46 protein-coding genes (1 of these 46 only partly in view) are annotated in these 57671 nt (G+C 50.0%); 22 read left to right on the forward strand and 24 right to left on the reverse strand.

Annotation, left to right across the window (positions count from 1 at the left end; all coding sequences use genetic code 11):
- The first annotated feature begins 65 nt into the window (after positions 1-65).
- Both HMPREF2554_RS06845 and HMPREF2554_RS06850 read left to right on the forward strand, forming a co-directional pair.
- The gene (locus tag HMPREF2554_RS06845) at positions 66-1034 is read left to right on the forward strand and encodes an SURF1 family cytochrome oxidase biogenesis protein (protein WP_013399045.1); all 969 of its coding nucleotides are present in this window, start codon (positions 66-68) and stop codon (positions 1032-1034) included.
- Between the two features lie 131 nt (positions 1035-1165).
- On the forward strand, positions 1166-1882 hold the full coding sequence (locus HMPREF2554_RS06850; RefSeq protein ID WP_041321782.1) for a metal-dependent hydrolase: 717 nt from the start codon (positions 1166-1168) through the stop codon (positions 1880-1882).
- 592 nt (positions 1883-2474) lie between these two features.
- Here HMPREF2554_RS06850 and abc-f read toward each other — a convergent pair.
- A complete protein-coding gene (abc-f, locus tag HMPREF2554_RS06855; protein WP_041321781.1) occupies positions 2475-4073 on the reverse strand; it encodes a ribosomal protection-like ABC-F family protein in 1599 nt (532 codons plus the stop codon).
- 267 nt (positions 4074-4340) lie between these two features.
- Here abc-f and HMPREF2554_RS06860 point away from each other — a divergent pair, with 267 nt between their 5' ends.
- From HMPREF2554_RS06860 to HMPREF2554_RS11995, 3 genes are read left to right on the forward strand one after another with little or no spacing between them, the layout of a single operon-like run.
- Entirely contained in the window at positions 4341-4934 is a 594-nt protein-coding gene (locus HMPREF2554_RS06860; RefSeq protein ID WP_004004635.1) for a biotin transporter BioY, read from the forward strand.
- Positions 4935-4940: 6 nt separating this feature from the next.
- Positions 4941-5732, forward strand: coding sequence for an energy-coupling factor ABC transporter ATP-binding protein (locus HMPREF2554_RS06865; protein ID WP_013399042.1), 792 nt, complete (start codon positions 4941-4943; stop codon positions 5730-5732).
- A 36-nt stretch (positions 5733-5768) separates the two neighbouring features.
- Positions 5769-6416 (forward strand): CbiQ family ECF transporter T component, encoded by a 648-nt coding sequence (locus tag HMPREF2554_RS11995; RefSeq protein ID WP_013399041.1) that lies wholly within the window; start codon positions 5769-5771, stop codon positions 6414-6416.
- Between the two features lie 50 nt (positions 6417-6466).
- On the opposite strand, the gene HMPREF2554_RS06875 is transcribed toward HMPREF2554_RS11995, so the two are convergent.
- Positions 6467-7279, reverse strand: a complete 813-nt coding sequence (locus HMPREF2554_RS06875; RefSeq protein ID WP_013399040.1) for a DUF4253 domain-containing protein — start codon at positions 7277-7279, stop codon at positions 6467-6469.
- Between the two features lie 334 nt (positions 7280-7613).
- On the opposite strand from HMPREF2554_RS06875, the gene HMPREF2554_RS06880 reads away from it, so the two are divergent.
- Both HMPREF2554_RS06880 and HMPREF2554_RS06885 read left to right on the forward strand, forming a co-directional pair.
- Positions 7614-8588 carry a GNAT family N-acetyltransferase gene (locus HMPREF2554_RS06880; RefSeq protein ID WP_244864717.1) on the forward strand — a complete coding sequence of 325 codons (975 nt, stop codon included), beginning with the start codon at positions 7614-7616 and terminating at the stop codon, positions 8586-8588.
- A 114-nt stretch (positions 8589-8702) separates the two neighbouring features.
- Entirely contained in the window at positions 8703-9170 is a 468-nt protein-coding gene (locus HMPREF2554_RS06885) for an HD domain-containing protein (RefSeq protein ID WP_246826025.1), read from the forward strand.
- A 103-nt stretch (positions 9171-9273) separates the two neighbouring features.
- Here HMPREF2554_RS06885 and HMPREF2554_RS06890 read toward each other — a convergent pair whose 3' ends face one another.
- From HMPREF2554_RS06890 to HMPREF2554_RS06910, 5 genes are all read right to left on the reverse strand, one after another.
- On the reverse strand, positions 9274-9603 hold the full coding sequence (locus HMPREF2554_RS06890) for a metal-sulfur cluster assembly factor (RefSeq protein WP_004004628.1): 330 nt from the start codon (positions 9601-9603) through the stop codon (positions 9274-9276).
- Positions 9604-9639: 36 nt separating this feature from the next.
- The gene (sufC, locus tag HMPREF2554_RS06895; protein ID WP_004004627.1) at positions 9640-10398 is read right to left on the reverse strand and encodes a Fe-S cluster assembly ATPase SufC; all 759 of its coding nucleotides are present in this window, start codon (positions 10396-10398) and stop codon (positions 9640-9642) included.
- A gap of 18 nt (positions 10399-10416) precedes the next feature.
- Positions 10417-11691, reverse strand: coding sequence for a Fe-S cluster assembly protein SufD (gene sufD / locus HMPREF2554_RS06900; RefSeq protein WP_013399037.1), 1275 nt, complete (start codon positions 11689-11691; stop codon positions 10417-10419).
- A complete protein-coding gene (gene sufB, locus HMPREF2554_RS06905; protein ID WP_004004625.1) occupies positions 11691-13148 on the reverse strand; it encodes a Fe-S cluster assembly protein SufB in 1458 nt (485 codons plus the stop codon). Before sufB ends, sufD begins: the two co-directional genes overlap by 1 nt.
- A 93-nt stretch (positions 13149-13241) precedes the next feature.
- Positions 13242-14066, reverse strand: coding sequence for a helix-turn-helix transcriptional regulator (locus tag HMPREF2554_RS06910; RefSeq protein WP_070554446.1), 825 nt, complete (start codon positions 14064-14066; stop codon positions 13242-13244).
- Between the two features lie 326 nt (positions 14067-14392).
- On the opposite strand from HMPREF2554_RS06910, the gene HMPREF2554_RS06915 reads away from it, so the two are divergent.
- The 9 genes from HMPREF2554_RS06915 (at position 14393) to HMPREF2554_RS06955 (ending at position 25981) form a co-directional block, all read left to right on the forward strand.
- Positions 14393-15409 (forward strand): ABC transporter ATP-binding protein, encoded by a 1017-nt coding sequence (locus HMPREF2554_RS06915; protein WP_370447724.1) that lies wholly within the window; start codon positions 14393-14395, stop codon positions 15407-15409.
- On the forward strand, positions 15406-16236 hold the full coding sequence (locus HMPREF2554_RS06920; RefSeq protein WP_013399034.1) for an ABC transporter permease: 831 nt from the start codon (positions 15406-15408) through the stop codon (positions 16234-16236). Before HMPREF2554_RS06915 ends, HMPREF2554_RS06920 begins: the two co-directional genes overlap by 4 nt.
- 95 nt (positions 16237-16331) lie before the next feature.
- Positions 16332-17378 (forward strand): COX15/CtaA family protein, encoded by a 1047-nt coding sequence (locus tag HMPREF2554_RS06925; protein ID WP_013399033.1) that lies wholly within the window; start codon positions 16332-16334, stop codon positions 17376-17378.
- 214 nt (positions 17379-17592) lie between these two features.
- Complete coding sequence (locus HMPREF2554_RS06930; protein ID WP_115333648.1) at positions 17593-18591, forward strand: heme o synthase; 999 nt, start codon at positions 17593-17595, stop codon at positions 18589-18591.
- A gap of 324 nt (positions 18592-18915) precedes the next feature.
- The gene (gene tkt / locus HMPREF2554_RS06935) at positions 18916-21057 is read left to right on the forward strand and encodes a transketolase (RefSeq protein WP_013399031.1); all 2142 of its coding nucleotides are present in this window, start codon (positions 18916-18918) and stop codon (positions 21055-21057) included.
- Positions 21058-21168: 111 nt separating this feature from the next.
- On the forward strand, positions 21169-22275 hold the full coding sequence (gene tal, locus HMPREF2554_RS06940; RefSeq protein ID WP_013399030.1) for a transaldolase: 1107 nt from the start codon (positions 21169-21171) through the stop codon (positions 22273-22275).
- Between the two features lie 211 nt (positions 22276-22486).
- Positions 22487-24040, forward strand: coding sequence for a glucose-6-phosphate dehydrogenase (gene zwf, locus HMPREF2554_RS06945; protein WP_013399029.1), 1554 nt, complete (start codon positions 22487-22489; stop codon positions 24038-24040).
- On the forward strand, positions 24037-25023 hold the full coding sequence (locus HMPREF2554_RS06950; RefSeq protein WP_013399028.1) for a glucose-6-phosphate dehydrogenase assembly protein OpcA: 987 nt from the start codon (positions 24037-24039) through the stop codon (positions 25021-25023). Before zwf ends, HMPREF2554_RS06950 begins: the two co-directional genes overlap by 4 nt.
- Positions 25016-25981: a 6-phosphogluconolactonase gene (locus HMPREF2554_RS06955; protein WP_013399027.1), complete on the forward strand. Its 966-nt coding sequence runs from the start codon at positions 25016-25018 to the stop codon at positions 25979-25981. Before HMPREF2554_RS06950 ends, HMPREF2554_RS06955 begins: the two co-directional genes overlap by 8 nt.
- A 54-nt stretch (positions 25982-26035) precedes the next feature.
- Here the strand turns inward: HMPREF2554_RS06955 and HMPREF2554_RS06960 are convergent, their stop codons facing one another.
- The 17 genes from HMPREF2554_RS06960 to HMPREF2554_RS07040 all read right to left on the reverse strand — a co-directional run bounded on the left by HMPREF2554_RS06960 (position 26036) and on the right by HMPREF2554_RS07040 (position 50443).
- On the reverse strand, positions 26036-28711 hold the full coding sequence (locus HMPREF2554_RS06960; protein ID WP_013399026.1) for a DUF6493 family protein: 2676 nt from the start codon (positions 28709-28711) through the stop codon (positions 26036-26038).
- The gene (locus HMPREF2554_RS06965) at positions 28701-31367 is read right to left on the reverse strand and encodes a DUF6493 family protein (RefSeq protein ID WP_013399025.1); all 2667 of its coding nucleotides are present in this window, start codon (positions 31365-31367) and stop codon (positions 28701-28703) included. The genes HMPREF2554_RS06960 and HMPREF2554_RS06965 overlap by 11 nt, the downstream gene beginning before the upstream one ends.
- A 22-nt stretch (positions 31368-31389) precedes the next feature.
- On the reverse strand, positions 31390-34041 hold the full coding sequence (locus tag HMPREF2554_RS06970) for a DUF6493 family protein (RefSeq protein ID WP_246826026.1): 2652 nt from the start codon (positions 34039-34041) through the stop codon (positions 31390-31392).
- Between the two features lie 69 nt (positions 34042-34110).
- Positions 34111-35490 (reverse strand): SWIM zinc finger family protein, encoded by a 1380-nt coding sequence (locus tag HMPREF2554_RS06975; RefSeq protein WP_013399023.1) that lies wholly within the window; start codon positions 35488-35490, stop codon positions 34111-34113.
- A 247-nt stretch (positions 35491-35737) separates the two neighbouring features.
- A complete protein-coding gene (gene secG, locus HMPREF2554_RS06980) occupies positions 35738-35995 on the reverse strand; it encodes a preprotein translocase subunit SecG (RefSeq protein WP_172461380.1) in 258 nt (85 codons plus the stop codon).
- 122 nt (positions 35996-36117) lie between these two features.
- Positions 36118-36528, reverse strand: a complete 411-nt coding sequence (locus HMPREF2554_RS06985) for a hypothetical protein (RefSeq protein WP_013399022.1) — start codon at positions 36526-36528, stop codon at positions 36118-36120.
- Between the two features lie 144 nt (positions 36529-36672).
- Positions 36673-38295 (reverse strand): BCCT family transporter, encoded by a 1623-nt coding sequence (locus HMPREF2554_RS06990; protein WP_004004609.1) that lies wholly within the window; start codon positions 38293-38295, stop codon positions 36673-36675.
- Between the two features lie 290 nt (positions 38296-38585).
- Positions 38586-38975: a DUF6176 family protein gene (locus HMPREF2554_RS06995; protein ID WP_013399021.1), complete on the reverse strand. Its 390-nt coding sequence runs from the start codon at positions 38973-38975 to the stop codon at positions 38586-38588.
- Between the two features lie 84 nt (positions 38976-39059).
- Positions 39060-39836 (reverse strand): triose-phosphate isomerase, encoded by a 777-nt coding sequence (tpiA, locus tag HMPREF2554_RS07000; protein ID WP_013399020.1) that lies wholly within the window; start codon positions 39834-39836, stop codon positions 39060-39062.
- Between the two features lie 142 nt (positions 39837-39978).
- Positions 39979-41436 carry a hypothetical protein gene (locus HMPREF2554_RS07005; RefSeq protein ID WP_013399019.1) on the reverse strand — a complete coding sequence of 486 codons (1458 nt, stop codon included), beginning with the start codon at positions 41434-41436 and terminating at the stop codon, positions 39979-39981.
- Between the two features lie 118 nt (positions 41437-41554).
- Positions 41555-42778, reverse strand: coding sequence for a phosphoglycerate kinase (gene pgk, locus HMPREF2554_RS07010; RefSeq protein WP_013399018.1), 1224 nt, complete (start codon positions 42776-42778; stop codon positions 41555-41557).
- 272 nt (positions 42779-43050) lie between these two features.
- Complete coding sequence (gap, locus tag HMPREF2554_RS07015; protein ID WP_013399017.1) at positions 43051-44055, reverse strand: type I glyceraldehyde-3-phosphate dehydrogenase; 1005 nt, start codon at positions 44053-44055, stop codon at positions 43051-43053.
- A gap of 476 nt (positions 44056-44531) precedes the next feature.
- A complete protein-coding gene (gene whiA / locus HMPREF2554_RS07020) occupies positions 44532-45497 on the reverse strand; it encodes a DNA-binding protein WhiA (RefSeq protein ID WP_004004600.1) in 966 nt (321 codons plus the stop codon).
- Between the two features lie 136 nt (positions 45498-45633).
- On the reverse strand, positions 45634-46704 hold the full coding sequence (gene yvcK, locus HMPREF2554_RS07025) for a gluconeogenesis factor YvcK family protein (protein WP_004004599.1): 1071 nt from the start codon (positions 46702-46704) through the stop codon (positions 45634-45636).
- A complete protein-coding gene (gene rapZ / locus HMPREF2554_RS07030) occupies positions 46704-47594 on the reverse strand; it encodes an RNase adapter RapZ (RefSeq protein ID WP_013399016.1) in 891 nt (296 codons plus the stop codon). Before rapZ ends, yvcK begins: the two co-directional genes overlap by 1 nt.
- Before the next feature lie 103 nt (positions 47595-47697).
- Positions 47698-49671: an excinuclease ABC subunit UvrC gene (gene uvrC, locus HMPREF2554_RS07035; protein WP_013399015.1), complete on the reverse strand. Its 1974-nt coding sequence runs from the start codon at positions 49669-49671 to the stop codon at positions 47698-47700.
- Between the two features lie 91 nt (positions 49672-49762).
- Positions 49763-50443 carry a lysophospholipid acyltransferase family protein gene (locus HMPREF2554_RS07040; protein WP_070554448.1) on the reverse strand — a complete coding sequence of 227 codons (681 nt, stop codon included), beginning with the start codon at positions 50441-50443 and terminating at the stop codon, positions 49763-49765.
- A gap of 461 nt (positions 50444-50904) precedes the next feature.
- Here HMPREF2554_RS07040 and HMPREF2554_RS07045 point away from each other — a divergent pair, with 461 nt between their 5' ends.
- From HMPREF2554_RS07045 to HMPREF2554_RS07070, 6 genes are all read left to right on the forward strand, one after another.
- Positions 50905-53316 carry a nitric-oxide reductase large subunit gene (locus tag HMPREF2554_RS07045; RefSeq protein ID WP_013399013.1) on the forward strand — a complete coding sequence of 804 codons (2412 nt, stop codon included), beginning with the start codon at positions 50905-50907 and terminating at the stop codon, positions 53314-53316.
- Positions 53317-53321: 5 nt separating this feature from the next.
- Positions 53322-54131 (forward strand): transposase, encoded by an 810-nt coding sequence (locus HMPREF2554_RS07050; protein ID WP_013399012.1) that lies wholly within the window; start codon positions 53322-53324, stop codon positions 54129-54131.
- Positions 54132-54289: 158 nt separating this feature from the next.
- Positions 54290-55072, forward strand: a complete 783-nt coding sequence (locus HMPREF2554_RS07055) for a slipin family protein (RefSeq protein ID WP_041321775.1) — start codon at positions 54290-54292, stop codon at positions 55070-55072.
- 209 nt (positions 55073-55281) lie between these two features.
- Entirely contained in the window at positions 55282-55830 is a 549-nt protein-coding gene (locus HMPREF2554_RS07060) for an NAD(P)H-dependent oxidoreductase (protein ID WP_013399010.1), read from the forward strand.
- A gap of 247 nt (positions 55831-56077) precedes the next feature.
- The gene (locus HMPREF2554_RS07065) at positions 56078-56632 is read left to right on the forward strand and encodes an NAD(P)H-dependent oxidoreductase (RefSeq protein ID WP_013399009.1); all 555 of its coding nucleotides are present in this window, start codon (positions 56078-56080) and stop codon (positions 56630-56632) included.
- 186 nt (positions 56633-56818) lie between these two features.
- Positions 56819-57671, forward strand: the 5' portion of a protein-coding gene (locus tag HMPREF2554_RS07070) for a type I restriction-modification system subunit M (protein ID WP_013399008.1). The gene runs 656 nt beyond the window's last position; the window shows 853 of its 1509 coding nt (coding positions 1-853); the start codon lies at positions 56819-56821; the stop codon falls past the right edge of the window.

Genomic DNA, 57671 nt, shown 5'->3' on the forward strand with positions numbered 1-57671 from the left:
CGTCTCTATATATACATCTATTTTTATAGGCTCATATCAGCTTCGAAAGGCATGAGGAATTCGCTATGGGTGCATACCGTTTTCTCTTCACGGGTAAGTGGATAGGCTCTTTCGTGCTGTGCATTATTTTCTCGATAATCTGTGTTTATCTAGCTGGTTGGCAGATGAGCCGAAAAGAGGCTTTAGATTGGCGCAACTCACTAATCGTGCAGAATTATCACGCAACTCCCTATAGCTTCCAAGACCATCCTACAATTTTTCAAGACTTTGATTCGGGGGCGCAGTGGCACCCTGTATCCCTTCGTGGTCGGTATATCACCGATCAACAGCTACTGGTACGCAACCGTCCTTATCAGGGACAAAATGGGTTCGAAGTATTGGTCCCTTTTCGTGCAGATACTGGTGAAATAGTCATTATCAATAGGGGTTGGATGTCGGCGAGTTCTTCAGATGCTTCACGCCCCAGCACCGAAGTCCCTGCGCCACCAGCAAATGATGTTATTGTTGTGGCGCGAGTCCACCAAGGAGAGAGCGCTACAGGTAAGGATGCTCCCGAAGGCCAAGTCGCGTCTATCAACCTTCAGGAAATCGGCGAACGTACGCATTTACCTGTCGCCGCTGGGGCTTACGGTCTGCTGGACTCTGAAGAACCTACGCCTGTGCAACGGCCTGTACAGAAATCCGAACCTGAACTCGATAATGGACCTAATCTGTCCTATTCTATGCAATGGTATGCTTTTGCAGTTCTTATTTATGCTGTTTATGCCTGGAGTGCACGGCAAAAAGTTCGTAATGATGAATTAGATGCTCAGGTAGCCCAGGAGCTAGAACGCTATTATAGGCAGTTCTATGCCGAGGATGGCAGTTATATTGGGCATGAGGATGAAACCGTTGTGCTTCGCAAGATGGATATGATCGACGATATGCCTTCTCATATGAAATCTATTGTACGCCCCCGCCCTGCCAAGAAACACTCGCGTCTGACCGATGAAGAGGAAGAAGACGCTTTCCTGGACAGGTTAGAACGGCCGTAACCGCCAGGCTTTCCTGCAGGAATATGGAAGTAACCCACCACAAAAATCGAAACCTTTTTCGAATTTTCCCTGTATACTGGATCTAAGATCTCATATATAGTTTCGAAATAATACGAGGGGTTTCGTCACACATGATGGGTTATTCTCATACCGTCAGCGCTGCCGCTGGCTGGTTGGTTCTCTCAGAACTTGGTGTAATCCAAATCCCTAATACTCCTACCCTCATTGTTACAACCCTTGCCTGTGCTGGCGCAGGAGTATTACCAGATATTGATCACCATAATGGTTCTATCGCTCGTTCTATACCTCCTGTATCAGGTTGGATCGCCCGGATTGTAGGCCTTATCAGTGGAGGGCACCGAAAGGGAACGCACTCAATTTTAGGGATCATCGCGTTCTGGGCTATCGCATACTTTGGCAGTACACTCACTTACCAAAGTATTCCGTGGTTGTCCCTTGCTCTCGCCGCATTCTCAGGAGGTCTGGCTTTGCGGATTTTAGGAGCTCCAGGAGGTTGGATTGGGGCTTGCGCCCTAGGCTATGCTGCGTATACCACTCATTCTTTAGAGCTTCTTCCCTGGGCCATTTCAGTGGGCGCAACCTTACATGTTATAGGTGACGCACTGACCACCCGAGGTATTCTCCCGCTATACCCCATTACGGTTAAACCACTTGTTGCCTCTTCCCTCTGGAAGAAAAGCGGCTACATGGCACTCCCACTTTTAGGTGATGCAGGAAGCATCCGGGAAAAGGTCCTTATTCTCTGCCTAACCTGTTATATCGTTTGGTACACGGCAGCTCTTTTAGGTTTCTGCCCTTACCCACTCCATAACTTTATTATTTCTTGAGCATCAAACAAAGAATCTCCCGCTCCTAACCATATGGTTAGGAGCGGGAGATAAAACCTTTTTACCTCAGTCTTGCCAAGACTTAAGCGTCCTGGATGGGCCAGAAGACGTCAACCTCGACGTTCTCTTCACCGGAGGTGGGGTACTTTTCGTACTCAGTGTTATGCATAAGGCTGTTCTCCTTTTACGATCAGATAGAATCTCTCTACCTGCGCTAATCCGGCTCGTCAGAGTCGAAAATCTGTGCTTTTGCATCCTCGCATTTGCGGGAACAACTCAAGTCTAACCCGCTCATGTATTGGTTTTCCAGCCAAAAACCCACAATGTAGGCAGATACACACTATATTTTTATAAAACCCACACAATATATCATTAAATCAAGTAAAGAGGGTGTCTTCTAGCCAGAAAATCCCACATAGCCAACATAATATGCGAAAGCTCTAAGGATATATTCAAAGTTTCATAGCACTTTCACTTATGCGCCAGTTTACATACACACCTATACCCACAAAGGTTAGGAGCATTCCCACGCGTTACATCACATACAGATGCTAGGTAAACACCTTTTCCTTGTCCTAAGAGCAGATTGCGTCTAGGCAAGTGAGATAAGATCCTGATACTCCTTCGACCAGAGGTCTTCAACTGCGTCCGGAAGCAAAAGAACACGTTCGGGGTTTAGAGCCTCCACAGCTCCTTCGTCGTGGGATACCATAACGATAGCGCCTTTATAGGCTTTGAGCGCGTTCAGAATCTCTTTACGAGATGCAGGATCAAGGTTGTTAGTCGGTTCATCCAAGAGAAGTATATTGGCGCTCGAAGCGACCAAAGTTGCTAATGAAAGACGAGTTTTCTCTCCTCCGGAAAGTACACCTGCTGGTTTCTCCACATCGTCACCAGAAAAAAGGAATGAACCGAGGATAGTGCGTACCCGCGTATCGTCAAGATCCGGCGCGGCGGATTTCATATTTTCTAAAACAGTTCGCTCACCATCGAGAATCTCATGTTCCTGCGCGAAATACCCGATCTTAGCTCCATGCCCATAGACAACTTCGCCGGTGTCGGGAGCAGTGTTGCCAGCTAAAATACGTAGCAAAGTAGTTTTACCAGCACCATTCAGCCCCAATACGACAACACGAGAACCACGGTCAATAGCCAGATCAACATCGGTAAAAATTTCAAGTGAGCCGTAGGATTTTGAAAGACTCTGTGCAGACAGCGGGGTCTTACCGCACGGGGCAGGTTCAGGAAAGCGGATAGCAGCAACTTTATCTGTTTGGCGTTCGTCTTCCAGCCCCCGCATCATACGTTCAGCACGCTTTATCATCTGTTGAGCCGCCACGGCTTTAGTTGCCTTTGCCCGCATTTTATTAGCCTGTTCCATGAGTGCTTGAGCTTTCTTCTGAGCATTAGCACGCTCACGCTTACGACGATGTTCATCTTGCTCACGCTGGCTCAGATAGTTCTTCCACCTCATGTTGTACTGGTCAATCACGCAACGATTTGCATCAAGATAAAACACACGGTTAACTACCAACTCCATAAGCTCAACATCGTGGCTAATAACCAGCAAACCACCCGAAAAATTTTTCAGGAACTCACGCAACCATAAAATGGAGTCCGCATCCAAATGGTTTGTTGGTTCATCAAGTAGCATCGTATCGGCAGCTGAAAACAAGATACGTGCTAACTCCACACGACGACGCTGCCCACCAGATAGAGTCTCAAGAGGTTGCGCGAGTACTCGTTCAGGCAGATCCAAGTTGGAGGTTATAACTGCGGCTTCAGATTCTGCGGCATAGCCGCCGCCAGCAATAAACTCAGCCTCAAGACGATCATAGCGCCGCATACCCTTTGTACGTATGCTATCATCTTCACTCGCCATATCTTCTTGAGCTTGGCGCATTTTCTTGGCTACTCCGTCAAGTCCGCGGGCTGAAAGAATACGGTCACGCGCCAGTTGAGTCATATCATCGACTTTGGGGTCTTGAGGGAGGTATCCGATAGAGCCGGACCGGGTGACTGTACCTTCTGCTGGTAGAGCTAATCCCGCCAAGACTTTTGTCATAGTGGTTTTCCCGGCCCCATTACGCCCCACTAAACCGATCTTGTCGCCATTATCTACCCGAAAGGTTACATCTTCCATTAACAGACGGGCACCCGCGCGGAGCTCTAAATTCTGTACTGAAATCACAACATGTCCCTTCCGAGAATCAACAAAACAGTTAGTGAATGAGGAGTTTAACAACCCATCTATTCTACGTGAGTTACGCTAGAAGACGCTGACACCCGATAGTCTCCGTAAAACGTCACATATATTACATAATGCGTTTTCTATGGTAGGAAGGTATATAAGAATATATAAGACCCCAGCGGCGTCGAGGGCGGCACTACCCTCGATTTTGACACCGAACGTCATAATCAGCCACACACGACTTCATATTTTTAAGGATCAACTCTCGTGCCTAACTCTTATGCCCCAGATCAATCACCAGGGCGCAATATAGCTCTTATAGCAGTCTTCGCAGCATTTATCGCGGTTCTTAGTCCTCTGGCGCTACCAATCCCAGGTGTCCCGATTCCTTTAGCTCTTGGCCCTTTCGCTATCTACACCACCGCTCTAGTACTCGGTGGTTTTCGAGCTTTTATAGCAACTCTCCTCTACGTACTGTTAGGGTGCCTAGGGCTACCAATCTTTGCTAAAGGTGCTTCAGGGTTTGGTACGCTTGCGACGCCAACCGGTGGCTATCTTCTAGCCTATCCTCTGGGCGCGTTATTGGCTGGGACGCTAGCTTATACAGTAATCCGTAGAAAGCTCAATCCCTGGCTTACCGCTATCCTGTGCATCTTCTGCGCTATGGTAGGCTTCGTGGTAATTTCTGCAGGAGGTATCTTAGGGCTTATGACCAACGGACATATGGAATTTACCCATGCGTTTGTCATCGCGGCTTCATTTGCTCTTCCAGACCTTCTTAAATCTATCGTTGCGTCTATCGTGGCGTCTGCTGTGCATCGGGCATTTCCTGGGTTAGTGCGCTCAAAAGCTCGCAGGTAATTGAGGATGTTTTTTTCCAAGAAAAGTAGCGCCAAAATTGAGCGCGAAGCACCAACGATGCCGTCCGCTCCCCCGTCCCTTGAACTTGATGCAGTTACCGTGTCAGCTGAAGACGCTCACGGACAAACTCGAAATATTATCGACCATGTATCAGTCTCTTTAACCGCATCTAAAACTGCGATTATTGGGCTTAACGGCATGGGAAAGTCAACCTTTTTAGGGCTTTTTAACGGTATTACTCGGCCCTCCCAGGGAATCATAAAGGTATGTGGAGTAGATATCTCCGAACATCCCCAGATAACTCGTCAGTCTATAGGCATGCTCTTCGCTAATCCAGATGCGCAGCTTATCATGCCTACAGTCCTCGAAGATCTAGAGCTTAGCCTCCGTCGGCATAGCTCTCTCACCCGAGCTCAACGCCTAGAGCAAGCACATAAGCTCCTTGCTCAACAATGTCTCGACGACAAGGCTGATCAGAACATTTTTTCTCTCTCCAGCGGAGAGAAACAACTTGTAGCCCTCACTGGGATTTTAGCGGTAGAACCACGAATCCTCTTACTTGATGAGCCTACGACTCTTCTTGATCTACGTAATCGAACACGGCTGATAAACCTTCTGAATAGTCTCGATCAGATGCTTATTATCAGTACCCACGACCTCGACTTGGCGGAGACATGCGATGAAGCAGTCATTATCCATAATGGAGAGCTTATATACCATGGCAAAGCGCACGAAGCGGTTCAACAATACCGTTTATATTGTGAACAAGGCTTTCCCAACGAAAACCCCTCTGTATGATATACGAACCAGGCAATCCCGGAAGGATTTAACCACGTGATTCGGACCGCGCAGAGGTCGCACCATGCGACTTTCCTCGGTAACTTACTTATTGGAAGCTACGCTCCGGGGAATTCGCTGTTGCATCGCACACCGCTTTGGGGCAAAAGCCTCCTCTGCGCTTGTTTACTGCTCGCGCTCGCGGTAACCGGTTGGGAAGTAGCACTATACGTTCTGTTCTTTTGTTTTATCTTGTCCTGGTCAGCTGGGATGCGCATCCGCACGCTCTTAGAAATTGTCTATACGCTGCGATGGCTCATAATTCTTTTAGGACTTTATTATCTCTTTTGGGGCACGTGGCAAAATGCGGTAGACGTCATGTGCACCATGCTAAGCGCCGTCCTAATCTCACGGATTCTTCTCACGACTACTCCGCTACCTCTTTTACTTGATGGAATCATCTGGTTACTCACACCGCTTAAACTTCTAGGCTTATCTCCCAAACGTATAGGACTGATGCTCGCTCTGGTTATAAGATCTATTCCCGCCATTATGGATAACTGGGGAGCTTTACAACAAGCTGCTCACGCACGCGGTTTGCCCAAACGTTCCACTTGGCGACTGCTTGTACCTCTTGTGGTACAAGCAGTAGGATACGCTCAAATAACCGGGGACGTTTTAACTGCACGAGGCGTAGAACTCTAAAAGGAATTTTCTTTTACGGCACCAGAAACATCATTCCCGGCTAAGCAAAACTATTCCCACCATACGAACCACGAAGGCTTGTTATAAAGCCCCTTCACGACACATGAGAGATCCTCATAACTTGTGGGCTTTAGCGCTCGACTTATTATCCCCTGTTCTAAAGCAAGCACCTCTGCGTCGCGCAATGTTGTGATTGGCTCTGCAGTGTAAAACTCAAGGTAGGTCGCTGCAATAACAGCCGGAATAGCACTATCCCGCTCATACCAATACTGCGCAAGTGCTAGCATGTCTTCCGCACTTGGGACGTCTTCCCATCCGCCAAACGGCAGATACGCAAAGATGTCTGATGGGTACGCTGTAGGGATTTCAAGCAAGATAATTTCAGCTGAATTATCCAGAGTCTCATCTTCGTTCATCAGGCTTGATACGAATGTCAGATGGGCAGGCGCACGTAGAGCAGGTGCAATGCCGCGAGGAACCGTTACCTGCGACGTTAAAAATCCTTCATAATAGTTCTCGAATAAAGTCGAGTCAGCCCGAGCTAATATTTTACGCACAAGAATTTCTAATGAACCCTTATCAAGGCGTTTTTGGTGTTCTGTCAATATATCTTGGGCATAGGATTTAACGTACTCAGCGTTAATATCCGCTGGCGGGTTTTTCGTGCGTGCCGATATATTGTTCTGAATAGTAGACAGAAGAAGATCGTCAAGTACGACCAGAACCGGGGTGAACCCGTAGGTTCGCCCATCCGCCAAACGGTTAAGATACAAATGGTGAATGTAACTGCTGGGAGCGCCAGGGGCTATCCGCAGGTGCGGATAAGGATATAAAGAGGTGAACTTCTTGTAGAGTTCCGCCATGGTGTCTCCGATGCTTTGATTCCCATCAGTTTACCTGAGTTTTCGGTTAGTTTCTGCCTCGTACAACAGATTTCTACGCTAGATTTGGGGCGAGTCCAAAGCATCTTAAGCAATTCACATGATATACCCTCAAAGTATTTCAAAACTACCTGTTATTTGACATTCATATACTGTGATTTTTATCTCTTTTAAAACAGAATAAGTTTCATAAATTGAATATAAGCATGCTTCACATCACATATGTTAGGGTATCTCTATGTTTATACTAGGAAATCTTCCCGCAGAACAAGCCCACGACTTTCTCCCTCGTTCTTGGGTCCCTCAGAATTTCCATATGTACTACTCGGCTGAGGAACTTTCACAGCAGTGCGCAGAATACTTCGCAGCAGATTTTACGGAACGTACCTCCCTAGAGTTTGGTGCGTGGTATCGAGATCATATAAGTCCTCTTCTACAGAACCAGTTCAACTACATGCCTACGCAAGACACACAAGACTGGGCCAATAGATTCTTTTCGATAACAGATTCACATGCCACATACCAAACGCTTACAGGAATTCGATACCGTGGGCAAGATCTGAATCGACCTTTTATAGATGTAATAGCTACGAATATTCCTTGTACTACAGTCTATATCGCAGCTCTAAGCCAATCTTTGCTTCGCCACTATGAAAGCTTCCGTCCTATATGCACACGTTTCTTTGTGCCAGGTAAGGTAGATCAGCTTGTACGTGGCCTTGGTTCACTCCCTGGTGCTCGTGCAACAACTATTGACATGCACATTGTCGCCGGGACTCTAGGTGAGTTAGACAAACGCCCGTGGCCGAAGAATTATGATCGAGTAGATCTCATCCCGCTTTCTCCTGCTGATGCTTCTGCTGCCAGTTACGAAACGCAGCGCATATATGAATCTATTGCAGTTAAGAACCCTAATTTTTTTGAGTGGGCCACTCCTCAGGGAGAAGAATCATTTGAAGATGCTATACGTCAAGGAACAGGCTGGCATATTACAGTGGATAACACCTTAGCAGGGTTTTTGACTCTAGATCGCAGAGGCGAACAGGGACTTAGAGGGTTTAGCGTCGAAGAGTTATGTCTAGATGCGCCTTTTCGCAGACAAGGGCTAGGGAATGCAGTTCTACGTCACGGTATTAAAAATCTCCTCAAATTATCTCAGGTAAATCCTCAAGATATGCTATGGGGAACAATCCATGTCGACAATGTTCCGTCCCTGCGCAATGCTCAAGGGGTAGGGCGCACAGTAGTAGGAAGTTATATATGGGTTGGAGACCGGTCTTTTAACATGTGAAGATCTCACATGCATCCAGCTAGAAGCAAAGAAGCTCGATGTATGACAAGCAGTAACGCAGCACAATGACGTACAGAGTACATTAGAAGTATCACGTTGATGAAGGAGACAACGATGAATTCATATTTCAAAGAAATGATTCGTCTCGCAGATAGTATCGCTGACAACGCCCACCTTGGGCAGGTCGATAAAAACGGTTGGCCTTATATATCTCATCCACGACGGGTTGCTTTTAAAGTGCGCGAAATTGCCCCTGAAGAGCTTCGCACAGAAGCACAGATCGTGGCGTTATTGCACGATACCGTAGAGGATACAGAAGTCACTCTCCCTTACCTTGCTCGGTACTTTTCAGCCCGCATTATTGATGCCGTTGATGCGCTCACCAAACGTCCGCATGAACCTCTGGAGTCATCTATGGCGAGAGTTCGCGCTAATGAAATTGCACTGTGGGTCAAACGTGCTGACATTGCCGATAACACTGACCCGGAACGTGTTTCCCACCTTGACGAAGATACTCGCAAACGTCTGGCGAAGAAATACAGTAAATCACTCAGATTCTTAGGTGTAACCGAAAACATATGAACGAGTAGTATTACAAATATCAGGTGGAATTATAAATCAAGGGGTGGGTACCTAGAATGTTCCAGGTACCCACCCCTTACAGCAAAACAAACGTATGGCAACGCTAAATGTTGAAGCCGAGAGCACGCATCATATCGCGACCATCCTCAGTAATGCGTTCGGGCCCCCACGGAGGCATCCATACCCAGTTCACGCGCCATTCAGCAACGACACTATCGAGATTTGCTTCCACCTGTTCCTCAATAACGTCCTGTAGCGGACATGCAGCTGTAGTAAGCGTTAGATCTAGGATCAGGACTCCATTATCATCCCAGCGCATGCCATAAAGCAGACCCAAATCAACGATATTTACCCCAAGTTCAGGGTCAATGACTTCCTTGAGGACTTCCTCAATTTCCTCTTGCGAGGGACGAGCTTGCACTGTCTCAGTCATGATGCACCTCTTACAAGTAGTTCGTACTGAGTAAGATTATTTCTTCCCAGTGTATGCTACATAGCCTTCTTCTTCTAGACGATCTGCAAGTTCAGGACCGCCCTGATCGACCATTTTGCCGTCTACAAAAACATGCACAAACTCGGGCTTAATATAACGCAGGATGCGGGTATAGTGCGTAATCAGCATAACACCCATATTATTTTCCTCGTGAGCACGGTTCACGCCGGAAGACACGACTTTAAGAGCATCAACGTCAAGGCCGGAGTCAGTTTCATCAAGAATACCGAACTTGGGCTTCAAAAGCTCCAGCTGCAGAATCTCATGACGTTTCTTCTCACCGCCGGAGAAACCTTCATTGACGTTACGAGCAACGAACGCAGGATCAATGTCCAGATGGTTCATAGCTTCTTTAACGTCTTTGGTCCAGGTTCGTAAGTTAGGTGCCTTACCGTCCACAGCAGTTTTAGCAGCACGCAGGAAGTTAGACATCGTGACACCGGGTATCTCGACTGGGTACTGCATGGCGAGGAACAGCCCAGCACGAGCACGCTCATCCACACTCATCTCGGTAATATCGTCACCATCAAGCAGTATCTGCCCGGAATCAATCTGGTATTTGGGGTGACCGGCAATAGTTGAGGCAAGAGTAGATTTACCGGAACCATTTGGACCCATAATAGCGTGGATTTCACCCGAGTTAATGGTTAAGTTCACGCCTTTGAGAATAGGCTTAGTTTTTTCATCATCAAGAATGACCGAGACGTGCAAATCCTTGATTTCAAGGGTAGACATTGTTTCTCCTAATAAGGCTTAGTTGTTGCTGAGAGCAAGCTCTGCTTCAAGGGCATCAGTAAGTTCTGTTTCAAGCTCTGGTACGCGAATCTGCTGGATAATCTCGTTTAAGAATCCGCGGACCACTAGACGACGTGCCTCAGCTTCCGGAATACCACGAGCCCGTAGGTACCATAGATGCTCATCATCTAGCTGACCGGTTGTTGATGCGTGACCGGCACCTTCAATACGTCCAGTCTCGATCTCCAAGTTCGGTACGGAATCAGCGCGCGGACCAATCTCCAAGAGGAGGTTACGGTTCAGCTCATAGGTGTCCGTACCTTCCGCATCTTTACCAATGAGGACGTCACCAACCCATACGGAGTGCGCTGCTTTGCCCTGCAATGCGCCTTTATAAGTCACTCGCGACTTGCAGTTGGGCACAGAATGATCCACAAACAAACGTGACTCGATGTGCTGGCCAGCATCCACAAAATAAAGACCGTACATCTCTGTCTCAGCGCCCGGTTCCGTGAATTTCGTTGAAGGGGTAACACGCACCATATCACCGCCCAATGAAACGCACACATGTTTGAAACGAGCATCGCGCCCTAGCTTGGCATACTGCGCTGAGGCATGAATCGCATCATCATTCCATTGTTGAAGAGTAATAACGCTCAACTGTGCAGAATCTTGTATCAGGAATTCTATGTTCTGCGCCAGAACAGCCGATCCGGTATGCCGAATTACAACAACCGCTTTCGAGAATGGTTTAGCCTCGACCAGTATATGTTGAGCAGCAGCATCACGATGCTGTCCGTCAATATCTATTTCGATATGCTCAGTAAGCTCGGTTTCGGCGGGAATAGTCACCACAGTAGCTGTCTTAAAATGAGTCCATGCATTTGCAGCTACACGGTCTTCAGGAACACCTGCTGTACCAATGCGCTCATCTTCACGGGATACTTCTTCAAGGATAACTTCAGAAGGTGCTTGGATCTTCGGAGCTGGGGCTTGTGCCTGCAGAGTGTCAAGGTGAAGACCGCCCAAACGTTTCAGCGGGGTAAAACGCCAATCTTCCTCGCGTCCAGTAAGTGGCTCAAAGTCTTCAACGTTATATGAGGTTTTCCGTTCTGCGCGGGAAGCGTCAAGAACCTTCTGCACGTTATTAGGGTTTGAGCCTTGATGGTGTTCCTCGGTAGCACGCAGAATAGTATCATCATGGACATGCTCAGAGGCGAGCTTCTCGCCTTCCTGATCCATACCGGGAATAATTGGGCTGTGATATCCCAGGGTCTCTTCGTTAGTCGACATTAGCCCACAGATCCTTCCATCTGAAGTTCGATGAGGCGGTTAAGTTCAAGTGCGTATTCCATGGGCAGCTCACGAGCAATCGGTTCAACGAAGCCTCGCACAATCATAGCCATTGCTTCATCCTCGGCCAGCCCACGCTGCATGAGGTAAAAGAGCTGTTCTTCAGAAACGCGTGAAACCGTAGCTTCATGCCCCATCGTAACGTCATCTTCACGAACGTCGACATAGGGGTAGGTATCTGAACGCGACACAGTATCAACCAAGAGAGCATCACACACCACGGATGATTTCGAGTGCTTCGCACCTTCACGTACCTGCACTAGACCGCGGTATGCGCTACGTCCGCCGTTACGAGCCACGGACTTCGAAACAATCGTTGAAGAAGTATTCGGGGCAATATGCACCATCTTGGAACCAGTATCCTGATGCTGCCCTTCACCAGCAAACGCGATTGACAGAGTCTCGCCCTTGGCGTGTTCACCGACCATATATACTGCAGGATACTTCTGAGTAACCTTAGAGCCGATGTTACCATCAACCCATTCCATGGTGGCACCCTCATGCGCGACTGCTCGTTTAGTCACCAGGTTGTACACGTTGTTCGACCAGTTCTGAATGGTAGTGTAACGAACACGGGCGTTCTTCTTAACAACGATCTCGACAACTGCTGAGTGCAGCGAGTCAGAGCGGTATACAGGCGCGGTGCAGCCCTCAATATAGTGAACATATGAACCTTCATCTGCAATGATCAAGGTACGCTCAAACTGGCCCATATTCTCAGTGTTGATGCGGAAATACGCCTGCAGAGGGATCTCAACATGCACCCCCGGCGGAACGTACACAAATGATCCGCCAGACCACACCGCAGTATTAAGAGCGGAGAACTTGTTATCGCCGATAGGGATAATAGAGGCGAAGTATTCCTTAAATATTTCAGGATAATCGCGCAAACCGGTATCGGTATCAACAAAGATAACGCCTTGAGACTCCAAGTCTTCACGGATCTGGTGGTACACGACCTCAGACTCATACTGAGCAGCAACACCGGCGACCAATGAGTTACGTTCTGCTTCCGGAATACCCAAACGTTCATATGTCACGCGGATATCTTCAGGAAGCTCTTCCCAAGACTCAGCCTGACCTTCGGTAGAACGCACGAAGTATTTGATGTTATCGAAATCGATGTCAGAAAGATCTGCCCCCCAGGTTGGCATCGGCTTACGCTCGAAAAACTTCAATGCCTTCAGACGCATATCCAGCATCCACTGGGGTTCATTCTTCTTCGCAGAGATGTCACGCACTACGGCTTCGTCCAGACCACGCTTAGCGGACTGGCCCGCCTCGTCAGAGTCTGCCCAACCATACTCGTAATTGCCAATGCCCTCGAGTTCAGGGTTCAACTCCAGAATCTCTGAAATGACAGTGTCGTTGGCACTCTGCTCAACTTGCTCAGTCATTACGGCCTTTCTTAGATGGATTGAAATTTATCCGGCTCCGCAGATGCGGGCTCGGTAGTCTTTGGAATAACACACTCTAGGTTGGGGTAATTTCTACCGTGCCGAATTACCCCGCATGCTTTCTGATGTTTCCGGTTTTTCAGAATTCACACGTTCTGTTAAGTGATTGAGTGGAACGTGAGTTGTGCATACGTGAGCCCCTCCAGCCATCGTTGATAGCCTACGTACGTCAACGCCCAGAAGATCAGAAATAATCCCAGTCTCTTGTTCGCAGAAAACCTGAAAATCTTCAGCCAGATCGCGTATTGGGCAGTGCCCTTGGCAGAGCTGTATGCTAGCTAGCAATTTCCCCGGCGCGAGCCGACCGGCAGGTGGTTCTGTAATCTGCGCTGTTGTCACAAACCCATCACGGCTCATGGCTTCAGCGAGAGCTTGGGCTCGCGCCGCAACACCCTCCCCTGCCGCTTCCACAACAGGGCGGTATCGCGCCTCCATTTCGGCAGCCCGTGCGGATGCGAAAGTTTCAAGTGCGCTCTCCCCAACAGTGTCACGCAACATTTCAAGAGCGTTGCGCGCAATCATCAAATAGTCATTTCCTAGACGTTCGTGACCTTGAGGTGCGATGACGTACCGTCGAGCTGGGCGCCCCGCACCTGCCCCATATTGTTTGAGAGAAGCAACTTCAATCATGTTTGCTTGTTCAAGCGCATCAAGGTGCCGACGCACAGCGGCGGGGGTCAAGCTTAAAAGTTCTCCCAAGCTTGCCGCAGACACGGGACCATGGTTCAGGACACCACGAAGAACCCGGTCACGGGTGCGTTCTTCAACTTCCGCTTTACGTGCGCCAGAGCTTGACTTCTTATGCGAGGAAGGCTGCTGTTGAAGCCCTCGATGAGATGTCTTGTTCACGGAATACACAACTAAAGTATGTCCTAATTACTTCAATCTTGGCTAGTAAGGTCTTCCTACTTGCACACACCACACCGTTTAGTCTCTTGCTTAGCTGCGGCAAGCCATAAGAACCGGTGAAAGATAATACCGCCTTTAGGCCTCTAGGTATTTTTGCTCTTCGGGCATTTCCATGAGGGGGCTAAGCGGTTCATATCCTCACTTTGACGTGATCTAACTCGCGTCATAAAGATGCTATCGCTAGAGGGAAACATAGAGATTACTCTCTGAGGGCTTAAGATAGAGAGGTGGCAGAAACTGAAGCTTATCAACACCAAGCAGCTACCGCATTAGACATTTCAGCAGCTCGCGGTACTAGCAGCGATCCTGCACTCAAGATTTCTCATCTCGTCAAAGAGTTTAAGCCCTCTCGTTCTTTCCGCGAGAAACACCCTGAACGTCTTACCGCTCAGGGTATGCATCGCGCAGTTGCTGACATAAGTCTTCAAGTCTATCCCGGCGAGGTTGTTGTACTCTTGGGTGCTAACGGTGCAGGTAAGACTACAACTCTTGCATGTGCCCAGGGGCTTACTGAACCTACGTCCGGCACTATTCAGCTTCTTTCAGAAGACCCTCTTCTGGCATCCCCAGAGATGCGGGCCTCCGTCGGTATCATGCTTCAGGATGGGGGGCTTCCTAACGCCGTACGTCCCGTACCACTTCTTGAACATGTTGCTCAGATGTACGCCAATCCTTATCCTGTCGGTGAACTTGTTGATCGTTTAGGAATAGATGCTTTTAACGGCACCAATATTCGGCGCCTTTCTGGGGGACAAAAACAACGTGTCTCATTAGCAGCAGCCCTTCTTGGGCGTCCTTCGGTACTCTTTTTAGACGAACCATCAGCAGGACTTGATCCGCAGTCTCGCAATGTCGTCTTTGACATTATTCGTGAGCAGCGTGAGGCTGGAGTCGCCATTATCTTAACAACCCATCTCATTGATGATGCGCAAAAGCTCGCGGATTATGTCTATATTATTGATGATGGTCAAACGGTGCGTGAAGGCACAGTCCCTGAACTTGTATCAGGAGACGGGATTGTACGTCTTCATTTCACGTTAGAAGCCCCTTCACCTACGCGTGACGACTTATTGCCTGTACATCTTCGTACGGATGTAGAGCTTATCGAGCATATGCCATACTCACTAGGCGGCTTAGGCGAATATGAGCTCCGTGGTCCCCTTACACCCGAACATCTTTCCGCTTTCACGACAGCCCTAGCACATCACTACCTTATGCCTAACTCTCTCACGATGGAACCGAAGACTTTGGAAGACGTATTCTTGGATATTTCGGGACGTGATATTCGATGAACCCCACAAATGCAGAGCTGCCCACTGTCCCTGATAGTCAGCAGATGGGAGAAGGTAACGAGTATCCGCAGCCGCGCGCTGCTTCTAGTTTTCAGCGTATTCTAGCTCAAGGCAAATATGAGACCCTTGCCATGCTTAAAAATGGTGAACAGCTAATGCTCAATATTGCCTTCCCCGTGATGGCGCTTTTCGGACTTCGCTATACAAGCTTTCTGGATTCTTACGCAGACGCGTTGAATACGACCCGCATAAATGTTGCAGTGCCGGGAGTACTGGCTCTCTGTGTTGTCTCAACTGCACTTTCCGGTCAAGGGATTGCCACTGGTTTTGACCGCCGGTACGGTGTTCTTCGTTTTCTGTCTACCACTCCTCTAGGACGCAACGGGCTTATTATTGGCAAGGTACTGGCAGTTATCACCGTTATCGCCATACAGTTTATTATGGTCACTATTGTTGGGTTCGGTCTTGGATGGCGTCCGGATATTTTTGCGATGTATCGCTCTTTTAGTACTTTATTGCTTGGGGCTGCCGCATTTACAGCGCTAGGCTTACTCGTTGCTGGGACGGTGAGGGCTGAGGCAACTTTGGCTATCGTGAATATCGCCTGGGTTGTTCTGGCCAGCGCTGGTGGGATCCTTATTCCAATGGATAATTTCCCTGAGCTGTACCGTATTATCATTCTGTGCCTGCCTTCAGGCGCTTTAGGTGAAGCGATTCGCGGTGATTATCTACAGGATATATTTTTACCCCTTCCCCATGCTGTGCTACTTGTCTGGACACTAGTGATTGGTTTTATTGCTTCACGTAAATTTAAATGGTCCGATTAGCGCTCTTAGGTTCAGGATTTCGGGACGAGCTCTGGGATCAATCAGCACCATCAACGATTATCCCTAACGCATACACGGTTTAAAAGGCTTTTCTTATGCTAGTTACCCTCAAAAATAAACTATCCCCCATCCAATACACCCCCTGGGTTTTGTACACAGCGGTGGGTACGGCCCTGAGCAATCTCTTACTCATCGTAACCGGCGCCGTTGTGCGCCTTACGGGATCAGGCCTTGGATGCGATACCTGGCCTCGGTGTACTGCAGAACAGTGGACAACTACCCCTGCCGACGGTATCCATGGGCTCGTTGAATTCGGTAACCGTATGCTTACTTTTGTGCTCATGGTGATCACTATCCTTGCATTCTTAGCGATTCTCCGCATTGCGCTGCCTGATGTGCACCACGTCAAAGCAATCTTTGCAAAGCTTTTTACGGGATTACGAGCGCACGAATCAAAGTACAGTGATCTTTTCAATCTGACTTTACTGCTCCTGTGGGGTATTCCGCTACAGGCCGTTATTGGCGGTATTACTGTATGGCAGCGGCTTAATCCCTGGATGGTAACAGCCCATTACCTCGCCTCTGCCATCATGATTGGACTAGCGGCAATCTTGGTAAACCGTGTGCGTCGCTATTTTAGGGCAGGTGTCTCTGAGCGCGAAGATATTACTAGGGAATTTCCCCCACAAAAAAGTGGTGTTATCCGCCTACTTGGTTGGATAGATTTGGCGTTAGTTTCGTTCTTACTTTTCATGGGTACCGTAGTCACTGGGACTGGTCCGCATGCGGGTGATCCACGCACGCATCGCCACGAGTTCGACGCTATCGCAGTATCCCGTGCGCATGCATGGGCAGTGTGGGCGTTTCTTTTTCTGTTGGTTATCATGTTTGTTCTAGTGCGGAAGTACGACATGCCACGTGCTTTCTTATCATCTTTACTTGTACTGGCAGCAATCATGGTCTATCAGGGCGCGATTGGCTATATCCAGTACAACACGGGACTTCCCCCTCTACTCGTTGAGGCACATATGCTGGGGTCGGGTATGTTTACCTGGGCATCACTATCGCTGATCGAAAGGCAGCTGACCCTATCTTCTCAGAAGACCCGTGCCCTAGCTCAACAGCGGCTAGCAATTTCTTAGAGCTGAGTTATTCACACGGTAAGCGCACAATGTCATATATGGGTTTATTGCTGGCATGCCTTGGTAGCTATTTAAGGTTAGGCGTACACTATTAAGGAGCATTCCTGCGCCTGCACGTCTTTGAGTCGAAGGTATGCCTATCTGTGAGTACCTCCTTACCCCACAGATTGATACGCGCAGATTAGGCACACGCACACACGTCAAGGAGCCCATCATGAAGGGTTACACAATTCAGGAGGTTCCGTCCTCCACGCATGCGGCGTCAGAGGTGACTGTACCTACTCCGCGGGCAACAAGGGACATGACCTTGGGACGCAAATTAAAAGCGTATATTCACCTGACAAAGCCCCAAATTATTGAGCTTCTTCTAGTAACAACCGCCCCTACAATGATGTTTGCGGCACACGGCATGCCCAGTTTCTGGTTAGTCATAAATACGCTTCTTGGCGGAGCCATGGCGGCTGGCGCTTCCTGCGCTTTCAACTGTTATATCGATCGTGATATTGACCGAAAAATGAAGCGAACCGAAAAACGCCCCCTAGTTACCGGAGAGCTAACAGACCGAGAAGCACTCGTCTTCGCATGGGCACTTGCTGTTATCTCCGTCGTATATCTGTGGACTATGGTAAATCCCCTCTCTGGGCTTTTAGGGCTTGCCGCTATTTTGCTCTATGTAGTCTTCTACTCCATGTATTTAAAGAAGCGCACTACTCAGAATATTGTGTGGGGTGGGATTGCCGGGTGTATGCCTGTCCTAATTGCATGGGCAGCTGTTCGCAATACCATTGAATGGCCAGCTTTAATTCTCTTTACAGTAATTTTCCTCTGGACTCCTCCGCACTATTGGCCACTCTCTATGAAATACGCGGAGGATTATAAAGCAGCCGGTGTTCCTATGCTGGGTGCTATCGCTCCCGCTCAAACAGTGTCTGTACAGGTAGTACTCTACGGCTGGGCTATGGTTATCTGTTCGCTTCTACTGATCCCTATTGGAGGCGCGGGCTGGGTGTACGGCGTTAGCGCGGCTACCGCTGGTGCATGGTTCCTCTACCACTGCCACAAGCTCCATTATTTAGCTCTCCAGCAGGTAGCGACAAGCCGTACCGCTATGGTGGTATTTTTCGGGTCCATCACATACCTAACGATTCTTTTCATTGCATTGGCAATCGATCCTTTTGTTGGGCAGCCTATATTAGAATCTTTTATTTTCTAAGAGCATCCGTATCTTGAGGCGAGTAAAGCAGCTATCTCAAGATACGGGTGGTCTATTTTGAAACTTATCTACGTGGAGCTTAGGCTACAGCATCCTATGTATGTAAGTTCAGCGTGAGGCATAAGTCGTCTAAATACCATGCGAACATACTATAAACGCTAGGATGGTGAACTATCCTTAAGAAGGTAGAATTTCACGATAGATTTATAGATGCTATGTACATGATTACTTGTTGAGAGTGCTCATGGAATACGCACCCTATCTTTTGAGTTATATCTGCTGCAGTCAGCGTTCACAGACTACTATTGTTTGTGTACTTCATGCATGACGTACCACCAAGCGAAGGGACAATACGTGACTAACCCTAACGAAAAGTTCGAATGGACTGAGGTAGACCAGCGTGCGGTTGATACTGCTCGCTTATTGGCAGCCGATGCGGTTGAGAAAGTAGGGTCAGGTCACCCCGGCACCGCCATGAGCCTTGCTCCTGTTGCCTATCTACTCTTCCAAAAGGTCATGAACCAAGACCCCAATGATGACCGTTGGGAAGGTCGCGACCGTTTCATCCTCTCCCCCGGCCACACATCGCTGACTCTTTACACCCAATTATTTATGGGTGGGTATGGTCTTGAGATGGAGGATCTAGAATCTCTTCGCACATGGGATGCGCTCACTCCTGGACATCCTGAATATAAGCACACCAAGGGTGTAGAAATTACGACTGGTCCATTGGGTCAGGGGCTCGCTTCTGCCGTTGGTTTTGCATATGCTCAACGTTATATGCGTGGTCTTTTCGACCCCGAATCCCCGGTTGGTGCTTCTCCCTTTGACCATTATGTGTACTGTATCGCCTCTGAAGGCGATGTTCAGGAAGGCGTAACGGCAGAAGCCAGTGCGCTTGCTGGGCACCAAGAATTGGGCAATCTCATCGTACTCTGGGATCGCAACCATATTTCTATTGAAGAAGACACTGACGTTGCATTCACCGAAGACGTGCCAGCTCGTTACCGGGCCTACGGCTGGGATGTTCAGCACGTGGACTGGACCAAGACCGGAAACTACGTTGAAGATGTGCAGGAACTCTACAACGCTATTGAGCGCGCGAAAACGGTCACGGATAAGCCTTCATTCATTGAGGTGCGTACTATCATTGGTTACCCAGCACCCAACAAGCAAAATACTGGGTCCGTTCACGGCTCAAAGCTGGGGGCCGAAGAAATCGTTGAAACCAAGAAAGTTCTAGGATTTGACCCCGAAAAGAGCTTCTTCATTGAGGATGAGGTTCTGGCGCATACTCGTGAACTTCGTGAACGCGGGGCTGCTGCGCATAAGGTCTGGAATGAAAAATTTGAGGCATGGGCTCAGGCTAACCCTGAGCGGGCAAAGCTGTACAACCGCCTGGTGTCAGGCGAAATGCCAGTTGATTATAAGGCTGCTTTCCCTGTCTTTGAGCCGGGTACTTCACTAGCAACCCGCGCAGCATCCGGCAAAGTCATTAATGCTATTGCTGATACTTTCCCTGAGCTTTGGGGTGGATCTGCCGATCTAGCAGGTTCTAACCTCACCACCATCAACAACGCCGAATCATTCAACCCGGTTTCGCACAGTACGGAGGATTGGACCGGCAACCCCTACGGTCGTGTGTTGCACTTCGGTATTCGCGAGCAGGGGGCGGCCGCAATTGTGAACGGTATCGTGCTATCTTCGCCAACCCGTGCTTTCTCTGGGACGTTCTTCGTATTCTCGGATTACCAGCGTCCTGCAGTCCGTCTTTCAGCTCTCATGGGTGTACCTGCACTGTATATCTGGACTCACGACTCCATTGGTGTTGGCGAAGACGGGCCCACCCACCAACCAATCGAACATCTCAGCTCACTGCGCGCAATTCCTGGATTCGACGTTGTACGCCCTGCGGATGCGAACGAAACTGCGGTTGCTTGGCGTACTATTCTTGAGAAGAAAGACCGCCCTGCCGGCCTAGTACTTTCTCGCCAGAACCTACCGGTTTGGGCTCGTGAGGATATTCATTCAGACACTGAAGGCGAAAAATTTGCTTCCGCAGAAGGTACTGCGCGCGGAGGTTATGTTATGGCTGACACCGAGGGAACTCCAGATGTCATCCTGATCGCAACTGGGTCTGAAGTTGAAATTGCCCTCGAAGCCCGCCACAAGCTCTCAGAAAAAGGCATTGCAGCCCGAGTTGTTTCAATGCCTTCCCGCGAATGGTTCAACGAGCAGTCAAACGAATACCGAGAATCAGTTCTGCCTTCCTCGGTTGCAGCACGCGTCTCAGTTGAAGCCGGTTTGGGCATGAGCTGGTACGATTTGCTCGGCTCTGCAGGACGTGCTGTCTCAATTGAACACTTTGGGGCTTCTGCCGATGCTAAGACTTTGTACCGTGAGTTTGGTATTACCCCTGAAGCCGTCGTGACTGCTGCTGAAGAATCTATCGCCGCAGCCAAATAGCTAGCTGGCAAGTTACAGTTTTTCGGTGAGTTTTGATGCTACTTGCATCTTGCATAGCTCATTAATGCTCACCCGTCCATATTGACTAATTTAGATTGAAGGTTTTATTGCATGAGTGATTCGACTCGAAAGCTCTCTGAAGCTGGTGTCTCCATTTGGCTTGATGATCTTTCCCGCGACCGTCTTACCAGTGGCAGTCTTGCAGAGCTCATCAGCGCTAAGAACGTCGTGGGTGTCACTACCAACCCCACTATCTTTGCCGGTGCGCTTTCAAAAGGTGCTGCTTACGCTGAGCAGATGCGTCAGCTTGCCGCATCCGGCGCAGACGTTGAAGAAGCTGTCTTCGCAGCGACTACTGACGACGTACGTGCTGCTTGTGTCGTATTCGAACCCATATATTCTGCTTCTAAAGGTTACGACGGCAGGGTTTCTATTGAGGTTGATCCTCGCCTTGCCCGCGATGCCGAGGGAACCCAGAAAATGGCACGAGAACTCTACGAGCGTGTAGGCCGTGAGAATGTCATGATCAAGATTCCCGCAACCGTCGAAGGTTTGGAGCCTATTGCCAAGACTCTTGCAGCCGGAATCAGCGTTAATGTGACTCTCATCTTCTCACTAACACGTTATCGTGAAGTCATTAACGCTTACATGCTCGGCCTTGAAGAAGCACTCAAAAACGGTAAGGATCTCTCTAAGATCCATTCGGTCGCATCATTCTTCGTATCCCGCGTAGATAGCGAGGTAGATACCCGTCTGAATGAAATCGGTACTGAAGAGGCCTTAGCGCTTAAGGGTAAGGCCGGTCTGGCAAATGCTCGTCTGGCATATGAAGTTTTTGAAGAGATGTTCTCTTCTGAACGCTGGGCACGTTTGGCATCTCATGGTGCCAACGTTCAGCGCCCGCTCTGGGCATCTACTGGAGTCAAAGATCCGGCACTTCCAGATACTCTCTACGTTAGCGGTCTGGTCGCTAAACACACTGTCAATACCATGCCTGAAGCAACTCTGAACGCTGTTGCTGATCATGGTGAAATCACGGGAGATACTGTAACCGGTGAGTATACGAACTCCAACAAGATTCTGGACGATATCGAGCGTCTGGGTATCTCATATGTAGAGGTTGTGGATAAGCTCGAAACCGAAGGTCTTGCAAAGTTTGACGTTTCGTGGGAAGAGCTTCTAGAGACCGTAAGGAAAGCACTTAGTGAGTCACGTTAGTGACTAGTGAATAATTTTTCGTTATACCCGTTCTCTAAAGTTCATAAGGCGAGCGCTGTCGCTATAAATAGCACAAAATTAGCTTCGGCGCTCGCTGTCAGATATCTCTCGTTTGCCATTAAGACGGTAAGATGCAGGGATACGTGCCCCAGAGGTACATAAAGTATCGCAGGGTGAATGTGCACATTATCAGCAATCAAAGGAATCTATCTTGCATACCGGTCATGAGTCGAATCCGCTACGAGATTCGCGCGATCGACGTCTCACTCGTATTGCGGGTCCTTCCGCACTTGTGTTCTTCGGCGTCACGGGCGATCTTGCCCGCAAGAAACTGCTCCCTGCGGTCTATGACCTAATGAATCGTGGTTTGTTGCCCCCAAGTTTTGGTCTTGTTGGGTATGGGCGCCGCGAGTGGGATAACGATGATTTTCGTAACTATGTGCGTAAGTCTGTGGAAGAAAATGCGCGTACCCCATTCCGTGAGGATGTCTGGAACCAATTTCAGAAAGGTATGCGGTTTGTTCGCGGTAATTTTGATGATGACGCAGCGTTTAAGCGTTTAAAGGAAACCTTAGAAGAGCTCGACAAACGTGGGGCTCAGGGCAACCATGCGTTCTATCTCTCTATTCCGCCAAAAGCTTTTGAGCAGGTACTTTCTAAACTTGCCGAGCACGGTTTAGCTTCTCGTGATGATGTGGCTGTTGACGACAGTCTCATGAATGGGTGGCGTCGTGTGGTGATCGAGAAACCATTTGGCCACGATTTGGAGTCGGCGCGCGAACTCAACGCAATCGTTGAGCGGGTTTTTCCGCCGGATTCGGTGTTCCGCATTGACCATTATCTGGGTAAAGAGACCGTTCAGAATATTCTAGCGATGCGTTTCTCAAACCAGATGTTTGAACCGGTTTGGAACGCAAATTATGTGGACCACGTGCAGATTACGATGGCTGAGGATATCGGCATTGGTTCTCGTGCGGGCTATTATGATGGTGTGGGTGCCGCACGCGATGTGATTCAAAACCATCTGCTTCAGCTGTTGGCTCTAACCGCCATGGAGGAACCCCTTAGTCTTGATTCTAAGCATCTTCGCGCTGAAAAGGCTAAGGTACTGGAAGCGGTACGTATTGATGATCTGGAAAATTCTTTTGCGCTCGGCCAGTATGCCCCCGGTTATCAAGGCGGCGAACATGTCAACGGGTTCTTTGATGAGAAAGATATTCCTGCGGACTCACGCACAGAAACTTTTGCGGCTCTTAAAGTCAATATTGACAACCGCCGCTGGGCAGGAACTCCGTTCTATCTGCGTGCGGGTAAACGGCTGGGTCGCCGAGTAACCGAGATTGCGCTTCTCTTCAAGAAATCTTCTGACCGTCTCTTTGGTAAGGAGACTGAGGTTCCTGCAGGGCAGAATGCTATCGTGATCCGTGTGCAACCTGATGAAGGTATGACGATCCGTCTTGCAGCTAAAGTTCCCGGTACTCAGATGGAGATCCGCGACGTCAATATGGATTTTGGGTATGGACACGCCTTCACCGAAGCATCTCCTGAGGCATATGAACGTTTGATTCTGGATGTGCTCTTAGGTGAGCCGCCGCTGTTCCCTCGCCACGAAGAGGTTGAACTTTCGTGGAAGATCTTGGATCCATTTGAGAAATATTGGGAAGAGAACAAGATTAAGCCTGAACCCTATGAATCCGGTTCGTGGGGTCCACGTTCGGCTCAGAAGATGCTTGAGCGTGATAACCGTGCCTGGAGGCGCCCGTGATTTCGCATCTGCAACACACGAATGTTTCTGCTATTTCAAAGGAACTTTCTGATCTTCTGGCTTCAAACGGCAGTCTTAGCAGCAGCCGTGTACTTACCTTGGTGGTACTAGCAGAAAAAGGACATTCTCGCGAGGCTATTAATGCGGCTATCCGCGCTTCGCACGAGCATCCGAGCCGGATCATTGTGCATATTGCGCATAATAGTGATGCGCCCGATCAGCTGGATGCTGAGATTCATGTGGGCGGTGAAGCTGGCGCTTCTGAACTTATTATTCTGCGCGGTTGGGGTAGTGCATCAACGCCGACAGAATCGTTGATTTCTGGTCTGCTTTTGCCGGATTCTCCTATTGTTGTGTGGTGGCCGCATTCCGTCCCTGAGAATCCGGGTGAGGATTCAATTGGTAGGATTGCACAGCGCCGTATCACAGATTCGGCACGCGCATATGATCCTATGGCTGTTCTTACGCATCTTTCTAAGGTTTATCAGGCCGGGGATAGCGATCTTGCCTGGACACGTTTGACGCTGTGGCGTACCCAACTGGCAGCTCTTTTGGAGCAGATGCCTGACTCCCCTGTTAAGCGTGTAGTGGTTTGGGGGTCTGAGAAGTCTCCTTCGGTTGTGCTCCTTGGAGCTTGGCTTGGCTGGAAACTCGAGGCTGAGGTTCATCTTGCAACTATCGGCGCAGCAGAACGGGGTCTTTACCGTGTAGCTATTGAGCGTGAAGATGGACAAACGATAATGTTCCGCCCCGGCAAGAATATCGCTATTATTGAGACTCCCTATACACCTGATCAGCAGATTCCACTACCAGTTCGTACTCTAGCGGATTGTATTTCTGAGGAATTACGCCGACTTGACCCTGACACTATGTATGGGGAAGTTTTAAAGTCGGCATTTCCTACTCTGGAAATGCATCCTGCTCAGTGCGATGCTGAACCTTTCCTTGATACTTCTGAATTTCCCGAGGTTTTTGATGCCTAAGATCAACAATATTGGTGAGAGTACTCCAACTTTAATAGCGCATCCTTCTCGGGAGGCGCTTGCCTCTGATGCCACTACGCGTATCTTAGATATTATTGAGCATGTACTCACGGAACGTACCGTGGCTCATGTCTCTCTTACAGGTGGCACGATGGGCATTGCTACTCTTCGTGCATGGGCTCAGTCTCCACGTGTTAAGGATATTGACTGGTCGCGCGTTCATTTCTGGTTCTCGGATGAACGCTTTGTTCCTGAGCGTGATCCGGATCGGAACGATGGACAAGCAATCGAGGTGCTTCTCGCAGATTTAGTAGATCTTGGTTTTCCGGTTGAAAACGCGCATCGTATGGGTCCTTCCGATGTCATGATTGATGTTGAAGCTGCTGCCGAGCACTATGCCTACGAAATGCGTAATTTTGCGGGTTCTGCCGAACCCGTGCGTGTTGAGATGCCTGAGGGGGCATCCGAGCTTCCATTAGCGGGAGGGCACGGGGGATCTGCTTCTCAGCAATCTGGAGGCGGCTGCGGATGCGGTGGTTGTGGATGCGGCGGCGGCTCGGATATATGGCCTGTCCCCATTTTTGATGTTACGCTCCTAGGGATGGGGCCTGATGGTCACATCGCTTCGCTGTTTCCCAATCGGCAGCAAGTCCTTCTGGGCACAGGTTTACCAGAGGATCCTGTGGACGGCGCTAAAGCTGTGACGGTAATGGTCAAGGATTCCCCTAAGCCACCTAGCGAACGTGTATCTGTCACGCTGCCGGTTATCAATAATTCGCGCCATATATTCTTTTTGATTACCGGCGGTGATAAACAGGATGCGACAACCCGTCTTCTCAAGGGTGCACAGGTTCCTGCTGAGGACATTACTGCCGATATGCTCCTAGAAACTCCAGCTATCGGGGCTCGTGGGCAGAAACAGACCCTGATTTTTGCGACGGAAGAATCGCTAGCTTAGGATCCACAAATTTTTCTAGTGGGGGTTACGGTCTTAGGATTATGACTCCCACTTTTATTTCGCGTCCCTAGTCTCATTCACCCTATTGAAAGTATTGAGGTTACTTGCTTCTTGCCGTGCCTTCTCCGCGAGCTCGGTCGGATGCGGTTCTAACCTTTCGAGCGCCCGCAGATTCTTCGCGAGCACAGTTGAACCCTTCATTTTGGGACGCAAACCCTCAGGAATCTCGATACTCGCCCCGTACTCCCCTGCTAATTGCACCAAGAGCTGCACGAAGGAACCACCACGATTAATATCGCTCACCGCTGGCAACATGTTCTCTAGCACCTGCACGATACGCCACCCCGCCAACGGGCTAATGGATGCAGCATCTTGAAAGGTCCCAAGCACACGGTTAGTCAGAACATCCTGGTGTAGCAGAAGCCACGTTACTTCTTCAGCGAATTGTGTAGGATCTAGCATTCCACGCTCTGCCAGGTGGGCAAGAGACTCAGCTGTTAAGGCCCGAATATCGTGTGCTAGCGCAGATGCCGCAATTCCCAAGGCGCTATACGAAGGCGCGCCCAGAGGACATGGGGTACTACCAAGAGCATAGAGGAGCGCATTCAGCCCGAAAACGGTACGCGCGTAGAGGGCTGTCATCAGGGCAGGCATCATCTGCGCTGCCGCATAATCCAGGTTATTCTGCATGAGCCAGGTATACCAACCAACAGCGTATTTCTGCGAAGTATAGGTACAACGTTTTGACGTATGGATACGGTGACCGTAATCTTCTCGCACACCGCCAGTATTAAAAGCGGCGTCTTCAAAGCCTAGGTCGCTGGGGGCAGAAGTATCGTTTGGGTCTTCCCACAGAAGGAGTTTCCTGTTATAGGGTATCTCACTATCGCTGTTGATAATCCTTTGTTTTGCGTACTGTGTTAATCCCGTCGACCATGTGGTACGTCGCATGGCATGATTTCGTGTCTCGAAAGGTTCTATATAAATTTTTTCAGCATATCCGCTGGAGGGAATCAGTGAAAGAAGTTGCTCTTGTAAAAGACCTGTCAACCCGCGAGTGTTGACCACAAGATCCTGCTTGGTTTTTGCCCCTAAGGGGTGGTACTCCATACTGTTTGTGATAATGGGCTGGCCGTTCCTATCGAGCCACAGAAAGTCGCGGTAACCCACTATAATCGGTGGCAATTCTCTTGGCTGCGTACCTGTACATCGTGCGTATATCGCTAGGATCAGAAAAGCTATATCCTCTCCCGCGGTCTCAAACTCGTGGATATGCCGTCCCCAATTCAGGTTGACGGACTCAAGGTATTTTATCTGTGCCTCGTTAAAGCGGATACTTTCTGTCTGGTTAAGATATGCGAGAGCACGCACCAGTTCCGTCTCGGGGGCTGTACCGGTCACCATGGCAACCAGCACATCAAAAAGTTCCGTGTCGCTGGAAATAGGGGCATCCACCATGAAAAGTTCCCCCGGAGCCCGTGGGCGTGGGTTGACATCTGGTATCAGAATGGGTTCCTGCGTTTGTGGTGCTTCTACCGCCTTTTCCTGGGACTCCAGTATTTTCTTTACACCGCGTCGGGTAGGTTTCGTACTATCTTTAGATCCTACATTTTGCACCAGCTCTTGAAGCTCCAAAGGTAGAGTTCGCTCAATCTCAGCTATCATGCTGTGCACCCGGTTCGTGTATTCAGGGTGATGTTTAATCAGCTGTTGTAGGATATTTAGCTGAGCCTTCACCAGCTTCTTCTCAGTACGGAGAAGTACTGCTGCTGATGCGTCTAACAGGGCGTCGATCTGTTCTGTAGAAAGCTGCTCCACAATGGGGGTAAGCATCTCTTGTGCTAGGCCTACCGACGTGGATAGCTGCGTCTGTAAAATAGCGGTCAGTAGTGGAGTGCGTGCCAGGTTCTCCGCGGTAGTTGGTTTCATGCCGCGGTAAAGCATATGGAAGACCCGTGTTTTCCTGGGCGTAAAATCCCTGAGTATTGAGCGCAAACATTCGGTGAGAAAACGGCCGCGGAACCCGTCAAGGTGACAATCTAGATAATCTAAAAACTTGAAATCTGCTGCCGCACCTAGTGCTGTTCCGACGCGGAAGCAGGTCCACAGTTCTCGTTCAATCAGGAGAGGATCCTGGCGGATATGCTCAAGTGCCTCTTGGTAGGTGGCAGGTATTTCCGGGTGGTCTTCAGCACTGTTTCCTTCTGGGAATATGGTACGTAAGGCCCTCCAAAGATAAGAAGGGGTTTCACAGTGGAGGTCCCGTTCCCGTACAAGCGTGTGTAGTACGCGCCATATACCGTAGGCATCGTTATCCTCCATAGCGGGGGTCGCCGCTATATAATCCAGAATCCACGTATCGCTGCGTCCGGAGAGTCCCAAGTATAAACCGCGCATGATAGCGTCATGAGGGTTTTCGAAAGAGTCAGTGTCGCTTCGGCGCGCCGCCCATGAACTGTCAGTATATAAATCCACAAAACGCTCATGCGTCCTGCGGGGGCTTGTCCCCAAAGCTGCTAAAACATAGGCGCCTGAAGGACTCAAAACAGCCTGGTGGCCGCACCCCAAAACCCTGGCAGGAGGCAGGGTTTTAGCCAGCATAGCGCGTTCATCCTCCGTAGCATCCCCTAAAAGAGCGTGAAATTCTTTGAGAGGTGCTTCCGGATTTTTAGCCAGCTTTTTAAGTGCTTCTCGCCGCTTATTAAGCATAATAACGGGGTTAGTTTGCATTCCTCTCCTCCTTTTTCACGGTAATATCCCTGCCGAGGCGCTTATCTAGAAGATTCTGAGCGTGCTGCCGCGCCTTTTCTGCAAGCTCCGTCGGATGCGGTTCTAACTTTTCGAGCGCCCGCAAATTCTTCACCAGCACGGTCGAGCCTTTCATCTTCGGCTGCAAAACCTCAGGAATCTTGATACTCACCCCGTACTCCCCCGCTAATTGCAATAAAAGCTGCACCAGGGCACTGCCCCGATTTATCTCACCTACCATAGGCAGCATGTTCTCTAGCACCTGCACAATTCGCCACCCCGCCAGCGGGCTAATGGATGCAGCGTCCTGTAAACAGCTGGCTGCCCGTATCGGTTTAACCCATCCCCCTCGGAGCAGGTAGGCCAGTTCATTCGCAAGTAAAGAAGTGTCAAGCATTCCGCGACCCGCAAGAGCGGCAATAGATTCGGCGGTGAGAGCCCTGTGCTCAGCTGCTGCTGCACCAGTTAGCCAGCCCAACACGGAATAGGCGGGGTCTTGCAGAACCTGATGTGTGTGGGTGATGGTATCCAGTAGGGCGTCAAGCCCCTTGACGTGTTTCTGGAATCCTGTTGTAGTGACGAACGGCATGCTCTGCGCTGCCAATGTATTGGGGTTATTCTGCAGAAGCCACGCATACCATTGTATAAGGGTACAGTGAAAATCGTCGATTGCCTGAACAGCACGGTGCATAAACTCTTCCGGAATGCCTGCCGTGTTCAGAGCCGCCTGTGCGAAAGGCATCTGTGCGGTCGGTAGTTCGTGATCTTCAATAAGCCACATCATCAGGCTGCCGTTAGGAGCCTCAGCATAGGCTTGGTCGTACATATTGTGAGGACGCGGGCGGTAAGTGAGAGGTTCAACATGGCGTGTCCAGGTGCTCTCTTCTGCGTGAGGTATAGGCGCAAATACAAGGTTTTCTGGATGTTCTAAACAGTTAATCTGCTCTTGACAGAGCCCCGCCGGTCCACGATAATTTGTGGTCGTTTTCTCTATACGGGGTTTTTGACGCCCCAGAGATCCAGTGTGTTCAACCTGGTAGGGCTGGATGGTTTCGCCAGTCTGGGGGTCGGTATGGAATTCATGCCGGTACCCGGTAAAACCTTGCGGCAGTTTTTTAAAAAGTTTTCGGTGCGGGGCAATCACCCGGTACATCAGATAGTTGCCTAACGCATGAGTACCCGAGCGGATACCGGAATTCACGCATCGTTCAGCCAGAAAGTCCTGCTGGGCCGTATCAAGAGTAATGCGAGGATTATGCGCTAAATAATCAATGAGTTGCGGGAGCTGCGAACCGTCACCTGTGCCTTGGAGACAGGGAATAAGACCATCCATAAACTCAGCATCACTCTTATAAATATGCACCTGTGGGGTTGAAACGTGCTGCTCTAAAAGTTGCGGCAGATTCTCGGGAATCATGACGCTGCCCATTACTTGCTCCGCGTGAGACGGTGCGCTAGTTTTATCCGCCGCGGCTTCAGCAGGAGACATGAGTGTTTGCGCAGCGGGCTGCAGATCAGGCGGGAGAGATTCTGCGGTTTCCCTCATCAAGCCGTCCACATCTTGAGTATACTCGGGGTGCGTTCTAGCAATAGCGCCAAGGAGTGCGATCTGCGCCCGGAGTATTTTCTTCTCGGTGCGAAGCATCACGGTGCGAGAGACATTAAGTAAGTCATGAATCTGGGGTTCGGTCAGCTTTTCGACGCATGACATCAACATTTCTTGAGCCAATCCCACGGAGGTTGAGGGAACGGTAGTGAGCACTGAGGTGAGCAGATTGGTGTTACCAAGGTTCTCGTCTGGGGTGGGGTTCATCCCCCGATAGATGTGGTGAAAGATACTGGTGTTCTTGGCAGAAAAGTCGCGGAGCATCGCCTTCAGACATTCAGTAAGCAGGCGGTCACGGAATCCGTCAAAATTCTCCTGCAGCATGTGGAAGAGAGCGAGCGTGTCCGCGTTTTCACGCCCTGACCACTCTTTCCGCAGAAGCCCTTCATCTGTGAAACACGCCCACATTTCGTGTTCTAGCGTCTGAGGGTTGTTCTTGAAGAAAGAGATAACCTCTTCCCGGTTCTCGGATGAGCCAATGTACATGTCAGGAACGGCCGTCACGAACCCCCAGAGGTAGGAGCGCGTGGTATTGGTAAGTCCGCGTTCGTGAAGAAGCTGATGTATCTGCACCCAGAGCGTGGGCAAGTCGTAACCAAACCTGCCATAGCCACGCTCGTTAACGAACCCGGTTATCCAGGTGTTATCACGTTCGCTGAGTCCAAGCATCATGGCTTCTGTGCGTTGGCTAAGGTATTGTTCCGATTCAGCGGTTGAAAACTTCCAGTTCGCCTCACCGGGTAATCCCCGGCCGATGAGGTTTAAGAGCTCAACACCCACATGTTTGAAGGTTCCACCCAGTGCGGCCGCCGTGTAGACGCACACAAGCCGCTGCTCGGTCGTTCCTTCACGGCTGTAGCGGTCTATGAGCTTTTTAATGGAAAGTGTGCGTGCAAGGCTCTTGCGCTCATCCTCGGTGGCACCGGTGAGAACTTCATGGTATTGCCAGAAGGTGGCATCGTCACGTTTCAGCAACTCCCGCAGGCGGGCGCGACGTTCCGTAAGACTAGGTTGCGGTATTTTTGGTGTCATAACGGGCTCTCAGTTTCTGCGTTTAGGGTTGTGCGCAGCGGTGTTGGTCCAGCAGTTCTTGGGCTTGGTCTCGGGCCTGCTCCGCAAGCTCGGTCGGATGAGGCTGCAGCTTTTCAAGCGCACGCAGACTTTTCGCCAGCACGGTCGATCCTTTCATTTTGGGCCGCAAAACCTCAGGAATCTCGATACTGACACCGTACTCCCCCGCTAATTGCGCTAAAAGCTGCACCAGCGTACCGCCTCTGTTCACCTCGCCCACGGCAGGCAGTATGCCTTCTAGTACCTGCATAATCCGCCAGCCCGCCAAGGGGCTAATCGACGCAGCATCCCTAAATGTCTGCTCAATTCGTTGAGCCATCACGTGGTGCTGGCCCAACAACCAATACAGTTCTTTGGCGAATAAAGTAGTATCGAACATGCCCCGATCCACCAGGGAGGCGAGCGCCTCCGCAGCATTGGCGCGCACTTCGGTAGTTTTAGCGCTGGCACCAAGCCCGAGTGAGCTGTAGGAGGCAGCGCCCAGTACTCGGTGCATATCGCCTAGGATGCGCATGATGATATCGGCGCCATAAGCATTATGGGCATGGATAGCTGCCACAAGAATAGGCATGGTCTGTGCGCTGAAAATATCTGGGTTGTTCTGCATCAGCCAGCCGTACCACCCCATGACCGTGCGGTACGAAGGATAGTATTTTGATTCCACCATACGGTGCACGTACTCGATTTGCGTGCTATTGGTGTTAAACGCAGCAGCTTCAACGGAGAGCGCGGCAGCATCGGGCGTATCCGTTCCAACCCACAGCGGGAATTGCAGAGGGAAGCTGTGCTCCCGAGCAAGATATAGCGATTCCCAATACTGGGTGAGGACTGTACCCGTAGTGCGTTCAAGGGCTACTCGCTGGGGCGCAAAAGGCGCAGCCACTACGCTGGTTTCTGCGTCTTGACCCGCAAAAATCAGGGCGAACAACTGCTCCATCAGCAGCATGTGAGGTCCGCGCTCATTGAGACGAAGTTCTGTCCCTGTAGCTTTTACGTTAAAAGGACGAGGGTGATACTTCTTAGCCGTCTGTTCATCTACTATCACCGGGTCCCCGTGCTCATCGCTTAGGTAGAGACGTTCTGTATACCAGGTGGGGATGATCGGTATCTCAGCAATATCAGCGTGTTGTATCTGCCCGTTTTTGATGAGTGCCGCAATGGCAAGGTACGGGATATTGGGACTGGAGAGGGTATAAATACCGAATGATTCTTCTATGAGAAGTTCACGAGCTTCCCAGAGAAGCTTCTGCTCTGCACCGTTTATTTCCAGACTCTCGGCATGTTCCAAGTACTCCAGGATACGCGGAATATCGGTGCCATCGCCTCCTTGGAAGGTTGCTGCCAGGCATTCCATTAGTTCCCGATCCGTAGTAATAGGCGGTCGAGGCGTCAAGCACCCCTGCGGTTCACGATCCTTCGGGGTGATATCCGGTACCGTGATGCTCCCCGCTGCGTTCTGAGGTATGGGTGGCTCCTGCACCGAATCGTTGATGAGCTTCTGGGCCTTGTCTTGAAGGTCCAATGGCATAGACTTGAAAGCATCCTGTACTGTCTGGCTTACTTGTTCAGTACATTCGGGGTGAACTTTAAGCAGTAGAGAAAGAAGCCGTATCTGAGCGCGCAGAATTTTCTTTTCGGTACGCGTCAGCACTGTTGCTGAAACCTCAATGAGCTCACGTGCTTGCGCATCGGAAAGCTCGTAAACTGTATGCTCCAGCAGATCTTGCGCCATGGCAATAGCTGGGCTATACGCCGTCCCCAGCACCGAAAGGTAGAGCGCAAAACGCTCCTTAATTTCTTGAGGTGTTGGCTGCAGAGCAGCATGGGACCGATAAAAATGCCGCACGTGGTGGGCCGAGTAGTCGCGCAGGAGACCTTTGAGCGTTTCATCCAAGAACCTGGGGCGAATCTCTGGAAAAGTCTCGCACATGACCTGAGCAAGAGCCGAAAATGACGACGAACTTCGATATTCAGGCTGCAAGGTGGGATCCCACTTAGACTGTGCGAGTACCCCTTCAGCTGTGAAAGCATCCCAAAATTCTCGTTCCAGCAGCACAGGATCGTGACGGAAGAACTGCTCTATATTCTGATACTCTTCCGCAGACTTTTCTCTCACGTGTGGGACGGCATTCATCATCATGCAAAGATACCCTGGCGATAAGCTCGTCAGCGAATGTTCACGCATAAGTTTATTAAGGTGTGTCCAGGAACGTATGGACCAATCGTCTGAACATTCTTTAACAAAATGCAGAACCCACTCATCGGATCGTTCTATTACCCCTTGAGTTAAGAATTCCCAGAGCTGCTCAGTAGCAGGCATAGGCGGCTCAGGAATAATATTAAAATTCTCATCTCGAAGAGGATGAAAAAGTTCACTTATGATCCTTACCGCACGCGGAGTCGAAGAGGTTAAAGCCCCTACTGCATATGCGGCCAGGGCTGCTTCCTCCCCTCGGGCTTTCGAAAGTTTCGTGGGTGATAGCGTCCTTGCCAACGACGCGCGTTCTTTCTCTGTCGCACCGCTAATCACTGTGTGATAGTCCTCAACGGTAGCATCGTTACGTTTCATGAGCTCCCGCAGGCGGGCGCGACGCTCTCCAAGGCTCGTGTGCTGCGAATAGTTCTTCTCGTCCATCATTACCTGTTCGTATATTTGGGTGTGTAAGGAAAATATGCCTCTTTATGGATGCACCCCGGTATCGGGCTACTTCAGCCCGCCGCGACGTTTAATACTTACAGCCAGTACATGTTTGCAGGGGCCTCGGGTGCCCCGGTATTTCACCCACCACGGGCAGGTACACCGGTATTCTTCGATTTTCTCGGCGGGGGTTACCGTGTAGAACGTGTCCCGCGACTGCACACGGTAAGTACCGCTTTCATCATCCCGCACCGCGCTGGAGTCCACCAGTTTCTGCGCGCCCACCAGCCGCGGATGCATAGCCTGCAGAGCATCCGCCTGCACGGGCAGCGGCCGGTGGAAGTACTCCCCCGCCTGCACATCAAAACCGACCTGCCCGGAGGATGCCAGTAATGCGAGGGCGTCGCGTACTTGAGTCTCGTTCAGCCCGCTGCGTGCAGACATGACGGGCACCTCAATACGCGGCTCAAAGGAGAGAAGCACACTGAGCATATCTGCATTTTCAGCAACTGACGAATCGGAGAGCGCCTGCAACACAGAACCTTCTCCTGAGAATCCGCGTGATTTTTCGGGACTCAGCCCAATGCTCAGGCGCGCGCCTGGCAAGTGGGCCACCCACACGCTTGACACCGGGGTGTTACCTGAGGTGACCGGTTCGCTGTATGCTTCTAGGCGGGTCATGAATCGGATGAGCGGTTCAAGCACCCGCAGCCGCTCCGGTCCGGCCACACACACCGACCCAACGGTGGCTCGGGTAGCCAGCCTCAGTGAACGCACCGCACGGGTTGCCCACATGACGCTTTTCGTGGCGGATCGGCGCGGCAGCCCCTGGATGAACATGCGGGCTGCCGCCGCATCCAGAGAATGAGTGGGCTTCATCAGGGACGAGAGCATCTGTGTTTCGGCGAACCCTTTGAGCCAGCGTACTGGCAGGGGCACTTTATCTTCCTTCACTTCACCGTCTAGGGTGGTGGTCAGCAACCCTTCATTCCCCACATCCATGTGGAGAGGTTCGCCAGCCCGGAGAGAAGCTAAAGCAGTGCGAAGCGGCGGATTTACGTCCACATTTGTCACGCCCACAGCACTGTGGGTGGCATCTAGGGCGGAGGAGTCTACGTCAAGTCGGGCGTAGACACCGCAGCAGGCGCTAAAGGATTCAAACCGGAGTCCCTCGCTGGTGCTGGTCACTACCGGGTCGGCAGCCCGCAAAATGGCGGCGACCATGCCGGGTGGGGTGTAGTAGCGGGTGCGGGCCACGCGCGCAACCACCAATAGCGACGCCGCGATTACATCAGGGTGCTCCATGAATCCTGAGAAGAAGTAAGGGTGTGCCGCCGCGCCTTCCGGTGTGCTGCCACCGCTAGTTGCTAAAGCAAGTCCAAGACTGCCGTCTTGTTCATGCAGTAAAGAAGGGTTTAGATATGTATAGGTTAGAGTCTGTGCCATGGCGATCCCTTCAGTGGTTGGATATGCTAGGTTTTCGCCTTATCACTACTATGCCTGAACCCCGAAAGTTTTGGCCTCTTTTCCGTCATCCTAGGGAAAATATTATCTACTTGTCTCTATATCAGACACTCGTCATGACTTACTCCTCCGTCATATTATGCACCGACAATCTCCATAATTAGTACAGTAGGACATGTAAGAAGCCCCGGCAGGTATACCTGCCGGGGCTTCTTGGAATATATAAAGTCTATATGACGAATTGTCCGTTAAAACGTAGTGCTAGGCCGTAAAGCACCACGGCAATAACCCAAATAACGGTAACTGTAATGGTCAGACGGATTAGGTTCTTAGAAGCCATACCTGAAGAATTCAGTGAGCTGGTCATACCGCCACCAAACATATCGGACAAGCCACCACCCTGACCGCGGTTCAAGAGCACCAGAAGCACGGTGATAATGCTGGTAATCACGATGACTACCAAAAGCACATTCATAATGATGTCCACAGCGGGCCTTCCTAATAGGTCGATAATAAAGCCTGTCCCATGGCAGACCTTAATAACTATACGGTATAGAGACTCTGTGGTCATTCTCTAACACGTAATAACGCGTAGAGCGAAGGGCTAAATTACTGCCTAAGCTGAGTGACACGCCGCTGATATTCGCTGGGGGTAAGCTGAAATGCATCCGGACGGTCTCGCAGTGCTCGCCCCGCATCAAGTGGATTTCCCTCAGTATCGTAAGCGTAAACATAACCGCCCTGAACAAGATAGTACGTAAATTGTTGGGCTACACCCCAGTAGTTGCCGCCTTCGGCATAGAATCCCAAGTCTACCCAATCGCGTAGTTTTACCTGAACTGGCACTTCTGGGGAACTTGTACGGTGGTACAGCCAGTCCAGGAAACTATCACGTTTATTTTCAAAATACACGATCTGCGGAGTCTCAGCAGTAGGCGCAGAGACTCGTCGGCCTCGAATAATGAGGACCACTATGACCGCCAAAAGACCTGCAACAACAAGGGATACAATTGCAAACATAGTTAAAGTCTAACGGGTCGATTTTCCGGGATGCAGGAACTTAGCTTATAGGGTAGCTACAGTTTGCTACTCCATAAATAAAAGACCTTCCCAAGAGTGATAACCGACACCTGGGAAGGTCTTTTATTTTACAAGGCTAAAGATTTATACCTTTTTTCCGGCTGCCTTTGCCTCAGACTTTTCTAATACCTGAGCATCTTCAGAATCTTTATCCTCGTAAGGTTCATATGACTTGAAGGGCTGTCCCTTTTCGGGGTACCGTTTAGGCGAGATCGACAGACCCATCTGAACCTTCTCGTGATATACCTCAACTATCAATGCAACCACAATAAGCGCAATAACAACTGCGAATGGCAATGCAATAATAATCAAGGTACTTTGCAAGGCCTTCAGACCACCGGCGAAGAGCAGTGCCATAGCGATACCAGCAACAATAGCACCCCACACAACCTTTTTACCGTTTGTAGGTATAAGCTTCCCATCTTCAGAGAGCATCGACAACACATAAGTTGCTGAGTCTGCTGAGGTAATGAAGAAGGTAAAGATCAGAACAATTGCGATGATCGACATAAGTATGCCCAATGGGTAATGACTAAACGTACCAAAGAGCGTCTCTTCAACTTTCAGACTCGTCAGATCTGCTGTTCCATTTTGCTGTACCGTATTCGCCATAGTACCGAATGCGGAGAACCAGATAAAGCTCAAGACGGTAGGTATCAGAAGTACTACAGTAATAAATTCACGGATTGAACGGCCTTTGGAGATACGAGCAATAAAGATGCCAACGAAGGGAGACCAGGAAATCCACCATGCCCAGTAGAAGATGGTCCAGGTATCAATCCAAGAACGTTCACCACTATTGAATGCAGCAGTTCGGAAGCTCATTCCAAAGAATTCATGTAGGTATAGGCCGATAGATTCCGTCATGTTATCAAAGATTTTGACGGTGGGTCCTACCACAATAGCGATTGCCAGCAACGCAATAGCCAAAACCATATTCACGTTTGAGAGAATTTTGATACCTTTGCCCAAACCTGAAAGAGCTGAAAGCACAAAAAGTCCGGTGGTCACAACAATAATAATGACCTGCACCCACATTTCATTGGGAATAGCATTATGAGTTAAATAGCTCAACCCACCATTGATTTGGATAGCACCGAAACCAAGTGTAGTCGCCACACCAATAACCGTAGCTACCACAGTAATAATGTCGATAATATAGCCAAGCCAACCATCAGTTTTTTTACCAAAAAGGGGCTTAAGAGTTACCGAGAGAAGATACTTTTCTTCTTTACGGAATCCAAAATATGCCAGAGCCATAGCGACAATACCGTACACAGCCCAAGCGTGAATACCCCAATGGAAGAAGGTAAATTGAAAAGAGTCCGCCATTGCTTGCTGTGACCCGGGTTCAGCATGCGGGGTTTTGCTAGCAAAGTGCGAAAGCGGTTCAGCTGAACCATAGAAGACCAGACCAATACCCATACCCGCCGAGAAAAGCATAGCAATCCATGATCCGGTTGAATACTCAGGTTTTGAGTCCGGCTCCCCCAGTTTAATCTGTCCCATAGGACTCAAAACAAAGAAGCCGCAGACAAATACAATAAGAGTTACAAGCAAGAGGTAGAACCAACCGAAGTCAGTCCCGATCAGTGACCTCCAATTTTCGGCAATTTCCCCGTAACCCGGAACAAAACCCAGAGCCACTAATATTAATGAAATAATTAATGAACCAATAAAAACAGACGTATACTTGCGTGATTTCATATCTCACCCTCCTAAAACGCTTAGGCACAAGTGTAACAAATCTCGAAGACTCCACAAAACCACACATTTTAAACACACAAAAACCATTTGAATTATATTTAATTAAATTAAATTTAAATAAAACACAGCTAACTGCATCAAAATAACTCAAAACCCTTAATCATTTTGTTATATTTTAGATATTATTATAATAATATTAGCCGTAGATCTATACCGAAAATCGCTACCTTTCCACATTTTTACAGAAAAAATTTTAGGCACCGCCTATTGTGCTCCAAAGCTTCATTCTCTTACCCTGAGGCAACTTTACGAACATCTGGTAGCATCATCAGAACCTCCATCGTTAGATTTTCTCCCGGAGTAGGGTCAATAACCTCGCGCCAGAATCTTAAATGCTCCTTATCCACCCAGTGCTCTGATTCTTCTACAGGTTGTGCTCCCTGCCCCTGTACGCTGTACCAGTACAAGTACATATGCCCATCACGAACCTCCGAAAAGATCGTTTCGACATACATTTTCTCGGGCGCTAAAGTCTGCTCAACGGCATCCATATTCTGGCAAAGAAAATGCATCCATTCTACAGCTCGCTCTTCTTGACCTTTTCGCACCCGAAATCTGGTGAGCTCAACCTGCATCAATATCAGCCTCTCTAAATATGGAATGAGAATATTTGTGTTCATGTTCGTAACATTACACAAAATGGTAGGCGCCTAGCGCACGAATACACGTATGCTAGACGCCTTTAAGTACGAATTGCTGCTTAGCTATGCATCAAAACGCGCAATTGCTGCAAACTCTTCAGCCTGAAGGGATGCGCCGCCTACCAGCACACCATCCACGTCTTCTTTCCCCATAATAGAGGGTGCAGAAGAAGACTTAACCGATCCACCGTAGAGAATACGAACCTTCTGAGCAACGTCTGCGGAGTAGAGCTTTTCAAATTCAGCACGTATAGCCGCAGACATTTCCTGCGCATCATCAGCAGTTGCGACCTTACCAGTGCCAATTGCCCATACAGGTTCATACGCAACCACGAGAGTTTCTGCTTGCTTGGCGCTCAAGCCTGCAATAGAACCGCGAAGCTGCTCAAGGGTAAAGTCCACATGAGTGCCAGCCTCACGAACTTCCAGAGCTTCACCAACGCACAGTACCGGAGTCAAATCATAGGTGTAAGCAGCCTGTACCTTAGCAGCGCATAGTTCATCACTTTCGTGATGGTAAGTGCGACGCTCAGAGTGTCCTACGAGAACGTATTTCGCACCAAGTTTTTGCAAAAAAGCACCAGAGATCTCTCCGGTATACGCACCGGATTCATGTACAGAAAGATCCTGACCGCCATACTCAATACTCAGTTTGTCACCTTCAATGAGGGTTTGTACGGAGCGAATATCGGTAAAGGGAGGGAATACCGCTACTTCAGTCTTTGTAAAATCAAAATTCGAATCATCAAGAGTCCATGCTAGCTTCTGAACCAACGTAACGGCTTCAGCATGGTTAAGATTCATCTTCCAGTTACCGGCGATCAGCGGTTTGCGCGACATATTTTCGCTCCAATCCCCCAAAAAATCAGGGTATAGATTCGGAAATTTCTATCTTCTATTTTAATGGTTTGATCACTCAAAAAACACTAAATGCTCTAGGTTTTATCTGGATTTTTAGGCTAGTCAGGCCTACTCCGAAAAGCTACAGATCAAGTTTCCAGGCGTTTGCCATTTGTTCTGTCTCCTGTATGAAGAATTCCCGAGTATTTTCCGACATGTTCTGCAGTATTAGAGCATCAAGTTCTTCTTCGTCGTAATCTTGAAACATCTCACAGTAATCAGTGTACGCATAACGATGCGCCATCACGATCGCCTCATGAGCGCTGTGGGCGAGGCTCCAGGCCTGTAGGGTATTTCCATTCTCAGCCAATGCTTCCTCATAACATATACGCGCATGGGTATACATCGCATAGGTCGCTACCATAAGCGGAGCAAAATTTCCTAGAGCATAGATATCCCACTGAGTCAGCAGCATTGTGAGGTAGCGCCGGTACGGTTCAAGCAAACAGCCCAAAATCTCTGTAAAGGTCTGTTCAGGAACATCCGAATGCACAAGATCCAGAAGGTAGAGCACAGTATCAGCGTCGTCAGCAAGAGAGTAATATTCCAATGCTCTTATCGATATAGACTCTAATCTCGCGAGATATTCGAGTATATGAACGTACTGTTCATCGCCAGAAGTCTCCCGCAAAATTCTTACTACTTGACGAAAAGCAGTAACAAAATCCACATGCAGCAGTTGACTTTCCCGCGCACAGTCTGCATAGTTTTCAAGGGCAAGTACAAGATCTGAGGCGCCCGATTCATACGCGAGTGCTAGATTATAGAGTCCCGTTTCAGGTTGTGACTTAGCCTTTTGGGCAAGGTGCTGGGCGCGTACTATCGCTTCTTGGGCAACACGCTGTCCTGTCTTCAGAATGCTCTGACGTTCTTCTACAGAAATAAGAAATGCGTCTGATGGAGCCATGACTACCGGGGAATCTATAACTGTTGGCATAATCTCTGGAATAATCTGCGCCGTATCTTGTGCACGTTCAGATAAGATACGTATCATCTCGTGTTTTTGCCCTGAGATATTAGTTGTAGTCCAGATATTATTCTGCAGACACCGGTAAGCAACTTTTACAATATCGTATGCAGCGTTATAACTCGGAAAATAATATTCGGCAAATTCTGGGTTTTGTGGGTTTATCTCCCACGCAGCGTTATAAGTGTAGTAGCTCAGGAGCGCTTGAGTAGTTTTTTGATGAAGCTCCGTCACGGTTTTCTCTAGATAACTAGGGAGCTCGTCCAGGTGATCTTCAAGGTCAGTTGCTAGTGTCTGAATAAGATCTCTAGATTTTTGTGCTTGCAGCATGGTGATAGTCAGTTTGTGGTCCCGATCAGCTGCCGAGTTCTCCCAAAATTCTGACGGGTTATCAGCAGAGGCACCATACAAATAATCCGGATGTTCTGAAGCTGATGCGACTTTAGCTTCGCCCATCTTCCGAGGCTCTTTCAGATTTTGAGCGGATGCCTGTCTTTCTTGCCGCACTTCACGTTCATAGTCTGCGACTGTTGTAGCTTCGCGGGAACCAAAGTATTTAGAGAAAAATCCCATGGAATGCATCCTTGCGATGTGGGTTATGGCTATCTATCTATGAGCATATAGGAACGCACCCGGCACGTCCTTGAGGTTGAGAGCCGGGTGCGTTTTCCTAGCGGCAGCGCAATAAGAGTTATGCGCCTAGAGCGTCCAAACCTGGCAGGGTCTTACCCTCAATGTATTCGAGCGATGCACCGCCACCCGTAGAGATGTGTCCGAACTGTTCGTCAGCAAAGCCAAGGTTGCGCACAGCCGATGCAGAGTCGCCACCACCAATGATGGAGAATGCATCAGACTCAACAATTGCCTCCGCAACGGCCTTCGTACCACCGGCAAAGGGAGCAAGTTCAAAAACGCCTACCGGGCCGTTCCAGAAAATAGTCTTCGCATTCTTAATTTTTTCTGCGAAAAGCTCACGAGTCTTCGGCCCAATATCCAGACCTTCTGCTTCGGCGCCGAGTTTACCGCCGGTGAGATCTTCGACGGGTCGAATCTCAGTGTTAGCCTCTGCCGAGAAGTCATCAGCCCAGACGACATCAACAGCGGTCACGATTTCAGTTCCCTTCTTGGGAGCTTCTTCTAGATAACGCTTTACAGTCTCAACCTGGTCTTTTTCAAGCAGGGAATTACCGACCTCGTAACCCTGCGCATAGGCGAAAGTATATCCCATGCCGCCACCAATAAGAATGGAGTCTGCCTTGCCAATCAGGTTGTCGATCACGGCGAGCTTATCAGAGACCTTCGCACCGCCCATGACGACAACAAAGGGGCGCTCAGGATTATTGAGAGCCTTTGAGAGAACATCAACTTCCTTCTTAACAAGGTCGCCAAGGTACGCGGGAAGACGCTTTGCCACATCGTAGACTGACGCATGCTTGCGGTGAACAGCACCGAATGCGTCATCCACATATGCGCCATTTTTACCGGTGAGAGCAACGAGCTCATCTGCAAATGCACCACGCTCTGCATCGTCCTTAGAAGTTTCACGCGCATCGTAACGCACGTTCTCAAGAACAAGGACTTCACCGTCTTTGAGATCCGCAGCCTTCGCCTTTGCGTCCTCACCCACAAGATCTGTCGCTACCTTTACAGGAACGGATGCAAGCTCGGCAAGGCGTGCAGCTGCGGGAGCAATCGAATACTGGGGATCTACCTGACCCTTGGGGCGCCCAAGATGCGCGGTTACAATAACGCGAGCACCAGCTTTAGCCAATTTTTCAATAACAGGCAGGGATGCGCGCACACGACCGTCATCGGTTACCACGCCGTCTTTTAGGGGAACGTTAAGATCGGAACGAACCAGCACGTAACGCCCCGTTACGCCTTCATCAAGCAGCTCTGCAAGTGCCTTAGCCATGGGAAATTCCTCCTACATTAGTGGGGATGTGTGTATTTTCAATAATACAGAAGTCTGGTGGTCACACAGCCGTAAGTCTGCTGAAATGACCAAGTTTTAGCCTGGTGCGGCGCGGATGGTGGTTTAGGCAAGTTCTACCGATATTCCATACATACACGCCTCATTTTTTACTTCGTGGTACAAGAAAACCCCCAACTCTACGGTAAAAACATGCTGTAGAATTGGGGGTCTCCTCGTCAGCTCGTAAAGTAGCTATCCTTGCGTAGATAGGTTTAGAGAGAAGCCACAACCTTGTTGGTGAACATTACCAAGCGGGATACATAACCATACTCGTTGTCGTACCAAGCGATAACCTTCACTTGGTCGCCAATAACCTTGGTCAGCGGCGCATCGAAGATAGTGGAGATTCCTTCGCCCTCAATGTCCTTCGATACGATGGGATCCTCGCTGTACTTGATGATGCCCTTCATCGGACCCTCGGCTGCAGCCTTCAGAGCCGCATTAACTTCTTCCTTAGTAACCTCGCGGGATGCGGTGAAGGTAAGGTCGGTAATGGAGCCGGTAATGGTAGGAACGCGAACTGCGAAACCGTCCAGTTTACCCTTGAGCTCGGGAAGCACGAGGCCAACTGCTGCTGCCGCACCGGTGGAGGTGGGAACCATGTTGACAGCTGCTGCACGTGCACGGCGTAGGTCGGAGTGGGGAGCATCCTGCAGACGCTGGTCAGCAGTGTATGCGTGGATAGTAGTCATCAGACCCTTTTCAATACCAAAGGAATCGTTGAGAACCTTTGCCAAAGGAGCCAGGCAGTTGGTAGTGCAGGATGCATTGGAGACAATGTGGTGGTTCTGCGGATCGTACTGCTCGTCGTTCACGCCCATCACGAAGGTACCGTCAATGTTCTTGCCGGGTGCAGAAATAATAACCTTCTTAGCGCCGGCATCAATGTGCGCCTGTGCTTTTGAACCTTCGGTGAAGAAACCGGTAGACTCAAGCACGACATCTACGCCGAGGTCCTTCCAGGGAAGATCTGCAGGATTGCGCTCAGCAAGAATCTTGATCTCTTTACCGTCAACAACCAATGCATCGTCCTTGACCTCTACGTCGGCCCCCAGACGACCCATAATGGAATCATACTTAAGTAAGTTGGCAAGAGTCTTCGGGTCGGTAAGATCATTGATTGCTACGATCTCAAAGCCCTCAGCCTCAGCGCGTGCGGCGCGGAAGAAAGTGCGGCCGATGCGACCAAAACCATTAATAGCTACGCGTACAGTCACTGGAGTATCTCCTTGTCAGTGCATTGAGTTTGACGGACTAGAGCCATTGTTCATGGGTCTCATGCAAGAGTCTCTAGAGTTTTTCGTCTCACGCTGGTTACGTGTCCGCCGGTGTTGTTATAATCGTACCTTAGTTTATGTGCGTTTGGGTGTGTTTTTATCGGGTATTTTTGTGATTTACCTTACAAAATTTACCAAAAACCCTTTGTTTTCTGTTGTTTTACGTTGAGTTCAGTGGCTCTATATGTTGGGATATGGTTGTAGCTACTCAAACGCAACTGATGTCAAACTAAGACAAAATACATATAAAGACTTTATACTTAGAACCTTCTCTTCTGTAAAAGAGCGCACGACCCCACGCGCCACCACATCAAAGTAGGATTAGCTTGCCCTTATCTATAAAAGATTTTTTACGCAACAGAAGGGCAGGTTATCTGTAGAGAGTCCAGATAACCTGCCCTTGACACGACAATTACTTATGAAGACTTCGGGAGTTCAGTTCCAGGAATCCCCAATTCTTTTGCACGTTTATCGGCCATGACTAGCAAACGACGAATACGTCCAGCGATCGCATCCTTCGTCAGAGGAGGATCTGCCATACGTCCCAGCTCGTCCAAAGAGGCTTGCTTATTCATGGCACGCAGTTCGCCCGCATAGCGCAGATGATCTGGAACATCGTCTCCCAGGATCTCCAAAGCACGTTCTACACGGGCACCCGCGGCCACAGCTGCCTGAGCAGAACGACGCAGGTTTGCATCATCAAAGTTTGCCAGACGGTTCGCGGTCGCCCGAACTTCCTTACGGGTACGCTGCTCGCGCCACGCTTTAAGGGCGTCCTGAGCCCCCATACGCTCCAAAAGCCGGGCTATAGTCTCGCCATCGCGAACCACAACACGATCCACTCCACGAACCTCACGCGCTTTAGCAATAATTTCCAAACGCCGGGCCGCTCCCACAAGAGCAAGCGCTGCTTCCGGCCCCGGGCATGTAAATTCGATTGCTGATGAGCGACCAGGTTCTGTGAGCGATCCATGTGCCAAGAAAGCACCACGCATGACCGCTTCGGCGTCCTGAACGGAGCCATTGACAACAGCAGGCGGCAGCCCCCGCACCGGGCGGCCGCGCAAATCTAAAAGACCGGTTTGTCGAGCAAGTGCTTCTCCCCCGGCGTCAACACGCACTATATAACGCCCGCCGCGGCGTAAACCGCCACCGCTGACGCTAGTTATCTCAGCCTCATGCCCGTATATTTCAGCAATGGTTTGCTGCATGCGTAACGCGGTCTGTTCGGAATCAACTTCTGCCTCAACAACAATCCGCCCAGAAACGATGTGCAAACCACCAGTAAAGCGCAGAATAGTCGAAATTTCCGCCTTACGTACTGATGCTTTGCTCGTTTCGTATCTGGCCAGCTCATCCTTAACGAGCGCGGTAAGAGCCATTGTTGTTCCTTCCCACCGTGAGGTTCGTATGATGTGATGTGCTGATAATGCACTCAGCTATGCTACACGCTCTACTTAGAGAAACGGTGTATCTTGAGGTGGCATAAATAGAAAATAAATTCCACGCTCCTTACCTCTAAAACTTGAACGAAAATAGTTCGTGGTACGCCGCTGCAAGTTTCAGAGGATTATGTACATTGTTTTCAGCTGATGCTCGTACGGGTGCCCACATCACACGCGCTCCCATAGATTCTGATTCTCGTTCCAGTTCGCTACGTACAGACTTGGGTGTTTCGTCATCAGCAATGACCGCGTCCAATCGAAGACTCGGGGCGTATCGTTTCAAGAGTGCTAAATGTGCGGCTGGGGTGAATCCAGCGGTTTCTTCGTCATCCGAAAGATTCATAACCACACAGCGCATAGCTTCTGTACGGCAGATAGCATCGCGCTGTGCTTCTAACAGCAAGTGCGGCAAAACGGAGGTGCGCCACGACCCGGGACCTAAGATTACCCAATCGGATTCCTCAATAGCGGTTAGCGCTTCCGGACATGGGCGCGCGTCTTTGGGAGTAAGCCCAATATCGTGCACTTGCTTTTCTTTTGAGAGGTTAACCTGCCCGCTAATACGCACCCGTTCGATGCCACCGCCAGCATGTTCCCGTAGCACCGTACCATAAATCACCATAGGATCCAATGCCATAGGAAGCACCCGACCACGGGCATTGAGCAGAGCTCCCGCCCAGTCAAGCCCGGCAACGGGGTCTTCAAGAAGCTGCCAGAGCGTCGTAATAAGCAGGTTTCCAAGGGCGTGATATTCAAGAGGAAACTCATCATTATACCCCTCGGGCGCGCTAAAACGATGCTGCATAACGTCTCGCCACGTTCGCCCCCAATCGGTATCATCGCAAAGGGCCGAGAGAGCCATACGCAGATCTCCTGGAGGAAGTACGCCCATCTCTTTACGCAAGCGGCCCGATGAGCCCCCGTCATCGGCAACCGTTACTATAGCCGTTAGATCTGTTGTGACATGCCGAAGCGCGGACAGCGAACCGTAAAGTCCATGCCCACCCCCCAAAGCTGTTACTTTGGTAACGCGGTGAGTACTTTTAAGAAGCCGTAAAGCCTGAGTTGGTAACGCGGGTAGTTTCGGGATTCCCTGGGTGTCAGAGCCGACAGGCAGGTCAGGTGAATGACCGATGCGTACCATTACTCACGCCCCTTATCACGATGCAACACATGCACATTAACTTCAGGGAACGCGCTCAAGCGCCGAGCGATTTCTTCCGTGACAGCGACCGAGCGGTGTTTCCCGCCGGTGCATCCTATAGCGATGGTGGCGTAGTATTTTCCTTCGCGACGGTACCCTTCCAGAACCGGACGCAGAGCTTCCAAGTAGTTGCTGATAAATTCCTCAGTCCCAGAGTTACTGAGCACGTAGTCACGTACTGGGGCATCCTGTCCGGTGAGCGGACGCAATTCAGGAATCCAGTGCGGGTTTGGAATAAAGCGCATATCTGCCATGAAATTTGCGTCTGTGGGTGATCCATGTTTGAACCCAAAGCTCATGACAGTAAGGTTAAGTTTTTTATCCGGTCCGTCAGCAAACATCTCGCGTACTGTACGTGCAAGCTCGTGCACGTTCATGCCCGTGGTATCAATCGTGCGGTCAGAGGCGAGTCGAAGCCCCTCGAAGAGGGAACGTTCGGCACGTATACCGTCAAGTACGCGACCTTCTCCTTGAAGCGGATGGGGGCGACGCTGTGCCTCATAGCGAGCCACGATAGTTTCATCTTTGGCGTCTAGAAAGAGCATCGAGAAATCAACGTCAGATTTGCGAAGAGTTTCAATAGCCGCTGGTAAGTCGTCGAAAACCGCGCGGGCTCGTACGTCAATCCCCAGTGCAACCTTCGGAACTTTGGCGCCGTCCTGCGTAACGAGTTCCGCGATCGATTCCAGCATTTGTGGCGGAATATTATCAATCACATACCAGCCCTCATCCTCAAGGACATTAGCAACAGTGCTACGACCTGCGCCTGAAATACCGGTAATTACCAATATCTGGGGTTTTTGCGATTTATTTAGCAATTCGTCACTCATTATGCAGTTTCTCCTTTGATACGAATTGTCTTTAGTTCTCCATCATACTAGACAACCCCTTATGGCGGACGGCTATCTGTGCATAAATACCCGGGGTGCTGCCTCAGGCAGTTTCCTTTTGGTTGAGGTGGTCATGCACTTTTTGCGCGAGCGCAGGCCCCACGCCTGAAACCTGTTGGAGTTCTTTAATCGAGGCATTCCGTACTTTAGCAACCGACCCAAAATGTTTAATAAGCGCTGCACGCTTGACACTGCCTAAGCCGGGCACAGAGTCCAAAGCAGAAGCCACCATAGCTTTACCTCGTTTTGCGCGGTGGAAGCTAATAGCAAAACGGTGTGCCTCATCGCGAATACGCTGCACAAGGTATAGCGCTTCAGAGGTACGGGGCAGAATCACTGGGAAATCATCGTCGGGTAACCACAGCTCTTCGAGGCGCTTTGCGATACCTACCACGTAGATATCCTCAATACCGAGGTCACTCAAGGCGGACTGAGCGGCTGCAACTTGAGGTGGGCCGCCATCAACTAAGACCAGATTCGGCGGATACGCAAATTTAGCTGGTTCTTGTACCGACTCATCAGCCGTAACTTCTCCCGAGGACAAAGGTGTTTCCGCACGTTGCTGCTGCTCGGTGAGATAACGTTTAAATCGCCTGGTGATGACGTCATACATGCTGGCGGTGTCGTCGCGAGCAGCATCCCCTGTGATCGAGAATTTACGGTAGGCACTTTTGGTGGGCATGCCGTCTTCAAAGACCACCATAGAGGCTACCACGTTAGTACCTTGCACATGGGAGATATCGTAGCATTCGATGCGCATGAGCGGGTCCGGAAGCTCTAAGGCTTCTTGGAGCTCCACGAGCGACGCTGAACGGGTGGTAATATCCCCAGCACGACGGCTCTTGTGCAAGGTCAGGGAATGTTGGGCGTTCTCGGCGACCGTTTTCATCAGTGCCGCTTTATCGCCGCGCTGCGGTACTGCAATATCGACTTTGGCACCACGCATACCTGAGAGCCATTCCTGAAGCTGCTGGGTATTCTCCGGCATAGTAGGAACTAAAATCTGTCGGGGGATCTCATGTTGTGTGGCGTCTAACCCGGAATCTTCGTCAAAAGCTGCAGCGCTAGCAATATTTGCTGCCATTTCACCATAAACCTGAACGAGAAGCTGCTCTATTAGCTCAGTTTCGCCACCGTCATTAACCTTCTCAACGATCCAGCCACGTTGGCCTCGAATACGCCCACCGCGCACGAAGAACACCTGCACTGATGCCTCTAACTCGTCCTGAGCAAAGGCGAAAAGATCAGCATCAACAGAGTCCGATAAAACCACGGCGTTACGTTCAAATGCCTTTGTTAGCGCGGTAATATCGTCACGTAATACAGCTGCACGTTCGAAGTCCATATCGGCTGCAGCTTCTTTCATGCGTCGGGTAAGCTGGGTAATAAATTTTTCGGCGCCCCCTGCCATGAAACGGCATAGCCCATCTGCTAGTTCACGGTGTTCTTCGGGGCTCACACGCCCTACACACGGGGCTGCGCATTTATCGATATACCCTAAAAGACACGGACGTCCCGATGCTTCGGCACGTTTAAAGACTCCCGCCGAGCAGGTACGCACCGGGAATACGCGTAGAAGCGCATCCAAAGTTTCGCGAATAGCCCATACCTGCGAGTAAGGACCAAAGTACCGCACACCTTTTTTACGATCACCGCGCATGACCTGCGCTCGCGGGAATTTATCACGCATTGTGACTGCAAGGTAGGGATAAGATTTATCGTCGCGGAACGCTATGTTAAAGCGGGGTTTGTATTCTTTGATCCAGGTGTATTCAAGCTGTAGAGATTCCAGCTCGCTGCCAACCACCGTCCATTCCACGCTGGCGGCAGTATGCACCATAGCGTAGGTTTTCGGGCTCAGCCGTTCTGGGGCTACGAAATAGCTGCTCAGTCGGTTGCGCAGGTTTTTTGCTTTACCCACGTATATAACTCTGCCGTGGGAATCACGAAAACGGTATACACCGGGGTGCGTTGGGATATCGCCGGAGGCTGGGCGATAGCTCTGGGGATCTGCCACGAACGCTCCTCACGGTGTAGTACTGAAAAATAACCACGCATCCATAATCAGGATGCGCGGTTAAGTGTACTCGTTTTTAGACTGGCAAGCGCTACCCTGCGTCACGCTCGGCGGAGGGCGAAACGTTGTATTCGTCCTTCCGGGCTTGGCCCGAGAGCTGAGCGATAGTATCCATGATGTGGTCGGTGGTCTGACGGCGCTGTTTACCGGTCATTTTCTCGCCGGTCTTCTCAAAATGCATGGGTTCCCCCACGCGGATGGTAAACCGGTGAGGGTAAATCATATTTGAGCCGGGCTTCTGCAGACGTTCGGTTCCGATAAGACCCACAGGAACTACTGGTGCTCCAGTCATATGGGCTAGCCAGGCTACACCAATTTTGCCGCGGTATAAAAACCCGTCACGAGATCGTGTACCTTCAGGGTAGATACCGAAGACTTTACCCTCTTCAAGTTTTTCAAGAGCTAGATCGAGTGCTTTAAGGGATTCCGAACGGTCGGAGCGGTTCACGGGGATAATGTCTACGGCTTCAAAAAAGGCCTTCATGGCCTTGCCTCGAATACCTGGTGTATTTACGTACTCCGCCTTCGCGAGGAATGCTACTCGGCGGGGCATCATAGCGGAGATAATAATGGAGTCGAGGAAGGATAAATGGTTAGATGCCACAATTACGGGCCCCTTCTTTGGGAAATGCTCAAGCCCGGTCACCCGTGCCCTGAATACAGTGCGCAGTAGCCCCGTTACTACTTTTTGCCCTGCCTTGTACGCCAGCATGTCCGAACTCCTTATGGTTCTGGTGGTTTTCTCCGTTCTTTATTATTCCATACGGATTTTATAGGCTTGACGCTGGTAGTAACTTTCTCGGGATCAGCAAAGATATTATGAAAACCTATGGAGTGTTTTCTTTACTTTCTTATTATTTCAAGCAGATGCATATTCTTACGGAACCCCACCAGAAATTAGAGTACAAAAACCTTGCTTAATTCTTAGGTAAGTCTCACCTAAACATAAAACTGAGGCACTAAATTATATCAAAATAATACACAACATGAGAACTATTCTTACTTTACCTGTGTAATTTCTTTCATAATAATGACACCATGTCTGTAAACTTTCTAAATTCGTATTCGTAATGCAAGAATAAAACTAAGTGCCCCTGTGGGTTTCCTAATTATGGGGATGCTTACCGCGAGCACTAACAAAAATCAATCCACGCACACTGGAGACACATCAAAATGGCTAAGAAAACCGTAACGCGTGGGGAGATCGCCAAGATCACCCGCCGCACGGATGCAGTCGGTGCCTACGCTGGAAAAGGCTGGGTACAGGCTGTAGCGTTTGTGATGCTCTTGGGCTTTACCATCATGGCCGTCTTGGCGATGCGCACCTACGCGCTCTCTATGCCGCTCCCAGATAAGATCGTCGGCAATGACGGTAAAGTTATCGCAACTGCTGAGCAGATTCAGCATGGTCAGGAGCTCTATCAGAGCCGCGGTTTGCAGCAGTACGGCTCCGTTCTGGGTCACGGTGCGTACATCGGTCCGGACTTCACCGCAGAATACCTGCGCAAGACCACCGATGCCGCCGTTGATAAATACCGCTCAGAAGGCAAGCAAGAACCGCGCGAAATCGTTAAAAACGAGTGGCGTCACGAGAATAAATACGACGAATCCAGCAAAACCCTTACCTGGACCGAAGGACAGACCAAGGGTTTCAGCTTGATGACAGACCACTACAAGGACACCCTTACCCGTGGTGATACTTCCTTAGGTCTTTTCCCTAACGCTATTAAGAGCGACGAAGAACTGCACGATTTGACGGCATTCTTTGGGTGGACGGCATGGGCGTCGGCCGCCGAGCGTCCTAACCAGGATTACACCTACACCAATAACTGGCCCGCAGAACCAAACGTTGATAATAAACCTACTGCAGACCTCATGGTTTGGTCGGCTCTATCGCTCATCGCCCTCATTGGCGGTACCGGCTTGTTGTTTGCCATATATGGTCGTTGGTCGCGCACCATCGGTTGGCATGGCGAAGAAGCCCCAGTCCTTGACTTCCGGCAGCCGGATGAAGTTAAGCTCACCCCCTCCCAGAAAGCAGCTGGACTCTTCTTCATCACGATTATTGTTCTATTCCTCCTGCAAGCCTTGGTGGGCGCTCTCACTGAGCACTATCGCGTTGAAATAGACGGGTTCTTCGGTATCAATATGGGTGAGCTACTGCCCTACACCGTGTCTCGAACGTGGCACGTACAGCTCTCCCTCTTCTGGACGGCTGCGGCGTTCCTAGCTGGTGGTATCTTCATTGCCCCGCTTATTACCCGCAAAGAGCCGAAGAAGCAAGGTCTACTCACCGTCGTCCTCTTCGTGGCCGTGGTTATTGTGGTGCTCGGTTCGCTCCTCAACGAATGGTTCTCGCAAAAGGGCTGGATACCCGAGAACACTATCTTTGCGCAGCAGTGGGAGTACCTTGATCTGCCGCGTTTCTTCCAGATTCTGCTCACCGCTGGTATGTTCATCTGGATTGTCATTGTTTGGCGTACCCTTAGCTCACGCCTCAAGAGCGGGAAGAAAACCTCCATGCCTTGGTTGTTCCTCTTCTCAGGTCTGGCAATTCCGATGTTCTACGCCGTGGGTATGCTCGCTGGTCAGCGCACCCATTTCTCAGTCGCCGAGTTCTGGCGCTTCTGGGTGGTGCACCTGTGGGTTGAAGACTTCCTCGAACTCTTCACCACTGTGATGGTTGCTTACGTCTTCGTACTCTTGGGTGTGGTGCGCGAGCGCATCGCTATCTCCATCATCATGATGGATGCAGTGCTCTACTCCGCCGGTGGTGTGGTTGGTACTATGCACCACACCTACTTCGCTGGTACTCCTTCGGAACAGATGGCATTCGGTGCGTTCTTCTCGGCAGCAGAGGTTATTCCGTTGACCTTCCTGACTGTTGAGGCGTGGGGCTTCATGCAGTTGGGGGCTCGCCAGTACTCCAACCGCACCAAGCCGTTCCCGCATCGTTGGGCTGTGATGTTCCTTATTGCTGTAGGCTTCTGGAACTTCTTGGGCGCAGGTGTCTTCGGCTTCCTGATCAACCTGCCGGTTGTTTCGTACTACGAAATCGGCACCGCACTCACCGCAAACCACGCGCACGGCTCTATGATGGGCGTGTACGGTATGTTGGCACTGGCCTTCGCGGTGTTCGCGTTGCGTTACCTGATTCCTGAGAATAAATGGCCTGAGAAGGGGCTGAAGTTCTCATTCTGGGCCTTGAACATCGGCCTGATCTGGATGGTCTTCATTTCGCTTCTGCCGCTGGGTGTCGCTCAGTTGTATAAGTCTGTGGGTGAAGGCTACTACGAGGCCCGTTCCTTCGCGTTTATTCACGATGGTTCAACTGTGATTATGGACTGGCTACGCTTACCGGGCGACGTGATCTTCTTGGCTGGTATCATGCCGCTGCTCAAACTCGCATGGTTGGGTATAACTTCGTACTTCTCACAGAAGAACAAGGAAACCGTTCTGGAGCTCCCCGAGCCGCCGCTATACGAGTTGGTGGATGACGAGCGTATTGCCGAGTTTGCGGGTGCTAAGGCTGCTGACGAGCTTCCCGAACAGACCAGTCCGTACCGTAGCGATCGTCGAGGCTGACTATCATGCCTGAGCAAATTGCCGGAGTATCCCTGATGGTGTGGCTATCCAGCGTTTATGCGCTGGGGCTAGTCGCCGTCGGGTGGGGCTTCGATATTCTTGCTAAGCGCACAAGCCAACGTTTCGTGGCATCCCGGACTTTCGGGTTCACCTACCACGAGAGTAACGATGCGTGGCTCTGCCCCGAGGATCAGTGGCTATGGCCGGTAGCGTTTGATACGGATAATCGTGTGATGCGCTACCGCGCCAAGCCGAGCGTGTGCAATACCTGCCCTATTAAGGACACTTGCACCGTCTCGTCTAATGGCCGTGAACTTACGCGTGAGGTTGATGAGTGGCCTTACTCGGAGTCGGGTAAGTTCCATCGCGGTCTTGCCGTGACGGTTGCGCTTTTCGGTCCTATTATCATGGGTGCTACGGCTCTGGCCTGGCATGCTCCCCTGGAGCTACTGGTGGAAGCCGCCGTTATTGTGGCTTGCTTATCACTCACCTATCCCTTGGCTATCAAGCTCATTAAGTCACCTGAGAACTTTGTGGCAGATCCTAAACATATTCCTGGGTCTACTGCGGATGAATCGGTGGCGGTTAAGATGGATAGGTTTGCCGCTAAGTGGGGCGGTATTGGCAATGAGCGTAAGCGCCGCACCGACGATGCTCGTAAGCAGATAATCTCTGCTGCAACTTTGCCTGTGCGTTCTTCGCAGATTGATCCTGATCGTCCGGCGTGGAGCGGCGAGGGGACTTCTACCCCACGTCTGCATAAAACTACCGCAGAGGTTATTCAGGAGCAGAATCTCGAAGAAGTCTCTCGTTAGTGTGAGGATGCGCGCCCCGGTTTCTAAGGTACCGTCGTTGATGAATCGGTAACCTAGAGATCGGGGTGCGTATTGTCACCGCATCTAGATTTTTTCTCATCACGCATCTACACAGGTCATTCCCACTGACCGTTACCAACGTATCTTTAGAGGACATGATGGATTCTCTTACCATTCTTTCGATTGTTATTCCGATTCTTGTAATCGTCGCTTTTCTGATTATTCGTACCCTTCGGGTTATCCCTGAATATCAGCGCGGTATTTCTTTCCGCTTCGGTCATCTGCGTTCCGAGCTAAAACCTGGCATTAACCTGGTGGTTCCGCTCATCGATTCGCTGCAGCGCGTGGACATGCGTGTGATTACGCTGACCATTCCCCCGCAGGAAGTTATCACAAAAGATAACGTTCCTGCGCGCGTGAACGCGGTAGTACTTTTCCGTGTGATTAGTGCAAAAGACGCCGTACTTGAGGTCGAAAACTACCCGATCGCTACTTCTCAGATCGCTCAGACTACGCTACGTTCGCTGTTGGGGCGTGTGGATCTTGATACTTTGCTGGCGCATCGTGATGATTTGAATGCGGATTTGCAGAGCATTATTGATTCACGCACCCGCCCGTGGGGTATTAAAGTCGAGCTGGTTGAGATCAAGGATATTGAGATTCCTGAGGCTATGCAGCGCGCAATGGCTCGTGAGGCTGAGGCTGAGCGTGAACGCCGCGCCAAGATCATTTCGGCACGTGGTGAGCTTGAGGCTTCATCTCAACTTAAGGAGGCTTCTGACATTCTCAGTGATTCACCGGCTTCGTTACAGTTACGGTATTTGCAGACTCTCTTGGAGTTGGGTGCTGATCAGAATTCGACGGTTGTTTTCCCGCTTCCGCTGGATATTGTGGGACCGCTTATGGGGGCTTTGAAGGGTGCTTCTCACGAGGAAAAGTAACAGCAGCCTTCGATAAATATCACAGAAATATCCGGAACAGTTCTTTCCCACAGACTCGGAGAATATAGCTTGTTCCGGATATTTCTTTAACCTATTCACCTCAGGGCGTAGAAATCGTGAAAATAAGCAAGGAACCTAGCAGCTCTACTTGAGGCTCGATATATTGGATTCCTAACTTTCCTGTTTATCGCACACAGATTGGATTTATCATGTCAAAGATTCTTGTTATTTCAGGTCACCCGAACCTGCCAGATTCCACCGCAAATAAGACGGTTCTTGATGCCGTAAAAAACCATTTTGGCGATGCGATAAACATGCGTGAACTCGACAAGCTGTACGTGAATGGTAAATTCGATGTTCCAGCCGAGCGGAAGGCACTCGCGGAAGCAGATATCGTAGTGCTTCAGTTCCCTGTGTACTGGTATTCGGTGCCGGGTTTGTTGAAACAGTGGATTGATGACGTTTTCGAGTATGGCTTTGCATACGGTCCGCAAGGCACGGCGCTGCGCGGTAAGAAGCTCTTGATTTCTGCGACTGCGGGAGCTCCCGAGAATATGTACCGTGATGCTTTGCCGTATGAGCTCACAACCACATACGCCGATTTTGGGAATACTGCCGCTTTCACGGGTATGGAGTTGGAAGAACCTATTTTCAGCTACGGCGCATCAAGTGATCCGGGGAATACCGCAGCGGTACGGGCTATTGGTGAGAATCATGGCACCAAGCTCATCGCTAGGTTAGAATCCTTGCGGGCTTAGTATATTGCGGTTGCTATTTTCTTTTTCGGCGCCATCGCATTAGGTATTTGTCATGCATTTTATGGGTAATGTTGTGCATCGTACATCTTCTGGAAAACTAAAAGCTTGTTAGCAGTATGTATTAGATTCGGCATAATGTTCACAGGCAGACATAGGGAATAGCGTGCTAATATACGAAGGTGGCAAACTTGAGCTTATACTTGAATCAGCACTCACAAGCTCATGATTCTGATGTTTAATAGATTGGATGACTATGTCTAATATCCTGATTATTTCGGGGCACCCTGACCTTACGACTTCTAACGCTAACAAGGCTATTCTTGATGCCGTGCGGGCACGGTTCGGCGATAACGTCAAGATTCGTGAGCTCGACAAGCTGCGTGTAAACGGTAAGTTTGACGTATCTGCTGAGCAGAAGGCACTTGTGGAAGCAGACGTCATCGTTCTGCAGTTCCCGGTGATGTGGTATTCAATTTCTTCTCTGCTGAAGCAGTGGATTGACGACGTTTTCGAGTACGGCTTCGCGTATGGAGAAAACGGCACCGCTTTGCAGGGTAAGAAGCTTCTGATCTCTGCAACCGCTGGCGCTATTGAAGACGTCTACCGCACCATGCTGCCACGCGACGTATCTGCCACGTTGACCGAGTTTGAGAACACCGCAGCGTTTACCGGTATGCCTCTTGAGGAGCCACTATACAGCTACGGCACCACTGGCGACCCCGATAACCCCGCTGTTGCTCGCGCCATCGGTGAGGATCACGGCAAGCGCCTGATTGAGCGTCTGGAGGCTCTGGGGGCATAGTCCCTTCTACCTACTTGCTAAAAGGCTCTTTATCCAAATCAAGCGGTGAAAAATACGCTTTATTTGGATAAAGAGCCTTTTTACGTGAGCAAGAAGGACAGCTACAGGTTTCGTAATGGATACCTTGCCCACTATGGTGACGGACAGCAGAGCACGTAGGTGTTCTGAGCGGTACAATTATCTTTTGTGATTACCCGAGATATTAAGAGCAAGATTGACCGCATTTGGGATTCTTTTTGGTCAGGCGGTATTTCTAATCCACTTGAGGTGATGGAGCAGATCACCTACCTTCTTTTTGTGCGTTTTCTCGATGATGAGCAGTTACGCCAAGAAGAGATGGCGAATTCTATTCGAGTTCATGATCCTAACTACGTTCTTGAAGACCCTGTGTTCCGCCCAGAGGATGAGAATCTGCGCTGGCATAATTTCAAGAACGAGTCTCCTGCGGCCATGTATGAGACCGTGGCGAATGGAGTATTTCCGTTTATTAAGGGGTTAGGTGCTCGGCTCGGTGGTGAGTCTTCGAGCTACACCCAGCATATGCGTGAGGCTCGTTTTACGATTCCTACCCCGGCGCTGTTGGCGAAAGTAGTTGATCCGCTATCTGCTATTCCGATGGATGATCGGGATACGAATGGCGATATTTACGAGTACATGCTTTCGAAGATTGCAGCTTCGGGAACGAATGGGCAGTTCCGTACACCTCGCCATATTATTCACCTGATGGTAGATATGGTGGCTCCTACCGCAGCTGATACGATCTGTGACCCAGCGTGCGGTACGGCAGGGTTCTTGGTGGCTGCGAACGAATATGTGCGTGAACATTCGGTACAGGAGCTTACGAACACGGTAGCGTTACGCCATTACCACAACGATATGTTCCACGGGTTTGATTTCGATTCGACGATGCTGCGTATTGCGAGTATGAATCTGCTGATGCACGGGGTGAAGAACCCGCTGGTGGAGTACCGAGATTCGCTCTCCGAAGGGGCGGCGGGTGAATCTGAGAAGTATTCGTTGATTTTGGCAAACCCTCCGT

It is taken from the genome of Rothia sp. HMSC071F11 (assembly GCF_001809115.1).
Taxonomy (GTDB): Bacteria; Actinomycetota; Actinomycetes; order Actinomycetales; family Micrococcaceae; genus Rothia; species Rothia dentocariosa.

What these genes read in the sequence shown, in the direction of transcription:
- HMPREF2554_RS06845 (WP_013399045.1), top strand. Translation starts at nt 66, where the DNA reads ATGGGTGCATACCGTTTTCTCTTCACGGGTAAGTGGATAGGCTCTTTC.
- HMPREF2554_RS06850 (WP_041321782.1), top strand. Translation starts at nt 1,166, where the DNA reads ATGATGGGTTATTCTCATACCGTCAGCGCTGCCGCTGGCTGGTTGGTT.
- HMPREF2554_RS06865 (WP_013399042.1), top strand. Translation starts at nt 4,941, where the DNA reads ATGTTTTTTTCCAAGAAAAGTAGCGCCAAAATTGAGCGCGAAGCACCA.
- HMPREF2554_RS06875 (WP_013399040.1), bottom strand. Translation starts at nt 7,279, where the DNA reads ATGGCGGAACTCTACAAGAAGTTCACCTCTTTATATCCTTATCCGCAC.
- HMPREF2554_RS06880 (WP_244864717.1), top strand. Translation starts at nt 7,614, where the DNA reads ATGTACTACTCGGCTGAGGAACTTTCACAGCAGTGCGCAGAATACTTC.
- HMPREF2554_RS06885 (WP_246826025.1), top strand. Translation starts at nt 8,703, where the DNA reads ATGAATTCATATTTCAAAGAAATGATTCGTCTCGCAGATAGTATCGCT.
- HMPREF2554_RS06890 (WP_004004628.1), bottom strand. Translation starts at nt 9,603, where the DNA reads ATGACTGAGACAGTGCAAGCTCGTCCCTCGCAAGAGGAAATTGAGGAA.
- sufC (WP_004004627.1), bottom strand. Translation starts at nt 10,398, where the DNA reads ATGTCTACCCTTGAAATCAAGGATTTGCACGTCTCGGTCATTCTTGAT.
- sufD (WP_013399037.1), bottom strand. Translation starts at nt 11,691, where the DNA reads ATGTCGACTAACGAAGAGACCCTGGGATATCACAGCCCAATTATTCCC.
- sufB (WP_004004625.1), bottom strand. Translation starts at nt 13,148, where the DNA reads ATGACTGAGCAAGTTGAGCAGAGTGCCAACGACACTGTCATTTCAGAG.
- HMPREF2554_RS06920 (WP_013399034.1), top strand. Translation starts at nt 15,406, where the DNA reads ATGAACCCCACAAATGCAGAGCTGCCCACTGTCCCTGATAGTCAGCAG.
- HMPREF2554_RS06925 (WP_013399033.1), top strand. Translation starts at nt 16,332, where the DNA reads ATGCTAGTTACCCTCAAAAATAAACTATCCCCCATCCAATACACCCCC.
- HMPREF2554_RS06930 (WP_115333648.1), top strand. Translation starts at nt 17,593, where the DNA reads ATGAAGGGTTACACAATTCAGGAGGTTCCGTCCTCCACGCATGCGGCG.
- tkt (WP_013399031.1), top strand. Translation starts at nt 18,916, where the DNA reads ATGACGTACCACCAAGCGAAGGGACAATACGTGACTAACCCTAACGAA.
- tal (WP_013399030.1), top strand. Translation starts at nt 21,169, where the DNA reads ATGAGTGATTCGACTCGAAAGCTCTCTGAAGCTGGTGTCTCCATTTGG.
- HMPREF2554_RS06955 (WP_013399027.1), top strand. Translation starts at nt 25,016, where the DNA reads ATGCCTAAGATCAACAATATTGGTGAGAGTACTCCAACTTTAATAGCG.
- HMPREF2554_RS06960 (WP_013399026.1), bottom strand. Translation starts at nt 28,711, where the DNA reads ATGCAAACTAACCCCGTTATTATGCTTAATAAGCGGCGAGAAGCACTT.
- HMPREF2554_RS06965 (WP_013399025.1), bottom strand. Translation starts at nt 31,367, where the DNA reads ATGACACCAAAAATACCGCAACCTAGTCTTACGGAACGTCGCGCCCGC.
- HMPREF2554_RS06970 (WP_246826026.1), bottom strand. Translation starts at nt 34,041, where the DNA reads ATGGACGAGAAGAACTATTCGCAGCACACGAGCCTTGGAGAGCGTCGC.
- HMPREF2554_RS06975 (WP_013399023.1), bottom strand. Translation starts at nt 35,490, where the DNA reads ATGGCACAGACTCTAACCTATACATATCTAAACCCTTCTTTACTGCAT.
- HMPREF2554_RS06985 (WP_013399022.1), bottom strand. Translation starts at nt 36,528, where the DNA reads ATGTTTGCAATTGTATCCCTTGTTGTTGCAGGTCTTTTGGCGGTCATA.
- HMPREF2554_RS06990 (WP_004004609.1), bottom strand. Translation starts at nt 38,295, where the DNA reads ATGAAATCACGCAAGTATACGTCTGTTTTTATTGGTTCATTAATTATT.
- HMPREF2554_RS06995 (WP_013399021.1), bottom strand. Translation starts at nt 38,975, where the DNA reads ATGAACACAAATATTCTCATTCCATATTTAGAGAGGCTGATATTGATG.
- tpiA (WP_013399020.1), bottom strand. Translation starts at nt 39,836, where the DNA reads ATGTCGCGCAAACCGCTGATCGCCGGTAACTGGAAGATGAATCTTAAC.
- HMPREF2554_RS07005 (WP_013399019.1), bottom strand. Translation starts at nt 41,436, where the DNA reads ATGGGATTTTTCTCTAAATACTTTGGTTCCCGCGAAGCTACAACAGTC.
- pgk (WP_013399018.1), bottom strand. Translation starts at nt 42,778, where the DNA reads ATGGCTAAGGCACTTGCAGAGCTGCTTGATGAAGGCGTAACGGGGCGT.
- whiA (WP_004004600.1), bottom strand. Translation starts at nt 45,497, where the DNA reads ATGGCTCTTACCGCGCTCGTTAAGGATGAGCTGGCCAGATACGAAACG.
- yvcK (WP_004004599.1), bottom strand. Translation starts at nt 46,704, where the DNA reads ATGGTACGCATCGGTCATTCACCTGACCTGCCTGTCGGCTCTGACACC.
- rapZ (WP_013399016.1), bottom strand. Translation starts at nt 47,594, where the DNA reads ATGAGTGACGAATTGCTAAATAAATCGCAAAAACCCCAGATATTGGTA.
- HMPREF2554_RS07040 (WP_070554448.1), bottom strand. Translation starts at nt 50,443, where the DNA reads ATGCTGGCGTACAAGGCAGGGCAAAAAGTAGTAACGGGGCTACTGCGC.
- HMPREF2554_RS07045 (WP_013399013.1), top strand. Translation starts at nt 50,905, where the DNA reads ATGGCTAAGAAAACCGTAACGCGTGGGGAGATCGCCAAGATCACCCGC.
- HMPREF2554_RS07050 (WP_013399012.1), top strand. Translation starts at nt 53,322, where the DNA reads ATGCCTGAGCAAATTGCCGGAGTATCCCTGATGGTGTGGCTATCCAGC.
- HMPREF2554_RS07055 (WP_041321775.1), top strand. Translation starts at nt 54,290, where the DNA reads ATGGATTCTCTTACCATTCTTTCGATTGTTATTCCGATTCTTGTAATC.
- HMPREF2554_RS07060 (WP_013399010.1), top strand. Translation starts at nt 55,282, where the DNA reads ATGTCAAAGATTCTTGTTATTTCAGGTCACCCGAACCTGCCAGATTCC.
- HMPREF2554_RS07065 (WP_013399009.1), top strand. Translation starts at nt 56,078, where the DNA reads ATGACTATGTCTAATATCCTGATTATTTCGGGGCACCCTGACCTTACG.